Raw genomic sequence first — 56,299 nt, forward strand, 5'->3', positions numbered from 1 at the left:
ATCGCCTGGCTCGGCGAGATGGTCCGTCAGGTCGACTCCAGCCTCCTCGACGAGTGGGAGCAGCTGGCCAACCCCGAGGTCATGACGGCGGAGGAGGCCCAAGAGCGGGCCGACCAGGTCAAGCCGGTCACGGCCAACGCCCGCGCCTTCCGCGTCCTGGTGCGCAACGCGCTGTTCCGCAGGGTCGAGCTGGCCGCCCTCGACCACGTCGAGGAGCTCGGCGAACTGGACGGCGAAACCGGCTGGGACGCGGACGCCTGGGGCGAGGCCATGGACAAGTACTGGGACGAGTACGAAGATCTCGGGACCGGCCCCGACGCGCGTGGCCCCAAGCTGCTGCTCATCGAGGAGGATCCCGAGCACGGTCTGTGGCGCGTCCGGCAGACGTTCGCCGACCCGAACGGCGACCATGACTGGGGCATCAGCGCGGAGGTCGATCTCGCGGCCTCCGACGAGGAAGGCCGTGCCGTCGTCCGGGTCACGGACGTCGGCCAGCTCTGAACACCCCGAGGAACCGCGTGTCCCGGACAGGAGTCGAGGAACTGTCATGAACAATCCCGCCGACCGGCTGGTCGACCTGCTGGACCTGGAGCAGATCGAGGTCAACATCTTCCGGGGCCGCAGCCCGCAGGAGTCCCTGCAGCGGGTGTTCGGCGGGCAGGTCGCCGGGCAGGCCCTGGTGGCAGCGGGCCGCACCACCGAGGGTGACCGCCCGGTGCACTCGCTGCACGCGTACTTCCTGCGCCCGGGCCGACCGGGCGTGCCCATCGTGTACCAGGTGGAGCGGGTCAGGGACGGTCGCTCCTTCACGACACGCCGCGTCACCGCTGTCCAGCAGGGCCGCACGATCTTCAACCTCACCGCCTCCTTCCATCAGCCCGAACAGGGCGCCTTCGAACACCAGCTGCCGCCGCGCATCACGGCTCCCGACCCTGAGTCGCTCCCGACGGTCGCCGAGGAGATCACGGAGCACCTCGGCGCGCTCCCCGAGCAGCTGGAGCGCATGGCCAGGCGCCAGCCCTTCGACATCCGCTATGTGGACCGGCTGCGCTGGACCGCCGAGGAGATCAAGGACTCCGAGCCGCGCAGCGCGGTGTGGATGCGCGCCGTCGGCCCGCTGGGCGACGACCCGCTCGTGCACACCTGCGCGCTCACCTACGCGAGCGACATGACGCTCCTGGACGCCGTGCGCATCCCGGTGGAGCCGCTCTGGGGGCCGCGTGGCTTCGACATGGCGTCGCTCGACCACGCCATGTGGTTCCACCGTCCCTTCCGCGCGGACGAATGGTTCCTTTACGACCAGGAGTCCCCCATCGCGACGGGGGGTCGCGGCCTCGCCCGGGGCCGCATCTACGACATCGAGGGCAGGCTCCTGGTGTCGGTCGTTCAGGAAGGGCTGTTCCGCCCGTACGGGGAACGCCACATGGACAGCCCGACAGCAGGAGCGTGAGCGACATGGGACCCATATGGGAGGCATGGTGCGACGGATCGACGTGGCCGAGAGACGGGCGCGGCTGGCGCTGCGCCACCGGCTGACGGCCGACACCAGGTCGGACGATCCGGTCGAGGTGGCACGCTCTCTGCTGGCGCTGCACGGCACCGATCCGTCGTCGGTGTACGTGGGCGCCTGGGCCCGCATGCGGGACGGCCGTGTGGCGGACGTGGAGCAGGCACTGTACGAGGACCGGTCGCTGATCCGGTTCATGGGGATGCGCCGCACGGTGTTCGTGACGTCCCTCGATGTCGCTCCTGTGCTGCAGGCCGCGTGCTCGCGAGCCATCGCCGCCCGTGAGCGCCGCCTGCTCCTGACGATGCTGGCGGAGTCCGGTGCCGCTGCCGACGCGGCCGGAGTCGCGGCGTGGCTGGCGGCGACCGAGGAGGTGGCGCTGCGGGCACTCAAGGAGCGCGGCGAGGCGACCGCGGCCGAATTGGCGAGCGACGACCCGCGCCTCGGCACGGAGCTGGTGATGGCGCGCGGCAAGAGCTACGAGGGCCGGCAGAAGCTGGCCAGCAGGCTCCTTCTGCTCCTCGCCGCCGAGGGCCATGTCGTACGCGGACGCCCGCGCGGCACCTGGACCTCGCACCAGTACCGCTGGGCCCCGCTGACAGATTGGTTTCCCGGTGGGCTCACCCACTGGGCCACCCAGGAGGCCGAGACGGAGCTCGCCCGGCGCTGGCTGCGGACGTTCGGCCCGGCCACGGCGGACGACCTGCGCTGGTGGGCGGGATGGACCAAGACCCAGACGAAGCGGGCGTTGACCGAACTGCGCCCCGTCGAGGTGGACCTGGACGGGATGCCCGGCCTGCTGCTCCCCGACGACGTGGTGGAGACCTCCCGGCCGGAGCCGTGGGCCGCTCTGCTGCCGGCGCTGGACTCGACTCCGATGGGTTGGCAGAACCGCGGCTGGTTCCTCGGCGACCACGGCCCGCGCCTGTTCGACAAGAACGGCAACATCGGCCCGTCCCTGTGGTGGAACGGCCGGATCGTGGGCGGCTGGGCCCAGGACGGCCGAGGTGAGATCGTGTGCAGGTTCCTCGAGGACGTCGGAGCGGACGCGCGGAGCGCGGTGCGGGCTGAGGCCGAGCGTCTCGCCGCGCGCCTGGGCGGCGTGCGGCTCACCGCGCGCACTCGCGGCCGCACATGGCTCGAGGAGGAATTGGCCGCTTAACGACGCCTGGGCAGGGTTGGGGTGGGGCAGGTCAGACATCTGTGCCTCCGTTCAAGGTGAATTACAGAATGGGCAAGGAAGACAGCTCGATGAGCGAGGCAACGAGGGGGAACGAGCAGTTGAACGGGAATGTGATGGACGACAGGAATCGGTTGCTTGCCGAGGCCGTGGTTCTGCGCAAGGCAGGCCGAGGCGAGGAGGCCCGAGAGCGGCTCGTCGCCCTTTCCGCGCGGTTTCCTCAGGACACTGAAGTGGCCTACCAGACTGCTTGGATCCACGACTCTCTCGGCCTGGAGGCCGAGGCTGTCCCCTACTACAAGCGCGCGCTCGCTGGGACGGGCCTTTCCGACGACGACCGCCGCGGGGCCCTTCTGGGTCTGGGCAGTACCTACCGCGTCCTTGGCCGCTATGAGGAAGCCGTTGCCACACTCGGCGGCGCGGCGACCGAGTTCCCCGACGACGGTGCGCTCAAGACGTTCCTGGCCATGGCGCTGTACAACACCGGCCGGGCACACGACGCGATGGAAATGCTCCTGACACTGCTTGTCGCCACGAGTAAGGATCCGGGGATCGCAGGCTACCGACCTGCCATCGAGGAGTACGCCAAGGACCTCGACGCGACGATGTAATGCTGCGATGCGGGCAGAGGTGGCGCCGCCGGCCTACGCCCGCCTGCGGCGCAGCCACTTCAACAGACCCCGTGATTCTTGTGCAGAAGTGTCGATCGCGACGTCCCTCGGCGGCTCCGGTTCCTCGGCGTGGGTTGCCGGTTCAGGCACGGACCGTGGCGCGGGCCGAGGCGCCGGGTGCTGAGCGCGGGCCTGAGCGAGGCCGATCAGCAAGCTGGAGCGCAACCAGCGAATCTCGTCGGGATCGTCCGCGGTCGTGATCCTCTCGACGATTCGCGCCACGGGAGAATCCGGTGCTCCGTGCGTGCGCGGCACGGGCTTGAGCCGGTTGAGATAGGCACGTTCGTACGGATCTCTGATGATCTCCGCGATCTGTACCGGGTCCAGCAGGGAGGCCATGGCGGCGGCACGCTCCCACGGATCCTCGGACTGCCGCAGCAGGGAGTCCGCGTGCCGGCCCCGCCAGTTGCGCGCCCTCAGGTCTTGGCCCTCGTCAAGCCGTGCGAGCAGCGCTCCGGGCATGCGCCTGGTGAGAAGGCTCGCGTTCGACTCGGTCTGGGCGAACTGACGTAGTTCTTCGGCGAGATAGAGCCAGACGACGGCCCTGTACCGGTTCAGGTAAAATTTTACCGGCGTCAGCGCGCCGACGCGGGCGAGGCGGGTGAAGCGGGTCGAGCTGATGTCCATGAGCGCCGCGCCCTCGGTGGTGCCCACGGCTCTGATGCTCTCTCGCAGCGACTCGGGGAACCCTTCGCTTCCGCGCACGCGATCGATCTCCTCGCGGGTGACGCGGCGCTGGCCGCCCGCCCCGTCTCCGACCGTACGGATGCGTCCCAGCATCACCGCGAGATCGAAGTCGCCGCGCTTCAAGCCGAGTTCCCGCGCGGCGCCGCTCGGCGTGAGCGATGGCCGGACGACCTTCGCGGTCGCTGCGGTCGCCGTCTGCGCGACGGTGTCACTTGTCATGGTGGTTCTCCCCCGTGAGGCGTGATTGCTCTCGGGAAAAACCGTAGCCCGACCACCGCGATCCCCGCTGGACCTGTGGATAACTCTTGTCGTGGCAGCGTCAGCGCTGGTCAGGGGCCCACGACGGGCGTGCGTTCCGGCTGCCGGGCTCCCACGCCCAAGTGCTCTCCCACGCGGTTCACGAGCAGCGTCATCTCGTAGGCGACCTGACCTATGTCGGCCTCCGCGGAGCTGAGGACACAGAGGCAACTGCCGTGGCCCGCCGCGGTGACGAAGAGGACGGCGTCGTCGAACTCGATCATTGTCTGGCGCACATTGCCGGCGTGGAAGTGACGTCCCGAGCCCTTGGCCAGGCTGTGAAGTCCCGAGGAGACCGCGGCAAGATGCTCCGCGTCCTCGCGCTTCAGATCTGAACTCGCCCCCGTCACCAGTCCGTCGTTGGACAGCACCAGCGCATGCCGTACATGCTCCATCCGCTGCGTCAGGTCATCCAGCAGCCAACCCAGCCCCGTGCTCTGCCCCATGGTCCCGTCTCCCCGCGTCCGCTCCCCCTGGCTGGAGGATCTGACCTGCCAGCCTTCCCCACGACCGGCGCCCCGGCAAGCATGATGGGGCCATGGCACAGAAGATGACCGATGATCAATGGCGGGCTTTCGTCTCGCACGGCACACGAACCGGCAAGCTCTCGACCGTCCGGGCGGACGGCAGCCCGCACATCGCACCGATCTGGTTCCTGCTCGACGGTGACGACCTGGTGTTCAACACCGGCAAGGAGACGGTCAAGGGGCGAAACCTGGCACGCGATGGGCGCGTGGCCCTGTGCGTGGACGACGATCAGCCCCCGTTCGCCTTCGTCGTCCTGCAAGGCCGCGCCGAGTTGTTCGAGGACATCGAGCAGGTTCGGCACTGGGCCGCCCGGCTCGGCGCACGTTACATGGGTGAAGATCGGGCCGAGGAGTTCGGCGAGCGTAACGGCGTACCCGGTGAACTCTTGGTGCGCGTGAGGGTCGACAAGGTGCTCGCGTACTCCGCAGTCTCCGACTGAGGGTTCAGCCCACCGAGTCGAGCAGCCGGGCGGTATGCATCCGCCCTGCGTACTCGACCAGTCGTATCAGCACCTCCTTCCCTGAGTCGCGTCCCGCGCGTCACACAGCACCACCGGCGTGCCGTGGTCGAGGTCCAAGGCGCGTGAGACGTCTTGCGCGCCGTACGTACGCGCGTGGGCGAAGCAGTTGACGGCCACGACGAAAGGGATGCGGCGGTGCTCGAAGTAGTCCACGGCGGGGAAACAGTCCTCCAGGCGACGGGTGTCCGCGAGGACGACGGCACCGAGGGCGCCCTGCGACAGCTCGTCCCACAGGAACCAGAAGCGGTCCTGTCCAGGGGTGCCGAAGAGGTACAGCGACAGGCCGGACCGGATGGTGATGCGGCCGAAGTCCATGGCGACGGTCGTCGTGGTCTTCCGGTCGACGCCTTCGGCGTCGTCCACCGACTGGCCTGCTTCGCTGAGCAGTCCCTCGGTGCGCAGGGGGCGAATTTCGCTGACCGCTCCGACCAGGGTGGTCTTGCCCACCCCGAAGCCGCCCGCCACCAGGATCTTCAGCGCCATGGCGGCGTTGTCGTCGCCCGTGGCGTCAGAGTGCTCGGAGCCCATCGATCACCTCTCGGAGAATCTTTTCGTCGGGAAGCCGTGCGGGTGGCACCGGTCGGCTGACCTTGACGGAGCCCGTCTCAAGCAGGTCGCCGAGCAGCACCCTGACCACGCCTACGGGCAGATCGACGCCGGCGGCGAGCTCGGCGACGGACTGCGTCTCGGAGTGGCACAGTGGGATGAGCGCCCGGTGTTCGGGGCCGAGCGTGGTGTCGTCGAGGCCTGTGGCGCCGACGTCGAGCGCGGTGTCGTCGAGGCCCGCGGTGCCGGCGTCGAGCGTCACAAGTGCGATCAGGTCGAAGCGGACGCCGCTCGGTCCCGGCTCGGTCCGCCCGCCTGTCATCGCGTAGGGCCGGACGAGAGGCCCCGCTTCGTTGTCGTACCACTGGCTGCCCGGCTGATGCGGGATGCCGGTCGAGTCCTCGCTCATGGGTACCGGACGCTCTCCGTCATCCGGCTGCGGGAGGTTGCGCGGTGAAGCGCGCCGGCGTGTGGAGGTGCTCGCCCACTCGCTTGACCAGGCGGGCCATCTCGTACGCGACGAGGCTCCGATGTCGGCCGTCACGGAGCTGCGGACGGTGAGGCAGGAGCCGTCACCCGCCGCCGCCACGAATAGGAAGGCGTCGTCCATCTCGACCATGGTCTGGCGTACTCCCCCGGTCCTGAAATGGCGGCCCGCTCCCTTGGCGAGGCTGTGAAAGCCCGAGGCGACGGCGGCCAGGTGCTCGGCGTCCTCGCGGGTGAGGGCTGTCGACGCGCCGACCGGCAGGCCGTCGTTGGACAACACCACCGCGTGCCGCACTCCGCCGACGCGCAGCACCAGGTCGTCCGTCGTCCAGCAGCCAGTCGAGTTCGCCGGTCCGCTCGGCGGGAATGCCCTGGTCCTGGATCACGCGGGTTCTCCTTCGCTGCTGTCGCTGCCCGGTGCGGACCCTGAGGTATCGGGGACCGAACCGACGATGCCTGGGAGCGGGCCTCCACCGCGTGCCCAGCCGTCGCGGTAGGCGGTCATGCGGTCGCGCACCTGCTCTGGGCTGCGCTCGTCGTCTCCCCGCCGCTCGCGGGGTCCTCTGCGTCTGTGGAGTGGCCTTCGCTCAGTTGGGGGGCGAGGCTCGCCTGACGTACCCGACGGGGCAGTCCATCTGTCTCCTCCTGGGCATCCCGATCATCGCGATCCCTGCGCGGCCGCAAGGTGGTGACACCTGGCGGCGGGGGCGGCTGTGTCGCGGCCGACAGGGCGGGGCGGGGTGCTGCCGCCGGAACCGAGGTGCCGTTCATGCGCTGCGGCGGTGTGCCCTGCACGCGTGCGTGCTCCCTCTCCAGGGCCGCCTTGCGCTGCACGGTGTGAGGCTCCGCGCTCTGCACCGTGCCGCTGTGCGGCAGCGTGGTGGGCAGGAGCACGACCGCGGTGGTCCCTCCGTAAGGAGACCGTAGATGCACCTTGATGCCGTGCCGAGCGGCGAGCCTGCTGACCACGAAGAGGCCCAGCTGATCGCTGTCGAACAGGTCGAGCGCCTCGGAGTGCTCTATGCGCGGTTGGCCTCGGTGAGCATCTCCGCTCCCATGCCAAGGCCACGGTCCTCGATCTCCAAGGCGTAGCCGTTGCCGACCGGTTCTCCGCTGACCCGCACCTTGGTGTGGAGAGGTGAGAACTGTGCGGCATTCTCGATGAGTTCGGCGGGGAGGTGGGTGAGGTCGGCGACGGCTGTTCGCACAGCCGAGGCCGCGGGAAGCTGGCGCACCTCCACGCGCGCGTAGTCCTCGACTTCCGAGACTGCCGCGCGGACCACATCGGTCAGGGAGACCGGCATCCGCCAGGCTCGGCCCGGTGCGGCTCCGGAGAGGATGATCAAGCTCTCCGCGTGGCGCCTCATACGGGTCGTCAGGTGATCGACGCGGAAGAGATCGCTGAGCTCGTCAGGATCGTCGGCCCTGCACTCCATGGTGTCGAGGGGGCCGAGCTGGCGGTGCACGAGGATCTGGCTCCTACGCCAGATTGACGAACACTCCAGAGATCCCGTCGGCGAGTTCCGCGCCGAGAGGGCTCTGAACGATCGCGTCACGCTCGAACGAGTGCGCCCAACGCGCGTGCGGTTCTTTGCGGGATCATGGGTCGCATGAGCGACGACCACACACAGGTCCAGGACTTCTTCACGGCTCGCGCGGCCGACTGGGACGCCCGATTCCCCGATGACGGGCCCGCCTATCAGGCCGCCGTCGCCGAGCTAGGACTCCGCGCGGGCTCCCGCGTCCTCGACGCGGGCTGCGGCACGGGGCGCGCCCTCCCGGCTCTCAGAGAGGCCGTGGGGCCCTCGGGAGTGGTGCTCGGCGCCGATCTGACGCCCGCCATGCTGGAGGCCGCGAGGCGCGCGGGCAGGGACTTTTATGGGCAGCTCCTGCTCGCCGATGTGGCACGGTTGCCGCTGCCCGCCGAGTCACTGGATGCCGTCTTCGGTGCCGGTCTGATCGCGCATCTGCCGGACCCGGCGAAGAACTTGCGGGAGTTGAGGCGGGTGGTGCGTCCCGGCGGACTGTTGGCCCTCTTCCACCCCATCGGCCGGGCGGCGCTCGCGGCCCGGCAGGGGCGACAGACCACACCGGGTGATCTGCGGGCGGAGGGCAATCTCGGCCCTCTCCTCGCCGGTTCCGGCTGGCGCATGACGTCGTACCTCGACGAGGATGCCCGCTTCCTGGCCCTGGCCGTACGCGAGGGCTGAGCGGGGACGACCTCGGGGATGCCGGTCAGGGGCGGGCCGCGACCGCGGTGGCGAACGCGTCGGCGTTGTCGAACATGACGTTGTGCCCCGCGTCCGGCACGGTCACCACCCGAACTCCGGACGCCGTCAAGGCGTTCTGCCCCGGGAGTTCACCGCTCGACGCGCCCTGCAAGTAGACGCGGTCCACTGTCAGCCCCATCAGCATCCGGCGCATCGTGGGCCGTGTCCCGGCCATGAGTCCGACCGCGCTTCGATGCAGGGCCCGGGGGTCGGTGAGCCGCATGGTGGCCGCCCATGCGGGCCCTACTTTCTCCAGCACGCGCGCGTAACCGCCGCCACTGACGAAGTCCGCCTCCTCGTATGTGGCGATGCCGCTGCTGCCCGCCGTCATAGGTGGGTGCGGGTCGAGGTTGGCCTCTGTGAGGACCAGCCGCGACACCAGATCGGGGCGTCGGTGCGCGAGCACGATGGCGACGGATCCGCCCATGCTGTGCGCGATGATCTCCGCATCAGTGACCTGGGCCCCGGTGAGGACCGCGGCCAGCGCGTCCGCGTGGTTCTCGAGCGTGTAGCCGAAGTCGGCGGGCCGGTCGCTGATGCCGTGCCCGGGGAGATCCACGAACAACGAACGACGGCCGATCAGTTCCGGCCTGGCGGCGATGTGGGCGTGATACACGGTCGAGGCCGAGCCGAGGCCGTGCACGTACACCCTCGCCGGCTCGGCCCCGTCGACCTCTGTCCACCGCACGCGGCTCCCCCGCGTGTCGAACCGTGCCTCACGCATGGCCGTACCCCCGTCCCTGTCGTCGTGCCCAGCGCCCGCCCGTTGCGGTCCACCATCGACGACAATATATCGTGCCCGATGTATAGCGGCTCTGATGTACCACTGAGTGGGACAACGAATGCGGCAGAATGCGACCCATGCTCGAACTGGCCATCCTTGGTTTCCTCTACGACGCCGCCCTGCACGGCTATGAGCTGCGCAAGCGCATCACCGCACTGACCGGGCACGTGCGACCTGTCGCGGAGAGCACGCTGTACCCCGCCATCAAGCGGCTGGAGAAGGCGGGACTACTCGCCCGTGAGACGCAGCCCGGGGCCGTCGCGGCGCCGCGCCATGTCCTCACCCTCACACCGGACGGCAGGCAGGAGCTGCGCAAGCGGCTCGCGGAACCGGCACGGGGGGACATCACGGACGAGAACCGCTGGTTCACGCTTCTCGCGTTCCTGCGCCATCTGGACGACGAGGCGGCCCAGGCAGCGGTGCTGCGCAGGCGGCTGGCCTTTCTGGAGGAGCCCGCGAGCTTCTTCTACGACGGCGAACGGCCACTGCGCGCGGAGGAACTCGACGACCCCTTCCGGCGCGGCATCCTCACGATCGCCCGCGCGACGAGCCAGGCCGAACTCATCTGGCTGCGCGATACCTTGGCGTCACTCGGTGGGAGCGGTCGCTGACCTGTCCTTGTGCGGCACCGGGCAGCCTCGGACGCCGGGCACCGGGAAAGAGCCGAGTTCGGCGACCTCGTACCCGTCGGGGTATCCCTTGATCTCCCAGTTCTGCCGCGCGTAATGCGGCGTGCTCCGCGGCGGCATCAGGCGTACGGCGCGCCCCCGCAGACGCACCGCGCCCCGGACCAGGGAACGGGTGAGCGTACCCGGTTGTTCGTAGCGGAACGCGCGCAGCAAGGGCTCGTCCAGCAGGGCGAGGGTCGCGGAGCGCAGCATGGGCGCCAGGGGGCGCGGATACCAGGACGCCATCAGGGCGAGCGTCGCGTCGGACACCTCGCGCGCGCCCTGGTCCCAGCCGAAGTTGGCCTCTTCGTAGTCGTCGAGGCAGCTCTCGAACTCTTCGTGGGAGCTTGGGATGTCCTTGATGCCCATGTGCTGCCCGAGGGTGCGGTAGTACACGGCAGTGGCGACCGTCTCGTGGCGCGAGAGCCTGCGCCAGCCGTAGGCGTCGATCCACCGCTTGGGCATGACCACGAACGTGCACAGCACGTAGCGCATGTCGTCGTTGCTGATGTTGTAACTGTGGTGCATTTGGTTGATGCGACGGATGGCTGTACGGCCCTCGTCGCTGCCGAATCCGTGCTCCACGACGGTGTCGAGGAGCAGAGCCGTGTCGTCGTACCTCTTCTGCGTACGGCCCGTCAGTTCAGCGGTGTCGGCGAGCAGTCGACCGATGCTGGGCACGGCATAGGTGCGGTAAAGGGCCAGTTCGAGCGCGCGCGTATAGTCCCAGGGGAATTCGAACACCGCGGCGAGCCGGTAGATCTCGAGGAAGTCCCTCTCCGGGTCCAGGCGCCTGATCTGCTCAAGCCGCTCGAAACGCTTCACCGCGTAGTCCCCCTTCTATGACCGAAGCACTAACTCTACGTTGGTGAGCGGTAGATGAGTGATCAGCGGCGGAAGCCATACCGGGGGAGGGATGCCCATATGTTTGACAGGCTCCGCAAGTTCTGGCGCGCCGACAAGCGGGACGCGGACGAGCGCGCACAGGATGTCGGCAAGGACAAGCGCACGCACAACCTCTTCGAAGCGGCCGCCGTCTATGTGGCTGCCTGCGCCGAGGACGATCAGGACGCGATGGACGAAGCCAGGGGGTGGGTCTCTCCGGAGGCTCTCTCTTTCGGTATCAGTGAGCTGGCGTGCCGGGCTGTCATCTCCCTCGCGCGGGAACGCGACGAGTCGCCTCGCGACGTGGCTCGTACGCTCATGGGCCTGCCCGCCGCTTGAGCCGTCGGCGGCCCGTGGAAGCCGAGACTGGGCGGCCCCCTGGTGGTTTTCCTGGTCATCCGCCCCTCGACGATCTCTCAGGCGACTGGTTAGGGTGCGCCGACGGATGAAGCGATGGGAGGCTGACATGGCTGGGACGGACGACGCTGTCGCCCCCGATGACGACGCGCTCTACGTGCTGACGGCGGTTCTCCTGACGCCTGCGAAGTTCCCCAGCGTGCTGGGCGACGACTATCCGGAGGCGTGCGCGGCGCTCGGCCTCGCGCCGCTCGCCGCCGGGTACGGGCTGGTGCTCGGCCAGGACGGGGAAGGCGCGCGCTGGACGGTCGTCGTCGACGACGTGTCACTCGTGGCGGTGGCGATCGCCTCCTGGGACTGCGGCATGGAGTACGACCTCTCCCCCGACGAGCGCACGGTCGTCGCCGCGCTGCCCGGCTGGCCCGTCGCAGTCGCTGTCGCGGCCCCTGACGTGCCTGCTCCGCACGACCCGGAGGCGGGCCCCGAGGACAGCGACCGGCAGCCGCTCACCCCGCCGCAGTCGGACATCTGGGGGTCGGCTCAACGGCGGCTCGGCGCCGATGAGATAGCACTGCAGTGGGCGGCCTGGCGGGATCAGATCGACGACGCCGACTTCGCGGCGGACGGCTCCCAGGACAGCTCTCAGGACGCCTCCCCGGCACAGTCCGAGGAGGCACCGCTGACCGGCGTCCGGCGTGTCCTCGCCGAGGCCCGTGCGTATCTGGAGACTCCCCCGCCCCTGGGCCGCGTACGGTCGGCCTTCGCGTCGGGGGACGTCCGCACTCTGCGTGCCGACGGTCCCGGCTGGTCCATGGTCGCCAGGACCGACGACATCGCGTTCGTGCTCCTGGACGATGAGCCCGGCGAAGTGCTGCCGGTGGGCCGCGGGCCCGAGCTTCCCGCGCTCTTGGAGGCCCTCGACGAGATGGCGGTCCGTCCCTCCTGAGCCCAGTCGACGGCTCGCCGTGGGCTCCGTCCGTGGCCGGTCACCCGGCCGACTCAGCGGCAGGGCGGGCCCTCTCGACTCAGTGGCCGATCTCCTTGCGCGTGACGCGACGCAGCCTGCGCCGCTGGCCCGGATCGAGTGTCAGATAGGCCGCCGCGGGAACTCCCAGCACGATCAGGAGTGCGGCCCACCACGGCAGCCAGATCAGCATGATGATCCCGGCCGCCACACCTCCTGCGGCGATCTTCGCGTTTCTCGACATGTGTGTCGCCTCCTCTGCGGCTGGCGCCGCTCTCTGTCTGGGAGAACGGCGCCGAGCTTGCTGCGGTTCCTGGCCGTGACCCTGAGAGACCCCTGAGTCGGCCCCCTACTGGTCTCCGATCGCCGTTCCGCCGCCTACTCGACTCGCAGAGGCTCACCGACTTCGTACATGTGGCGCAGCACCTGGCGGTAGGAGTCGACGAACCCGGCTTCTGTGTAGGACATGCCCACCGCGGCGCAGTGGTCGCGCACGAGGGGCTGGGCGAGCCGCAGATGAGGGCGGGGCATGCTGGGGAACAGGTGGTGCTCGATCTGGTAGTTGAGCCCGCCGAGGAACCAGTCGGTGAGCGGACCGCCGCGAATGTTGCGTGAGGTGAGGACTTGGCGGCGCAGGTGCCCCCAGCGCTCCCCGTCCGGATCGGGCATCTCCATGCCCTTGTGGTTGGGTGCGAAGGCGAGTCCGAGGTGCAGGCCGAACAGCGCCTGGTGGATGGCAGCGAACGCGATCGCGTGGCTGAGGGGCATGGCGGCAAGCAGCAGCGTCACGTACCCCACGAGGTGGGCGACGAGGAGCGCTCCTTCTACGATCCGCTCACGCGGGGACTGCCGACGCAGGTCCTGGAAGCCGTAGATCTTCATGGCGATGCCCTGGAGGAGCGTCAGCGGGAAGAAGAGCCACGCCTGGTTGCGGGTGAGCCAGCGCCGGAAGCCGACACGGAGCTTTGCCTGCTTGCTGGTCCACACGAGGACGTCCGCGGCGACATCGGGGTCCTTGTCGATGTGGTTGGGGTTGGCGTGGTGCCTGTTGTGCTTGTCATTCCACCAGGCGGAGCTCATTCCGAGCAGGAGATTGCCGTGTATCAGGCCGATGGCGCGGCCAGCGGTTCGGTCGCCGGTTATCTGCGAATGTCCCGCGTCATGGCCGAAGAAGGCCGTTCGGGCGCACAGGACGGACAGGACAGGGGCGAGCAGCAGCACCCACCACGAGGATCCGATGGAGAACATCCCGGCGCCCACGGCTACCAGCGCCAGGGCGTTGATCGCGATGCTGCGGATGTACCAGCCGGTGCGGCGGCCCAGGAGGCCCCGCTCCTTGACGGCGCGCAGGAGTGGAGCGAAGTCGCTTCCGGCGGGCTTGCCGACGCTGGCTGGGGGGCGTTCCGCGACTGCTGCTGCGGCCTGGGGCATGGGCGGGTCTCCGGTCTCCGTGACAACGGGCTGACCTGATAAAACGTACGGATCAGTGACCTGGCGCGACCATGGCGCCACCACCCGTGTGCGACCGGGGGTCAGCACCGCCTGACAGGGGGGTTGACTACACCCCTCTGGCGAAGTGATCGGGATCACCGTCGAGACCCATCCGGGAAACCCTTGATGTGATGTACTCTCGGCCGCTCCGGTCTCAGTAGTCAAATTTGAGGAATGCGTCATCGCTGTGCACAGGCTCCCTGTGGTCTCCCCCTCCGAGGTCTCCGAACTGTCGTGCTGTTCCGTGCTCTTCGTGCCCGCCGATCCCGCGCGCGGGGGTCACATCGCCTTCTGGCGCCCCGACGGCACCGAGCCGCCGTCGATCGCCGGTGGCACCTTCGAGGAACTGGCCGTCGCCGTCCCGGGTGACGACGGCGTCGAGCTCCGTTCCGTGCCGACGGTCCTGCTTCCCGTACGCGCCGCGCTGCCGGTCCTCACGCGCGCGCGTGCCGCGTCCGGAGCCCATCCGACGGCTGCCTTCTGGGGCACGGCAGGGGTCCTCGCCCTGCAACTCGCGGCCCGCGGTCTTCTGTTGCCCGGGCTGACGGCCACTGATCACGACTCCTGGCGGGCCGGCCCGCTGGGGGCCGAGGATCTGCAGCGACTGCGCGACCTCGCCGCGGCGATGCCACCGGCCGCCCACGCCCTGCCGCTGGACGCCGACGTGCCGCTGAGACTGCCCGAGCCGGAACGGCTGCTCCGCCAGTTCCTCGACGCCGTGGCCGATACGCTGCCGCGCTCCCCCGCCGCGGCGCCGGCAGCGGGCGGTCCTGTCTTCGCGTCGACGGAGCCGCAGCACGTTCCCGAGCAGCGGGCCTGGGCCGGCGACGTGGCAGCGGGACACGACGCGGGGGTCCGGATCTCGCTGCGTGTGGAGATCCCTGGACTCGTCTCGGTCACCGAGGACGGCACGCGGCTGCCCTTCCGCGCCGTTCTGCAACTGCACAGCGTCAGCGATCCCTCGCTCGTCGCGGACGCGGCCGAGGTATGGGCCGGGGCCGGCACGACAGGGCAGGTCTTCGGGCCGCGGTCGCGCATGGATGCTCTCCTCGCACTGCGTCGCGCCACGCGCGCGTGGCCCTCGCTCGCCCCGCTGCTCTCGGCCACCGTGCCGGACGCGATCGAGCTCGCCGACGAAGAGGTCTCCGAACTCCTCGGTGAGGGTGCCCGGATGCTCGCCGTCGCGGGCGTCGACGTGCACTGGCCGAGGGAGTTGGCGCGCAACCTCACCGCGCGCGCTGTCATCGGTCCACCCGAGGACGGGCAGAACGGTGACGAGAAGGTCCCGGACAAGCTGTCGTCGGACACGCCCTCGTTCCTCTCCGCCGACGCCCTGCTCGCCTTCAACTGGCGCTTCGCGCTGGGCGACCAGCAGTTGACGCGCGACGAGCTCGACCACCTCGCCGAGGCGAACCGCCCCGTGGTGCGCCTGCGCGACCAGTGGGTGCTCATCGACCCCGAAGAGGCGCGCCGCGCCCGGGACCGGCAGGACCGCAAGGTCACACCGATCGACGCCCTCAGCGCCGCTCTCACCGGCACCACCGAGATCGGGGGCCGGCGCGTCGACGTGGAGCCGACGGGGTGGCTCGCCACGTTGCGTGAACGGCTCGCGGATCCGGAAGGAATGGACCCGGTCGGCCAGCCGGAGGCGCTCGCCGCGGAGCTGCGCGACTATCAGCTGCGCGGCCTGAACTGGCTGGCACGGATGACGTCGCTCGGTCTCGGCGGCTGCCTCGCCGACGACATGGGTCTCGGCAAGACGATCACACTGATCTCGCTGCATCTGCACCGTCAGACCCAGGCGGACACGGCGGGCCCCACCCTGGTGGTCTGTCCGACATCGCTGATGGGCAACTGGCAGCGTGAGATCGAGAAGTTCGCGCCCGGCACGCGCGTACGCAGGTTCCACGGGGCCCAGCGCAACGTCGAGGGCCTGGCGGACGGCGAGTTCGTGCTGACGACCTACGGCACGATGCGGCTCGACACGGAGAGGCTGAACCAGACGCCTTGGGGCATGGTCGTCGCCGATGAGGCCCAGCACGTCAAGAATCCGTATTCGGCGACAGCCAAGCAGCTGCGCGCCATCGGGGCACGCGCGCGTGTGGCGCTCACCGGCACTCCCGTGGAGAACAACCTCTCCGAGCTGTGGGCCATTCTCGACTGGACGACTCCGGGGCTGCTCGGCAAGCTCGGCACCTTCCGTACGCGTTACGCCCAGGCCGTGGAGGGCGGCGCGGACCCGGGTGCCGCCGAGCGGCTCGGGCAACTCGTGCGTCCCTTCCTGCTGCGTCGGCGCAAGTCGGATCCGGGAATCGCGCCCGAGCTGCCGCCGAAGACGGAGACCGATCGCGCCGTCTCGCTCAGCGCGGAGCAAGCCGGCCTCTACGAAGCCGTGGTACGGGAGACGCTCGCGGAGATCTCCGGAGCCGACGGTTTCACGCGCCCCGGGCTGATCGTCAAGCTCCTCACCGGCCTCAAGCAGATCTGCAACCATCCCGCGCAGTACCTCAAGGAGGACAAGCCCAGAATCCCCGGCCGCTCCGGAAAGCTGGAGCTGCTCGACGAATTGCTGGACACGATTCTCGCCGAGGGCGCGAGCGTGCTCGTCTTCACGCAGTACGTCCAGATGGCGCGGCTCATCGAGCGGCATCTGGCGGACCGCGGCGTCCCGTCGCAGTTCCTGCACGGCGGCACGCCCGTCGCGGGGCGCGAGGCGATGGTGCAGCGCTTCCAGGACGGCGAGGTTCCCGTCTTCCTGCTGTCCCTGAAGGCGGCGGGAACGGGGTTGAACCTGACTCGTGCCGAGCATGTCGTGCACTACGACCGCTGGTGGAACCCCGCCGTCGAGGCGCAGGCCACCGACCGTGCGTACCGCATCGGGCAGACGCAGCCGGTGCAGGTGCACCGGCTGATCGCGGAGGGCACGATCGAGGACCGCATCGCCGACATGCTGCTGCGCAAGCAGGAGTTGGCGGATGCCGTCCTTGGTTCGGGCGAGGCCGGTCTGACGGAGTTGACCGACGCCGAACTGTCGGACCTGGTGGAGCTGCGAGGGGGCACGCGATGAGCGACATACATGACGAGGCGTACGGACACGGCCGCCCTGAAGGAGCTACGGAAGAGCGCACATTCGAGGCCGTGCCGCCCGCGCATGGGCGGGGCTTCGCGGAGAGCTGGTGGGGCCAGGCGTGGCTGAAAGCGCTTGAGGACACGGCCCTGGACCTCGGCCAGCTCAAGGCGGGACGCCGACTCGCGCGCGCGGGTGCTGTGGGCGCGGTCTCGGTGCGGCCCGGCCGCATCACAGCGGTCGTCCAGGGCCGTGACGGCACGCCGCACCGCTCTGACGTGCTGCTGCAGCAGCTGAACCCTGAGGGGTGGGACCGCTTCCTCGGGATGGCCATCGAGCGGGCCGGGCACATCGCGGCGCTCCTTGACCGTGACATGCCGCCGCACCTGGTGGAGGACTCCGCGGCGGCGGGTGTCGAACTGCTTCCGGGCATCGGCGACCTGGAGCCGGAGTGCGACTGCGAGGCGTGGGACCACTGCGGGCACACGGCGGCGCTCTGCTACCAGGTGGCGCGGCTGCTGGACCAGGACCCCTTCGTGCTCCTGCTGATGCGTGGCCGCGGGGAGCGCGAACTCCTCGACGAGCTGCACATGCGCAGCATCGCGTGCGCCGATGCCCCGCAGGGCGGTGAAGAGACCCAGGACGGCGCTCCAGAGGGCGTGAGCGCCGCGGAGGCGTACGCGGACGGTGCCATCCTGCCTCCCCTGCCGGCCCTGCCCGCGCTGCCCTCCGAGCCGGGTCTGCCGCCGACGCTCGACACGGAGGCTGAGCCCGCGCAGGGCCTCGATGTGGCCGCGGTCGAGTTCCTGGCGGCGCAGGCGGCCGTCGAGGCGTACCGGCTGCTGGCCGACGCGCTCGTCCCCGGGCATGAAGGACATGCCGTCGAGGATGAGCTGACGGTGAGTGAGGACGCCGTACGCCTGGCCGCGGCGGCTCCGGGTCCGGCGGTCGAGGCCCGGCTGGCGACGGCGTCCGAGCGCGGCCGTGACGGTCTCGCGCTCGCCGTGCGGGCCTGGCGGTACGGGGGTCGAGCCGCGCTCCGCGTACTCGACGAGGAGTGGACGCCCAAGGAGGATGTGCTGGCACGCGCGCGTGCCGCGCTGGAAGCGGCCTGGGACGAGGGCGAGCGCCCGCAGCTGCGGGCGGCCCGCAATCGGTGGACCGTGATCGGTGCGGACGTTCAGCTGCGCCACGGGCGTGACGGTCGATGGTGGCCCTACCGCAAGGAGCGTGGCCGCTGGACCCCTGCAGGGCCGGCGGCGCACGATCCGGCGACGGCTCTGGTGATGGCGAGCGGCAGCGAGTGACGAGGGCGCGTGCGGTCCGGCTCAGGGAGGTCTGACCGCACGCGCTTCCCCGGGCTGACCAGCAGGGCACCGTATGCGTCCTGTTCACCTGACGGCCCCTGCGTGTTCGTGGCGGCGGCGAAGTCTGGCCGCTGTCACCGAACTCGTGCCCCAGGAGGCCCCGATGTCCCCGCACGCTGCCCGTAAGCGCCGTGTCCGCCGCTCCATAGCCATCGGCGTGCCGCTCGCCGTGATCGCCTCCCTCGCGGTGGGCGGCACCGCGACGGGCAACTCTGCGAAAGAGGGCCGCAAGAAGGCGCGTATCACCGGAGCGGCCACTCTCGGGGACGTCCCGTTGGCCATGTTCAGCAACACTCTGCTCCCGGGGACGGTGGGAGACGATCGCGGTGTGGATCTCGGTGGCATCGGCAGCGACCTGTATCCGACCGGCCGCAAGGGCGAATTCTGGACGGTGACCGACCGGGGGCCCAACGGCCAGATCAAGGTGGACGGCAAGAAGCGCCGCACCTTTGCGGTTCCCGGCTTCGACCCGGCCATCGTGAAGACCAAGGTTTCCCGGGGCAAGGTGAAGGTCGTCTCCGCGCTGCCGCTCACCACCTCCTCCGGGAAGCCCGTCACGGGACTGCCCAACCAGGAGGGGCGCGACGAGGTGCCGTACTCCTATGACGCGAAGAAGCCGCTGTCGTACGACGCGAACGGGCTGGACACCGAGGGCATCGTGCGAGCCGCCGACGGAAGCTTCTGGCTGGTCGACGAGTACGGGCCTTCGCTCATCCACGTCTCCGCGCGCGGGAAAGTGCTCAAGCGCTACGTTCCCCAGGGGCTGAAGCTGCGCGGCGCCGACTACCCGGTGGTCGAGGCGCTGCCCGGCATCCTGCTGCACCGCAAGGCGAACCGCGGCTTCGAAGGGCTCGCCCAACTTCCCGGCGGGGACCTGGTGATGGCCGTGCAGAGTCCGCTGTCCCTGCCGGACGAGGAGGCGGGCAAAGGCTCGCGCACGGCGCGGCTGCTGCGCTTCTCACCGAAGAAGCAGATGGTCACCGCCGAGTACGCCTACCGGTTCGACGCGGTGGATGTCGTCGACCCCTCAGAGGACGAAACCTCCGAGTTGAAGATTTCCTCCGTGGTGGCCGTCGGCCGTGACCGACTGCTCGTACAGGAGCGCACCGACAAGGCCGCACGCCTTCAGACCGTCACCCTGAACCGTCGGGCCGACATCCTCGGCGGCAAGTGGGACAAGGCCACCACTCGGCCCTCTTTGGAGCAGCTCAAAGATCCCGCCGCCTCTGGGGTGCCCGTCCTCGCCAAGCATCTGGTGGTCGACTTGGGCGCCGTCGAAGGAGTGCCCGACAAGGTCGAAGGCGTCGCCAGGGTGGACGGACGCACCCTGGCTCTCATCAACGACAACGACTTCGGGATGACGGACGGGGCAGAGGCGTTCGACAAGAACGGACGGTTGGTGGACAGCGGCGTGGAGACCTCGGTGACGTACGTGCGGCTGCCGCGGAAGTACTGACCAGGAGCGCCGCGCAAACCCTCAGCCGCGCGCGCCCAGCAGATGATCCATGGCCAGCTGGTTGAGGCACTCGAAGGCCATCCCGCGCGCGGCGGCCGCCTCCACGTCGAAGGCCTCGTAGGCATCTCGGTCAGCGAGCAGCCCGGAGAGCCCGTCATCGGCCGTGGGAAGCGCCAGTTCGTCCAGGCGTGAGGCGCTGAGGGCCTCACGCACCGCAGGTCACCCGCGCCCAACCGCAGGTCCTGGTCGTACTTGATGCGTGTCTGGCCGTTGAGGTCGATGTGGAATAGTTTGTCCGCCCATAGCGCTTGGGCGATGGAGTGCGGGAAGTTCAGTCCGGCCATCTGTTCATGACCCACTTCGGGGTTGACGCCGAACAGTTCGGGCCGCTCCAGGCGCTCGATGAAGGCCAGGGCGTGACCGACGGTGGGCAGCAGGACGTCACCGCGCGGCTCGTTCGGCTTCGGCTCGATCGCGAACCGCAAGTCGTAGCCCTGAGAGGTCACGTACTCGGCGAGCAGGTCGAAGGCCTCCTTCACGGCTGGCACAAGCCGTGAAGCGGCGAAGAGGTTCGTGGTGGCCATCGGCACGACCAGGCCCGTCGCGTCCAGTGCCTGCCGGAACCGCTTGATGTGGCCCTCACGTTCCGTGTCGGACGACCCGAACGGGATCAGGTCGTCATCGTGGAAGGTCACTCCGTAGGCGCCCAGATCGGCAAGATGGAGCACCGAATCGACCGGATCGAGTGCGCCTCGGGTGGCGTCGCCGAACGGGTCACGACCCCGCCATTCGACGGTCCACAGACCGAAGCTGAACTTGTCCTCGGCAGTGGGCCGATAGCTCATCCACGACTCCTCGACGGTTTCGTCATGATGCTTAACAAATTAGTATCCGACGGCTCCGCTGGGAAGATCGGCGGAGACTCCGGGACGCACCCGGGCGAGCCGCAGGAACGGAGACCGCTATGTCATCAGCACCGTCAGCCCAGGGGCCCCTCGTCGTCGGCGTGGACAGCTCCACGCAGTCCACCAAGGCCCTGGTCGTCGACGCGGCCACCGGCCAGGTCGTGGCGAGTGGTCAGGCACCGCACCGGGTCAGCTCCGGCGAGGGACACGAGAGCGACCCTCAGGAGTGGTGGGAAGCACTGTGCGCTGCCCTGCGGCAGTGCGGTCCCGCCGCGCGAGAGGCCTCGGCGGTGTCGGTCGGCGGCCAACAGCACGGGCTGGTCGTGCTCGACAGGGAGGGCAAAGCCGTGCGGCCCGCACTCCTGTGGAACGACGTGCGCTCCGCAGCGCAGGCCCGGGATCTTCTGGAGCGGCTCGGCGGCCCCCAGGAGTGGGCCGATCGGGTCGGCAGTGTGCCGGGGCCCTCCTTCACCGTGACGAAGTGGGCCTGGCTCACCGAGCACGAGCCGGCAGCCGCCCGCGCCACGGCCGCCGTGCGCCTGCCCCACGACTACCTCACGGAGCGCCTCACAGGGCTCGCCACGACCGACCGTGGCGACGCCTCCGGAACGGGGTGGTGGGCGTCGTCTTCGGAGGCGTACGACGAGGAAATCCTCGGCATGGTGGGTCTTGATCCGGCGTTGCTTCCCCGCGTGGCCCGTCCCGGCGAGGTCGTCGGCACCGTGCGCGGCGGCGGTGAACTGCCCTTCTCCAAGGGCACGCTGGTCGCTCCGGGCACCGGTGACAACGCCGCGGCCGCCATGGGGCTCGGCCTGCGCCCTGGCACCCCGGTGCTGAGCCTCGGCACCTCGGGCACGGTGTACGCGGTCTCGGAGCACCGCCCCGCGGACCCGACCGGCACGGTGGCGGGCTTCGCCGACGCGCGCGGTGCCTGGCTGCCTCTGGCCTGCACACTCAACTGCACGCTGGCCGTCGACCGAGTGGCCGCGCTGCTGAACCTGGACCGTGAGGCGGTGGCGCCGGGCGGTACGGTCACACTCCTGCCCTATCTGGACGGCGAGCGCACGCCGGACCTCCCCCTCGCGTCCGGGATGTTGCACGGCCTGCGGCACGACACGACACCCGGACAGTTGCTGCAGGCGGCATACGACGGGGCCGTGCACTCACTGCTCGGCGCTCTCGACCTCGTCCTGGACACGGACGCCGACAGGTCGTCCCCTCTGCTGCTCATCGGAGGCGGAGCGCGCGGTGCCGCTTGGCAGCAGACCGTACGTCGCCTCTCCGGCCGCCCCGTGCAAGTACCCGAGGCCCAAGAACTGGTCGCGCTCGGTTCCGCGGCGCAGGCAGCGGGCCTCCTCACAGGTGAGGACCCGAGCGCGATCGCTCGGCGTTGGGGCACCGCTCAGGGGCCGGTGCTCGACCCGGTGGAGCGGGATGAAGCGACGCTGTCGCGGATCTCGCGGGTGCTCACCGATGCGGCGCCGCTCCTGGTCAGGGGTTCCCATGAGGGGTGAGGGCTGACCAAGGCGTGGATCAGGAGGCGGTGGGCTCAGCGGCCTTCCTGTCCCCCGTTCGGGTGGCCGAGATATCCACAATCACGAGGCTGTGCACAGATGCGAGCCACGCCCTTCCGCCCCAACCGGCGAGCGCCGTAACGTGATTCACGCGAGGCGCCACCGATCTGGTGACGGTGGTGTCCCCGCGGATCGGGGGATTCACGTGTCGGGGGAGAACAACCCAGGGCTGCGCCGTGGGGCCATCGGGCTCCGCGAGGTCCTGTTCCAGAGCATCACGGCTATGGCGCCGGCCGCTGCGGTGGCCGCTTCTATTCCCGCGGGCACCGCCTTCGCGGGCGGCAGTCTGCCGCTGTCGGTCTTGGTCGCGCTGGTGGCCTGCCTCTTCACCGCGTCGTGCGTGGCTGCCGGTCATCGACTTCGTGTCCGAGTTCACCACGCCCGTGTCGTACGCGGGCCCGATCGTCGGTGTGTGGATGGTGGCAGGAGTCCTCATCCTTGCCATGCTGTTGCGGCGGCACCCGGAGCGCATAGCCGAAACCGGCCGCGTTCATCTATACGACGATCCCGAACCGAGCCCGGCCAAGTCGACCAGGCCGACCGGGGCGCACCGAGCACCCCGGGAGACCGGAGCAGCGTGCGCAACAAGAGAAACAAGAGCAACCGGAACGGCCCGCCCGGCCAGAGTGGAGCAGTGCAGCAATGAGCGACCCCCGGGTCCTGACCGTGCGGCCCGAGCCGGGCGAGTACGCCTGGACGTTCGGCGGTGCCCCGCCCGTGGCGCGCATCGCGCCGGGCACGGTTCTCGACCTGTTCACAGAGGACTGCTTCGCCGGGAACGTGCGCTCGGAGAAAGACCTCGTCTCCGAAGTCTGCGAGTTTCCGTTCCTGAATCCCCAGACAGGGCCCTTCTATGTGGAGGGCGCGGAGCCCGGCGACACAGTGGCCGTGCACTTCGTGTCTATCGAGCCGGCCCGCGACTGGGCGGCCTCCACGACAGTCCCCCTCTTCGGCGCCCTCACGTCCACTCACTCGACCGCCTCGCTCCAGGCCCCGCTGCCCGAGGCCGTGTGGATCTGGCAACTCGACCGGACTCGGCGCACCGCGCAGTTCAGCGCGCGGGACAGTGACTTCCAGATCGAGCTGCCCATGGATCCCATGCACGGCACGGTCGGTGTCGCCCCCGCCAACCTGGAGGTGCGCTCGGCGCTCGTGCCCGACGCCCACGGCGGCAACATGGACACACCCGAGATGCGGGCGGGAATCACCTGCTACCTGGGGGTGAACGTGGAGGGGGCTCTGTTGAGCCTGGGCGATGGGCATGCGCGGCAGGGCGAGGGCGAGACGTGCGGGGTCGCCGTCGAGTGCGCCATGAACACCGTGGTGATCGTCGAACTGCTCAAGGGAGTGGCCACCCCCTGGCCCCGCCTGGAGTCCGACACGCACATCATCTCCACCGGGTCGGCGCGCCCTCTGGAGGACGCGTTCCGCATATCCCAGCTCGACCTCGTGCAGTGGCTGGTGCGTGATTACGGCTTCAGCGAGTTGGACGCCTACCAGTTCGCGACGCAGACCGTCGAGTCGCCGCTCGCCAATGTCTGCGACACCAACTACACGTGCGTGGCCAAGCTCCGCAAGGAGTGGCTGCCCGCGCTCGAGACGTACCGCGGTCTGCACGCGCGGCTGCGTGAGACCGCGTCCGCGCTTCCCCACTGAACGGCTGATCGACTGAACGACCCGCCGTCCCGCCGTCCCGCCGTCCCGCCGTCCCGCCGTCCCGCCTAGAAGTCGAAGCAGTCCCAGTCCTCCCCAAGTGCAGTGCACCAGTTCAGCCGTTCCCCTCACCGAGAGGCAGGACAGTCATGGATCGAACGAGATGCTTTCCGAGCCGGCGCCGACTGCTGCAGGGCGCGGCCGCCGCCGTGCCCGCGGCGCTCCTGACCACCACCCGCGCGACCGCCGAGGCCCGCGCGGTCGACTACCCCCTGGCCGAGTGGGTGCCGGCCAGCACGTCCAACTACACGGCCGCCAACCGCCCCACCACCTATCCCATCGACTACGTGGTCATCCACGTCACACAGGAGACGTACGCGGACACACTCGCCATCTTCCAGAACCCGGCGAAGAAGGTCTCGGCCCACTACGTGGTGCGTTCCAAGGACGGTCACATCGCGCAGTGCGTCCGCGACCGCAACGTCGGCTGGCACGCGGGCAATTGGACCTACAACACGCGCAGTATCGGCATCGAGCACGAGGGGTGGGTCGACAAGCCGCAGTACTTCACCAACGCGATGTACGAGCAGTCCGCCGCGCTGACCGCCGCCATCTGCTCGAAGTACGGCATCCCCAAGGACCGTGAACACATCATCGGTCACCATCAAGTCCCCGGTTCGGACCATACGGACCCCGGCCCGTACTGGGACTGGACACGCTATGTACGCCTCGTCAACTTCGCCTGACGACGGACTCGGCACACCGTGCCTCAGGGCGAAGAGTCCCGTCCATTGCGGCACCTTGTCGGCCTCCGTTCCTGGGGCGACGATGGCACCACCGCATCGCCGTCCCGGGAGGCCGAGTTGACCGATCCATGGGTGGCCCTGGAGCCGGGCGCCGATCCCGCCGAGCGGGTGCGGGTGCTGCGCCGAGCGCATGAGAGGTTCACCGCGGCCGGGACGGTTGTGCGTCCGGTGCGCTCGGTGGTGGCCGACTCCTGGCGCCGGTCTGCCAGGGCGCGCGTCAGTCCGGAGGGTATCGGCGCGGCGGTGGAGTTGACCGACGGCGACCTGGGCGCGTATCGGGCGGAACATCCGCTGGCGAGGGTGATGCCGTTGTTCCGTGAGCTGATGGGCACCTTCGCGATGGACGGGGAGCATCTGCTCGCCGTGTGTGACGCGCAGGGCAGGTTGTTGTGGGTCGAGGGCCATGCGGTGACGCGGCGGCAGGCGGGGCGGATGAACTTCGTGCCGGGTGCGCGGTGGGCGGAGTCCGCCATGGGGACGAACGCCCCGGGGACGGCGGTCGCCGTGGACCGGCCGGTGCAGGTCTTCGCCGCCGAGCACTTCATGCGGCGCGTACAGCCGTGGACGTGCGCGGCGGCTCCGGTGCATGATCCGCGTACCGGGAGGCTGATCGGGGCGGTCGACATCACCGGCGGAGACGGTCTCGCGCACCCGCACAGCCTCGCCTTCGTGCAGGCGGTCGCGAAGGCCGCTGAGTCCCAACTGGCGCTGCTCGCCCCGCCGGCCGGGGCCGGGGATTCCGTCGAGCTCTCGGTGCTCGGCCGGGATGAGGCGCTGCTCCTGGCGGGTGGGCGAAAGGTGCGGCTCAGCCGCAGGCACAGCGAGATCGTGGTGCTGCTGGCCCGCCATCCGGAGGGCTTGAGCGGGGACGAACTGCTGTATGCGCTGTACGAGGACGAGTCGGTGCCGCAGGTGACGTTGCGGGCGGAGATGGCCCGGCTGCGGCGTGTGCTCGGGGCGGAGCTGTTGCGGTCGCGTCCGTACCGCCTGGCGGTGCCTGTCGAATGTGATGTCGACACGGTCGAGCGTCGACTGGGAGCGGGTGCGGTGGCGGCGGCCGCCGCAGCGTACGCCGGGCCGCTGCTACCGCAGTCGCAGGCGCCCGCGCTGGTCCGGCTGCGCCGCAGGCTCACCGATCAGTTGCGGGCGGCGCTGATCGACCGCAACGACCCGGATCTGTTGGCGGACTGGGTGCACGCTCCGTGGGGCGTGGAAGACCTGGCGGTGTGGCGGGCGCTGGCCGCGCTGCGTCCCACGCCGTCCGTCCTGGCCAACCTCCGCGAACTCGACGCTGAGCTGGCCTTGGTCGGACGGGGCCTGGAGCAGACGTAACTGTCGGGGCCGGAACAGGCGTACTTCGGGGGCCGGAGCAGACGTACTGAAGGAGAAAGGACGCAACGTGGATGCAACGTCCGGGGTTCTAGCCTCCGGGCGAGAGCTGCCCAACGGCGGGCAGCCTTCCCCGGGAGGCCAGCCAAGATGACCCGTTACGCAGCGCCCGGCACCGAGGGCGCGATCGTCTCCTACCAGTCGCGCTACGACCACTTCATCGGCGGCGAGTACGTGGCGCCCGCCCGTGGCGAGTACTTCGAAAACCCCAGTCCGGTCAACGGGAAGCCCTTCACCGAGATCGCCCGGGGCACCGCCGAGGATGTCGAGCGTGCGCTGGACGCGGCGCACGCGGCAGCGCCCGCTTGGGGTCGCGCCTCCGTCACCGAGCGCGCGGACGTGCTGCGGAGGATCGCCGACCGGATGGAGGCCAATCTCGAAGAGCTCGCGGTCGCCGAGAGCTGGGAGAACGGCAAGCCGATCCGCGAGACGCTGGCGGCCGACATCCCGCTCGCCATCGACCACTTCCGTTACTTCGCGGGAGTCATCCGCGCGCAGGAGGGGTCGCTGAGCGAAGTCGACGAGGACACCATCGCGTACCACTTCCATGAGCCGCTCGGCGTCGTCGCGCAGATCATTCCGTGGAACTTCCCGATCCTCATGGCGACATGGAAGCTGGCGCCGGCGCTCGCCGCCGGGAACGCGGTCGTCCTCAAGCCCGCCGAGCAGACGCCGGCCTCCATCCACTACTGGATGAGCCTGGTCGCCGATCTGCTGCCGCCGGGCGTCATCAACATCGTCAACGGCTTCGGGGTCGAGGCGGGTAAGCCGTTGGCCTCCAGCCCGCGCGTCTCGAAGGTCGCCTTCACCGGGGAGACCACCACGGGGCGGCTGATCATGCAGTACGCCTCCGAGAACATCAAGCCGGTGACGCTGGAGCTGGGCGGCAAGTCGCCGAACATCTTCTTCGACGACGTATGGGCCGCCAACGACGACTTCCGGGACAAGGCGCTGGAGGGCTTCACGATGTTCGCCCTCAACCAGGGCGAGGTCTGCACCTGTCCGTCGAGGGCGCTGGTGCAGCGCGGGCACTACAGCGAGTTCCTCGAAGCGGCGATCGCCCGCACCGAGCAGATCAAGGCCGGGCATCCGCTCGACACCGACACCATGATTGGCGCGCAGGCCTCCAACGATCAGCTGGAGAAGATCCTCTCCTACCTGGACATCGGCCAGCAGGAAGGCGCCAAGGTCCTGACGGGCGGGCAGCGGATCGAGTACGAAGGCGAGTTGGCGGGCGGCTACTACGTCCAGCCGACGATCTTCGAGGGCGACAACCGGATGCGGATCTTCCAGGAGGAGATCTTCGGCCCAGTCGTCTCGGTCGCGTCGTTCAACGACTTCGACGACGCCATCAAGATCGCGAACGACACGCTCTACGGGCTGGGCGCCGGGGTGTGGACGCGGGACATCAACACCGCGTACCGGGCGGGCCGGGCGATCCAGGCGGGCCGCGTCTGGACGAACTGCTACCACGCCTATCCGGCGCATGCGGCGTTCGGCGGCTATAAGCAGTCGGGTATCGGCCGCGAGACGCACAAGATGATGCTGGAGCACTACCAGCAGACGAAGAACCTTCTGGTGTCGTACTCGGCGAAGAAGCTCGGCTTCTTCTAGAGGCATGAACAAAGGCGCCTGACCTGGGCCTTTCGTCCGTCAGGCGCCTTTTCGCTCAGCCCGCTCGGAGCAGGGCCCGGTCTACGTCGTAACTCCCAGTTCCTCCCACTGCTATTCCGATCCTGACCAGCTCCTCCGGACCAGTCACGACCAAAACTCCGACTCACCCCTCGGGTACCGCGAACTTGGCGTAGTGCCGGAAGAGGACCTCGATGCTCTGGCCCGCGCGGCGAGCGCATTCGGCCGGGTCCACACCGGAGTACAACCAGAACGAGATCTCGGTGTGCCGGAGATCGTAGGGCCGCTTGGCCAGCCCGGAGGCGAGTTCCGCGCGGGTCAGGACGTACTTCCGTGCGCGCAGGATGCGCGCGAACTGTGGCGGGATAGGCACCGGCCGGGTTGCGGTAGCCGCACGGCGCTCGAGCGAGTGCGCCTCGTGCACCGCGCCGTCGTCCGTCCACTCCTTGCCCGCGGTGATGACGCCACCCGACAGGTTGAGCATCCCCCATCCGGTCTCGGGCAGATGGCACTGTTCGAGCCGAAGGTGAATGACCTCTCCCGGCCTCATGGCCGCGTAGTACATACGAGCCTTCCGCCAGTCCTCGGTCGGCTCTTGGGTCCATGCGTTCTTGTTGAACGCCCACGAGTACAAGGCGCGCCGCAGCACCCGCGGCTCCGGATATGTTGCACCAGGGTGCACCAGGGCAGGCGTGATGGTGGCGAATGCGTCGGTCAGGGTACGGCGGGTGTCCGTTCCAGGCACATGTCGACCATGAGGAACTCGCCGACGTCGCGCGGTATCTGCTGGCCCAGCTGCACCCCGCTACCACGCCGATGGCCGCGGCCATCGAGGCCAGCCACCGGCCGCACCACCCCTACGAGGGCGACCACGTGTGCCTGGCCTGGACCCACCGGTGGCTCGCCAACGCGGCTCCGAGGAGAACCGAACCGGTCCTGCGGGCGGGCCATCGGCTCCTGCGCCGGGCGGTCTTCCCCGACCGCTGAGTCCGCGCGGCGCGGCTCCCCGATGTAGCGGGCACGCCGTCGGCCCGGCCCATCCGCCGAAGGGGGCGGACCCCGCTGGTACCACACAGGGAGCCAACATCAACTACTGGCGGCTTTTTGGCTTTTGGGCTTACATCGGCGCTACCCCTGTGCGGGTGCGGTGGGGGCCGAGGGTCAGGCGTCAGGGTTCTCGCCTGCCGCGACCTTCTTGATCCGCTCGACCTGGATCGTGGCGAGCTTCTCAAGTTCAGCGGTGCCGTCGACATCGACGCCCCGCACCTGGACGAGGACGCCACCGACTCGCATCATCGTTTGAGGACCGTCATCATCGGCGAAGGAATCGGACTCGTCCGCTCCCGCGTTCACCTTCAGTTCCTTCACGTCACCTGTGGCCTCGTCACGCTCCGAACGTGCCAGCGCTGTGAACACCACCTTCGCGTTGTCCGGGGCGTCGAACGCGTACATGCTGAACTCCGCGCGGGCGTAGGCCGAGCCATCCCATTTGCGGCTGAATCTGTGCCTGCCCGCGGCCTGCACCCCGGTGCAGGCCGTCCCGGACACCTGCTGACACGTGCTGGCGACCTCAGTGCCTTCGATCAGCAGGGGCCGCTTCCCCATGCGCCACTCCCCAGGAAGGCTGATCGCGCTGGGCAGCGCCTGGCTCACCTGCTGCCCGCTGCTGAGGGCGGGGGCGGACTTCTGTCCGCCCGAGACTGCTCCCCCGATAACACCCTGACCGGAGCTACCGCCGTCGTCATCTCCGTCTCCGCAGGCAGTCAGCACCGCCATCAACGTCACGCCGACAGCGACCCCCCGCAACCATGTGGACACAGCCAGCTCCCTCACATCTGCCTACTCGGACGCGTACAGTCAACCTCACTGGCCCCACCGGGACTTCACCGGGTATCGCTGGCCGCCCCAGGGGAGACCTCGCCGAGCACCGGGGCGGCCCCGGACTCCTGTCCGTGTCCCAGCGTGCCAACTGCGCGGTGTGACACGGGGCTTCGTGCGGCCCCCGGGGGATGAGTGGCATCGTGCGGGGCATTGGCCGCGGCGCTTCCTGGACGAGCAGGATCCCCAGCCGGAGCACCTCCAGTACGCCGACCGCAGCGGCACCCATCCCAGCGTGAACTGGATCGGCATCGCCCATCGCCTGATGAACGAGTTCCCGCTGACGGACGCCCCGCCGGTCCAGGGCTCGCGCGGCGAGATGGCCGTCCTGTGCATTGCGAACCGCACTGACCGGGGCCGCGCCCCTCAGTCTCAAGACGTCGCTGGACGCGCTGGACGAGGCGGAGCTCCGCCTCGTCCAGCGGGCGATCACGGCGGCCGCCACCGGCGAGGGCTGCTGAGCTCCGGACGGCAACCGCGCTGGATACCGGGGCGGCAACGGGCGTAGCTGCGCTTTATCCAAGCGGTAGCCAGGCACCGCGGACGGCGTGCCGGGCGGCTCGGTGGCCGCCCACGGCCGGGTCCACAGCGGTGAACGGGCGCACGCCGAGGTGTCGGCCGGTGCCTGGGCGGAGCTCACCCGACGGGCCCGGGGGGGCTTTCCGGGCGGCTGGCCGGGTGCGCTGGGTACATGACGGGCATGGAAGCCGACGCGCCGACGAAATGCTGCTCCGGGCCGCCGCACACACCTCCAAGGCCCCGGTGTTGCGCACCGAGCAGATCCACGGCTGCCTGCGGGCCCTGGGGCCGCCGGAGCCCCACGGGTGTGCCCTTCGCGCAGCGGGCGATCCCCCCGGCCAACCTGGAGTTCGAGGCCGGCAAGTCGTCGTACCGCGTGTACGAGTGGGTGCGTCCGTGGTCGGACATTGCCAAGTACGGCGAGGCCGGTGACGTCCAGGCCGGGAAGATCGCCCCGTTCTTCGAGTAGCCCGGCGGGGGAACCCAGTACCTCTGCCCGAGCTGACCCCGGTCGGCGGCGGTAAGGACTACTTCATCAACGTTCAGTGGCTCCTGGACAACAAGTTCCTGAAGGTCGTGCCCCAGGCGTAACCCGCCACACCACGCAGAAGGCCCCCCGCTTCCAGTGCGGGGAGCCTTCTCCATGCCCAGGGGGGTTAGTCCAAGGCGACGGCATCAATATCTTCGAACCGGACATCGGCCAGCTCGGCCGCCACCCGAACCTCCGCCCGCAGGCGCTCCCCCCACACCGGGTCGAGCTGGTGCATGAGCTGCAGCTGCCTGGCCCGCCACACCACCCACTCGTCCGTGCCCGCAGGACGCGTATGGCGGTTCTCGGCCTCCCACCCGGTCGCGATCGACCGGGTCTCGTCCACCGCCACCAGGTACAGGAGCTCGCCGAGATCGTCATAGACGGTGTGCTGGAGCTCCATGCCGCGCTCGCGGACGATGAAATGGGCTCTGCCGTCGCGTACCTCGACGAACGGCTTGCCGTCCTGGGTCTGCCTAAAGCCGACCAGATCCACCGGTCGGCCATACAGCACGTCGGAGATACGGCGGGCCCCGGCAGCTATATCCGCCTCCCTAATCGTCATACTGACATTATAGGGGATCGGGCTGCCGACGGGGTCGTCGAACAGTTCGTCGTGTGAAGGCGATCATCGACGACCTGGCGGTCATCGCTCAGGTGCCGATCGAGTGCGGGCTGTTGCGTGAACGCCGCCAGGCGGCCCGCGAACTCTACTGGTGAGCCACCTGCGACATGCCTTACGGACCACGCGATCCCAACCGGAAGGACCCCATGAGCACGACCCGGAACAAGCGCCGCACGATTAGCCGTCGCCGCCGCAGGCACCGTAGTGGCGGCCGGCATCATCGCCGGTGTCTTCTACCAGAAGGGTGACGACACCGGCAGCGGGCAGGCGAAGAAGCCAGCCTGACAGCCATCCGGCAGCTCCGGTCCGACATGGCCGTCATGGCCGTCATGGCCGACAAGCAGGTCAAAACCGTCACCAAGGGCTGCGGCGCCGGCGCAAACAAGACCGCGAGGGCGGTGAGGTACGCCACAACTACACCTGCGACGACGGCCTCAAGCTGTACGTGCACATGAAGGACGGCAAAGTCACGGCTACGGCGCCACCCGCTAGCTCCGTACTTCACGGGTGACTGAATCGGCTGGTTCGGGGGCGGTAGGGGGCTGTTGGAGTCGTGGCCGCGGTGGTGGGGTGCGACGAAGTCTTCCGGTCCCCGCGGCCACGGGCGGTGCGTCCACGCATGGAATATGTGGTCAGCGCCGTGGTGGAGAAGCGTCTGGGCGCTCTGCCTGTCGCTGCCGAGTTTCTGCGCCGGCTGGATCTGGCTGGGACCGTCGACCGGTTGTGCCCTGGGCCGTGGCATCGGCCACCTGACGCACGGCCAGGTCGTTGAGGCGTTGGTGGGCAACTGACTGACCGCTCCCGCCCCGCTGTGGCGGGTGGATGACTGGCCGGCCCGTGAGTGGGCGGTGGAGGAGGTCTTCGGTATCGAGCCGGAGCCGCGCAACGATGACCGTCTGAGCCGGGCCCTGGACGCCATCGCGGTGATCTCTAGGTCGTCAGCCTTTGGCAGAGCCGCTGGAAGTGGCTGGGTGGTCGTGGCGGTGATGCCGGGGTGGTGCCGGGCGGGAAGCATCCGCTGAGTCGGACGATGTTGGTTCCAGCGGCTGTGAGCACGTGCTGGACGTGCCGGACGTGCTGGACGTACGTCTTTGCCAGGCCGCGGTAGCGGCAGTGACGCAGGCCATGAGCGTGGACCGTTTCTGAGACAGTGGCCCCGCAGCCTGCGCGGATGGCATAGCGCCGCTGCCAGTCGCCGTTCTTCTGGTCTTTCCTGACCTGTGACTGGATCTTCTGTTGCGGCTCTGGCAGCAGGAGGATGTGGCGCCCTTTGCCCTCGACATCGCCGGTGCACTTCAGGCGGTCCTCGCATTCCCGGCATGCCTTGCGGGGGAAGAGGACGGACAGCCGGGGATGTCCGTCGCCCAGGGTGGGCTTCCAGGGCGGGCTGGTGATGCCGTTCGGGCGGGTGAGGGTGCGGTTCTCCCAGTCGAGGTGGAAGTCCTCTTTCGTGAAGCTCAGCCGCTGGGCGGCTTGTGGATCGGCACGGACAGGGCCGAACAACGGGATGTTCCACTTCGTGGCGGCTTGATAGGTACTGTCCGGGGTGACATAGCCGCCGTCGACGACGTGCTCGCGAGGCTGAAAGCCCTGGCGCGTCAGCTGTTGGTGGATGTCGTCGAGGGCATCGATGTCCTGCTGCGGCGCCGGGCGTGTAACAACCTGGACGATGACGTTGGGGCTCGTCTCGTCACAGGACTCGGTCTGGTGATCGCGATAGCCGATCCAGTCGCGCTGGCCTGCCGCGGTGACCTTATGGCTGTAACGGACCTCGGGATCGTGCGGAGTGACAATCTCCATCGTCGACCACGGCACCCGGGCCGAAGCATGATCCGGCCGACCGTCTGCTGAGGCTTCTCCGGTGTTCCGCTGCCCGGTCGCCCTCCGGCTGGCCCGGTCACGGGTCGACTTCGCTCCCCGCCAGCGAAGATTGCCCGCTTCGTCGTGCCAGTACTGCTGGACCCAGACCTGCCGCAGGACCCGCACGGACCTCAACTCCCGCGGGCCGGGCGGCGCATCGTCGTGATAGACGGCACGCAGGATGTGCAGCCCGTCCTCACCCACCCGCAGCACCCAGGCGATCAGTGCGCCTCCGTCGCGGGGAAGCCGGTCATAGAGAACCGGTCGGCCAGAGCCAGCTGGCCCGGTGACAGCCCACGTCGTCCGTCAGCCGGATACCAGTGGGCGAGATCGCTATCCGTGAACAAACCGTCAGCCGGTCGCATACCCACATCGCGGCCGTGCCCCGTGGACTACTCGCCCGCGCCATCCGCACCGTCAACGGCGGAATCACCCGCCCCGAAACTGAACCCATTGCCACTGCGGCCCCCCCTCCCCCCCTCCGACCGCCGGAACCGCCCCGCTCCCGCCAGCGCAGCACCACGAGGACATGAACACGGCCAAGGCCAGCAGACTTGACCCCACCGAGTGAAGTTCACCAACAGCATCCGGAAAGTGAGTCAGAACCCAAACCCGGAGCCACACGCGAGGGCGGCATCGCCGGACGAGCCCGCATCGAGCACGTCCCGGACGGAAACGGGCACCATACGGGGCGGGGACCACCAGCCGACACGTCGGCCGCGACCGCCTTGACCACGCCCAACTCGTTGCCCTCGCCCACCCGCCCACCTCCCAGTTCAACGCGCGCAGTAGCGGACTGGCCTGCGATGATGACGGCGTGCCAGAGCCAGGGACCACTGCCGTCGTCATTGTCTTGCCCGATGCCGCCCCGCTCCTCGATGCGGCGTGGCGTATCTACCCGGCTCTGGTGCGTCGTGGGGTGCCGGCGCATGTCTCGCTCCTCTACCCGTTCGTGCCGGAATCGGCGCTGACAGGTCAGGACGAGAAGGGCGTGCGTTCCCTGGCTGCGAGATTTCCGGCAGCTGATCTGCTCTTGGAGGAGGTGGTGACGGAGTCCGGGTTCGTCGCCGTCACCGTTCCGGGACTCCAAACGATCGTCGATGCGTTCCGCACCCAGTGGCCCGGGTTGCGCCCGTACAAGGGCCGCTTCGGGGCGCAGCCCGCCGCCCATGTCACGGTCGCTATGGGTGCGGACAACCCGGCAGCTGCCGCCCATGTCCGCGCTGCGATCAGCAGCCTGCTGCCGCTGCACACCCGTGCGACGGCGGTCCAGCTGGTGGTGCTGACGGAGGAAGGCTGGCAGCCGCGGTTCACCGTGCCGCTCGGCGTCCCGGACGGGCCGTAGACACCGCCCGCCAGTCCCTCGCCCCTGGCCGCGAACACAGCCCGAGGCCCGGCACTCCATCCTCGGCCGCGCCCTGGGCCCCCGCGGCCTCCTGGAGTTCCTGCGGCGGGCAGGACTGGGCCCGGAAAACGTCCGCCTGGACGACCCGCTGCTCATCGAGTGGCGCGGCGGCGGGCAGCCGTCTGCAGCCCCGATCCCTCCGAGGAGTGAACACAGCAGTGCGAGCCGCCACCCGGCGAGGGCGATGCTCCTCACTGCTGCGCTACTGCTGTTACTGAGGCTGTGGGCGTGATGTCGTGAGGGTACGGCCGGTTGCGACACTCGCCCTCAGCTCAGCCGTCGAGATGCTTGAGCACGTGGGAGACGCCCTGATCCGGATCGGCCGCATCGACACGACCGACGGAACATGGACCCTCATGCTGTTCCTCGACGCCGCGGCGACCACGCTGCTGGCATGCGCAGGAGTCCGCCGCACCGGACGCGAGAAGTCCCAGGACTCCCCCTACTGAGGGCCCAGGCCACGACGACAACCGGTCTGCCTCGCCAGCACCTCAAGCGGCGCACATCCGTCGCATCGGGGTGGAACCAGGCAAGCTCGCGGGCTCATCACCCTCAAGCGGGGCCCGAGTCGGTGGGCTGGATAGGTCATCCCACTCCCACGCGGCTATGCCGAACAGCGGCTCGATACGCGCCAGCACCCGAAGCCGGTCGCCCTCGTCGCGAAGTACGAAAGGCAGGAGAAGAAGGAGCTCTGTTCGGGGGGCGCGGGCGCGACCCGTCACTCGCAGCACCCCTCTCTCCGCATCTGCTCCCCCACAGCCAGCCAGTTTGGGGCGCCCGTCGGCTCGTGCCTCAGCGGCTTCGTCTTCTCGTACGGCTCCGCCAGCTCGGCGCGCTCATGGAGTCGGCCGCCGACCAGTACCTGGGTGACCCGTACGAGCGTGGTGAAGTCGGCGAAGGGGTCGCCGTCGACGACCGTGAGGTCTCCCAGCTTTCCCCTTGCCACCGAGCCCAGGTCCCGCTCGGCGCCGAAGACCCGTGCGGGCGCCGCGGTCACGCTCAGCAGGGCCTCGGTCGGGCTGAAGCCGTGGGCCACCAGCGCCCGGAGTGACAGATGCAGATGGAGGCCGACCGGGGTCAGCGGGGTGTCCGTGCCGAGTGCCATCAGTGCGCCCTCCTCCACCACCGCTCGGTAGGACGCCAGCTCCCGCTGGAGGAACAGCCGTTCCGCGTCCGTGGGCGCCTTGGCCGCCTGCGCGCGGATGGTGGCCAGGTCCCAGGGCGGCATCATCTCGGTCACCCGGGGGTCGTCGACCAGGTCCGGGTGGTCGTGGATCGTCGGGAAGGCGCTGAACGGCGTCGCCACCAGTTTGAAGCGGCCGTGGGTGTAGTTCTCCCTGGTGTCCTGGTGGGTGCGGTTCCCCGAGGTGGAGCCGTGCCCGTGCTCGGTGCGTTCGGTAGCGGATAAATGGGTCGTCAGGTCCTGGCCGCTCTGTACTCCTTGGGAGACCAGGTGGGAGCCGGAGCGCACCCCGAGCCGGTCATGGCCGAAGCGGGCGGCGGCCGCCATAGAGGCGAACGGCGCCCGGACGTACGTCTTCACGAAGTCCCAGTCCAGCGCGGCCCCCCGGGCGAAGGAGCGGCGCAGCCCTTCGGGGGTGCGGTGCGCGCGGCCCATGGAGTACGCGACGCGCGGCCCGTCGAGCAGTTCGCCGGTGGTGAACAGTCGGGGCCCGACGAGCCTTCCGGCGATGACGTCCTCCCGCAACCGGGCCTGTTCGTAGGAGAAACCGGCGAGCGAGACGGTGGTGGTGACGCCGTACGCGAGTTCCAGCGCGGACTGGCGGGCACCGTAGGTGTACTGCCAAGGGTGGGTGTGCGCGTCCCAGAGTCCGGGCAGCACCGTGCGGTTCGACGCGTCGACGACGCGGGTGGCGCGGCGGCCGGAGCGGTGCCGTCCGACGGCGGTGATGCGGCCGTCACGGATGAGGATGTCGATGTCCTCGCGGGGCTTGGACCCGGTGCCGTCCCAGAGCTGCCCGGCGCGGACAAGGGTGTCGACGGGAGCGGAGCGCCGATAGGTGACGCGCACGGGAACAGTGCGTCCACCGCCCCCGTCGATCGGAGTCACCTTCACCTTGCCGTCGGCGAGATGGAGCAGGGACTTGGAGTCGGCGGCCCATGAGGGGTGGTCGGCGCCCTCGTCACCGAGGCGGCGGGGTTCGCCGTGCGGGGTGCCGTCGGGGCGTACGGGCAGCACCCAGAGCGCGGACTCGCTGACGCAGGCGAACCACTTGCCGTCCGGTGACCAGGCGGGCCCCGACGCGTACCGGTCGGAGAGTGAGGCGAAGGGGGCCAGCGGGTGGAGCCGGGACGTGCCGGTCGTGACGTCGACGACCCGGATGAGGTTGTACCCCTCGCGGAAGCGGAGGTTGAGACGGTTGCGGTCGCAGTACGCCACGTATTGTCCGTTCGGGGACCAGCTGGGCGGGCCCGGCAGCCCGCCGCCGCCCATGGGCGCGGCGAGCACCTTCTCCGTACCGCCGCCGAGGTCACGTACGAGCAGATTGCCGGCCATGTCGAGACAGGCGAGCCGCGTTCCGTCCGGCGACAGCGCGCCGTGGACGCGGCCGCCGGACGCGAGGACGGTGTCCTTGCCGGTGGCGAGGTCGTGGCGGCGTACGGCATTGAGGCCCTCGCGGTCATCCACGTACAGCAGCGAGCGCCCGTCCCGGCTCCAGGTGGGCCCCTGCACATAGGAACCGGCCGCCGCCCTCACGACCTTCCGTGGCTTTCCACTGCCCGAAGTGGGGTGGACCCAGAGGGTGTTCAGCGAGACGAAGGCGAAGGAGCGTCCGTCGGGGGCGAGAACCGGCTGCTGGATGCCGCGCACCTTCTGGGTGCCGCGCGGCTCGAAATCGTAGCTCTTGACGCGGTACGAGGGCCGCTCGACGGGAAGCGTCGCGTCGAACGGCAACACGTGCCCGGCGCCGCCCGTCCCGGTACGGACGATCCGGAACTGCCCGTCGACGGTGAGCAGTACCCGCTCCTCGTCCAGCCAGCGGGGCGGGGCGACGGCGATCTCCCCTACGACGGCGACCGGTTTCCCGTCCACGACCAGGATGACCTGCTCGAACTTTCCGACCAGCCGCACCGTGCGCAGCCAGGCGCCGCGGCCGGCGGGCGAGAAGACCGGGACCTGGAGGTTCCCCGGCTCGGTCTCGGTGTGCCGGACGGTGACGGGCCCGCCGTCCGCGGGCACGGCGGCCAGCGTCCTGGACCGGAGCACCGTCCCGTCGAATCCCCCTCGCACGAAGACGATCTGGCTGCCGTCGGCGGACCAAGTGGGGTCGAAGTCCTCGTACGGTACGTCTTGTCCGGGCCCGGCCTGCCCTTTGAGGCCGGTGAGCTGGGTCAGTTCTGCGCTGCTCAGGTCGACGGTCCAGACCCGGTACGGGCTGCCCTTGACGGGGTCGCCGCCGCGCTCGGAGGAGAATACGATCTTCGATCCGTCCGGGGACCAGGCGGGCCCCCGGTCGTCCCAGGGGCCTTCGGTCAGCTGCCGTAGTCCCGTCCCGTCCACGGCCATGACCCAGATGTGGAACTGTCCGCCCTTGAAGCAGGCCATCGCCACCTGGCGGCCGTCGGGCGAGACGGCGGGGCGGGTGGGTTCGAGGTCGGGCGGGGTGAGGGCGGTGGCGGGCCGGCCGTCGTCCGCGAACGACCAGAGGACGTTCTGCACCTCGGCGAGGAACCGCTTGCCGGCCGGGGCGGCGGCGCCGTTGGTGGAGGCGGTGAAGTGCAGCCGGACAGTCCGTCCCGCGGTGTTCTGGGGGGCGGCGGCCGCGACGGCCGCCGGGACGGCGGGCACGGCCACTCCCGCGATCGCTGTGCCCGCGGCGGTCTGGAGGAAATGTCTGCGTGGCATCGATGGCAACGTCACTCCCAGGGTCTCGTGTGGTGCGTCACTGCCCACGGGCACAGGATCGCGATCGTCTGCGACAACTTTTCCCCGCATCTGACTATCTACTTCTCCCCGCTTCTGACTATCTGGAGGGACCGGCGACGAGCCGATCGACAGCGGCGCGTGCGGATACCACCTGGACGGCTCAGGCCAGCCGTCCGGCGAGTGCGAGGCCCCCCAAGGGGAAAGCCGATCAGCGTCATCTCGGGGAACGCCACCGAGTTGGCTTCCTGCTCGGCCGCATGCCAGGTTCAGCGCGCAATCGGCTCGGCGTCCGGTACTCCACCGCACGCCAGTGTGCGGCGACCGATGGCGACACCGATCGGTTCGCGCGACGGCGTTGTCACACCCTGGTGAGCCAGTCGGCGGCTGCCGGGGGTTTTCCGCCGACCGCGTCCCGGTAGGCGTCGCGCAGCGTCCCGGTGACCGGGCCGCAGCCGTCCGTCGTGGTGCGGCGGTCGTCGACCGACTCGACCGGCACGACACCGATGGCGGTCCCGGTCAGGAAGATCTCGTCGGCGGTGTACGCCTCGGCGTGCGCCAAGGGTCGTTCGGCAGTGGGGATGCCTGCGCCGCGGGCCAGTTCGAGGACGGTGGAGCGGGTGATCCCGGGCAGTATGCCCTGCTCGACCGGAGGAGTGTGCAGTACGCCGGAGCTGACGAGGAACACGTTGGCGGCGGAGCTCTCGGAGATGTGCCCGGACGCCGTCAGCAGCAGGGCGTCGTCGTAACCCGCCCTGACAGCCGCGATCTTGGCGAGTGAGGAGTTGAGGTACGCGCCGGTGGCCTTCGCCAACGGAGGAATGGTGTCCTGGTGGTTGCGCCGCCAGCCGCTCGTCATGAGGCGCCAGCGACGGGACGGCTGCTGCTCCTCCCACGCCCAGGCGGCGATGGTCACGCGCACGGCGGACAGATCGAGGGCGACCCCCATGCTGCCGTGGCCCAGATAGACGAGGGGGCGGACATAGCGTGGACCGGGACCGCCCGCCCTGATCAGTTCGGTGGTGGCGGTGATCAGCTCGTCCTCGGTGTACGGGATGTCCATCAGGTAGACACGGGCCGAGCGCCGGAGCCGGGCAAGGTGGTCGCGGAGCCGGAAGACCGCCGTGCCGTCCACGGTCTCGTGTGCCCTGATGCCTTCGTAGACCGCCCATCCGTAGTGCAGGGACTGGGTCAGCACATGGACCTGTGCGTCGTCCCAGGGAACAAGCCGGCCGTCCATCCAGATGAATTCGGCCGGGGACAGTGCGGTCACGGTGTCCTCCTCCGGGCGCCCGGAGGCGCGGGGGCTTCGATGTGGTGGCGCTGTGCCAGCGCGTACAGCGTGCGTGCCGTGTCCGGGTCGAGGGGAATGCCGTCCCGCCAGGCGCCGGACTCCTGACGGCGCTCCGGATCTCCTGGGCACAGCACTGGCTCGGAGCCCGCGGCCGGTGCCTCTCGCGTGGTGTGTACGAGGGCTCGCAGCCGGTCGTCGAAGGCGCCTCGCCCGCCGAAGGCGGCCGGATCCAGGCACAGCAGGAAGTGCGCCACCCCGCGGCCCCTGCCGGGCGCCGCCTGCTCCATGTGGTCGAGCTCCCAGTCCAGGGGGCCGTCGGCGAGCACCGCGGTCATCAGGGTCACCACCATGCCGAGCCCCTGGCCCTTGTGCCCGGCGCCGAGCGGGGACAGAGCCGCCACCTCGGACGCCTCGCGGGTGCCGCGGCCGTCCGCGGCCGTCGCCCAGCCCGGATCGAGGGGCAGACCACGGCGCCCCCGTTCCCGTATCTCGCCCAGACACACCTCACTGGTGGCCATGTCGAGTGCGAACTCGCCGTCGCCCTCCCCCGCCGCGACGCTGACCGGGTTGGTGCCGAACAGCGGCCCCCGCCCGTTGTAGGGAGCCACCCGCGAGGAAGCCGACGTCATGGCCCAGCCGATCATCCCGGCCCTGGCCATGGCGCGGCTGTAGACGGAAGCGGCCCCGAAGTGGTTGGAGTTGCGCACCACGACTGCCGCGACACCGTGCTCACCGGCGCGCCGCACCGCCGCCCGTACCCCTGCCGCCCCGGCGACGGCCCCGAGGGCGGCATCGGCGTCGAGGAGTGCGCTCGGGCCGGTCTCCCTGATGATCCGGATCTCCGGCCTGGCGTTGGCGATGCCCTGTGCGAGGTCGTCGAGGTAGCGCGGCAGCAGCCGTAGCCCATGGGTGTCGATGCCACGCATCGAGGTCTCCACGAGTGCGTCGGCGACGACCGCGCGGGCCGCGTCGTCGACGCCGCGTTCGGCGAGGGCGCTTCGTACGATCCTGCGGGCCGTGCGGGCACCGATGCGGTACGTCCCCGCCGGTTCGTGGGGTGGCTCGTCGGCTGTCTCGTCGTCGGGTGTCTCGTCCGGTGTCACGGGAACTGGGCCCTCCTCACAGCACATAGGGCAGGTCGCCGGCCACCTTGACGCTCGACCAGTCGAAGTCGACCTCGTCGATGACATCGAGTTCGGTGAGGACCTGGTGGAGTCCGCTGTAGTCACGCAGCAGCGCGGTACGCCCGGCGGACCTGCAGTCCTGGAGCATCCGGGTGCCGTCCGGCACCCCGACGAGCCGCATGATCGATTCCCAGGCCCGGTAGTCGTTCGCGGAGTACGCCTCCAGCGCCCGGCAGAGGGCGCTGAGCAGGAATCGCTGCTGCTCCTTGCCCAGTTGGGGGTAGAGCACCTTGAGGAGTTCTCCACTGATGGATCCGTGGCAGACCTCGTCGTGCCGGTGCAGCCGGGAGAGCTCCACGATCATCGGCTGGACGCCCGACGCCTTGGCGATGAGTTCCAGATAGGCGCCGATGGACAGCTCGGTGGTGATGGCGAACGCGAGCGTGTACAGACTGCGCTGCCAGCGCTCCGGCACCTGACCGGTCAGCGCGCGGTGCGTCTCGGCGACGTACGGCAGCGGCAGTTCCTTCGCCCGGAAGTGGCTGCCGCGTCGGGCCCGGGTGACGTCGCTGGCCATCCGGTGCATGAGGATGTGGTACTGCTCGTCCACCATGGCCTGTATCAGTGAGACCTCAAGGGCCTCGCCCCACAGGCCGGGGAACTCACCGCGCAGGATCAGTCCGAAGGCCGGATTGACCACATGGGTCTCCGAGTACTCGGTGTTCCGGTTGAGGGCGATCATGGCCCAGGTCAGGACGGCGCCCCGTTGCTCCGGGGACAGGCCCAGGTAGACCGGGTGGTCGGCGAACGGGACGATGTCCTCGGGATAGTCAGGCAGGGTGAGGTCGAACAGGTCGAGCAGCTCGGGGTCGTCCCGCTTGACGGTGGCCCTGCGCCGCCAGTTGGCCGCCAGGCGGTGGATCACCGGGTTGTCGACGGCGCCGAACAGGGCGCTGCCGAACTCGTCTTCCTCGGGGTTGCTGATGAACCGCTCGTCCATCCTTCATGTTCCTCTCGTGCTCCGGGGGCATCGGGGGGTGTGCCCGGTCCTGGCAGTCGCGTACGCATGGACCGCTGGGCGAGCAGGACCCCGGCCAGGACCGTGGCGACTCCCGCGCACTGCACGGCTGTCAGGGTCTCGCCGAGGAGGAGGAACGCGGCCCCCGCCCCGGCCACGACCTCCAGCGTCGCGAACAGGCTCGCTGTGGACGGCTCCATGAACTGCTGGGCGGCGATACCGCTGAGGTAGGCGACGAGTGTCGCCACGACGCCCGCCCACAGGACCACCGTCCATACGGGGGCGGAGAGCGTTCCGTAGCTGACGGTGTCTCCCAGGGCCGCGTAGGGGAAGCCGGTCAGGGGGTAAAGGACGTTGAGTGCGACGGCGCCGACGGCGATGCCCAGTGCGGCCACGGCGACCGGGTCGCGGTGGAGCAGTGCACGGCCCGCGAGCAGGAAGCGTACGGACAGCGCCGCCGCCGTTCCGAGGGCGGCAAGGACTCCGATCAGGTCGAGCCGCAGCCGCGACCACACCTCGCCGACCAGCAGCAGACCGCTCAGTACGACGGCTGTGCCCGCCCAGGCCAGTCGCGGCTGCCGAATGCGCCGCACCCAGCGCAACCAGACGACGACGATCACCGGTGACAGGAACTGCAGCACCACGAAGACACCGACCGGGATCCGCGCGACCGCGACGCCGCACAGCGTCTGCAGCGCGGCGAAGGAGAAGATCCCGAGGACGGCGATGACGGCCCACTCCTGTCGGGTCGCCAGCAACTGCCGGGGCCGGGTGACGGCCGCGTACGCGAGGAGCAGCACCGCCGCGATGGTCAGCCGGGCCTGGGCGATCTCGGGCGCCGAGAGTCCCGCCGCCGCCAGCACCTTGGTGGCCGGTCCTACCGTGCCGAAGGTACAGGCGGACAGCGTGGCGAGACCGGCCCCCGTGGCCGCCCCGGCCGGGCGGACGGTGTTCAGCACGGTCGTTCCCGTACGGCGGCGGCCTGCGGGAAGAACGCCCGGTCGGGTCCGCTGAACGGGACCAGCTCCGACCACCACTGGGCGGCCGGGTCCCACCGTGCGTGGAACGGCCGGTCGACCAGGTCCGGTGTGCGGGCCTGCAGATAGCGCAGCGCGAAGGCCCGTCCGCCCGGCAGTTCGGTCACCCCGTCCACGGCCACCTTTCCCTCGGTCGTCGACATCACAGGGCCGCGGGCGGTGCGCCCGAGGCCGGAAAGACGCAGCACGGCCTCGCGGTGGATCTCGTACGCGCGCTGCAGCGGGAGGCCGAAGTAGCGTCGCGCGCCGGTGTCCCGCTCCACGAACAGGTAGTACGGGTGGATGCCGAGGCGGAGCTGCGCGCGCCACGCGTCCGCCCACACCGCCGGATCGTCATTGACGTGGCGTACGACGGGTGCCTGGGACCGCAGTTGGGCCCCCACCGCGTGCAGAGCGGCGACGGCGAGCCGGGCGAGGTCGGGCTCCAGTTCCCGGGGGTGCGACACATGCACCATCACCGCGAGCTGGCGCCCGGCCCGCACCACGCGTTCGAACAGGCGCAGCAGGCTGTCCGCGTCCGGTCCCGTGACCAGGCGGGCGGGGTGGAAGGACAGCGCCTTGGTGCCGATACGGATGGTGGTGATGTGCTCGAGACCGGGGCGCAGCAGCGCGTCGACGTACGGCTCCAGCAGTTCGGTGCGCATGACGAGCGGGTCGCCGCCGGTGAACAGCACATCGCTGATCTCGGGATGGTCCCGCAGGTACGCGGTGACGTGCTGCGGGCCTTCGTCCGCGATGCGCAGTTCCGGCCGGCCGACGAACTGGGCCCAGCGGAAGCAGTAGGAGCAGTACGCGTGGCAGGTCTGTCCGTGCCGGGGGAAGACCAGCGCGGTCTGTGGGTATTTGTGCTGCACTCCGCTGACCGGGATGTTGCGGGTCAGCTGCTCGCCGGGGTGCGGATTCAGACGGCGGTGGATGGCGTCGACGGTGTCCCGCAGCGCGGCCGGGTCACCCAGCGCGCGCTCGACGGCGTCAAAATCCTGGGGGTCGAGCATGTCGCGATGCGGGAAGACCAGCCGGTACAGCGGATCGTCGGGAACGCTTCTCCAGTCGATCAGGCAGTCGATGACATGACCGCTGACCTTGAACGGCAGTACCTGGCCGACCACTTCCACGTCGTGCGCCAGCCGGTCGTCCCCGCACCGGTCGCGGACGAGCGCGGCCAGCCTGCGTCCTGACACGGTGCGTGTCGCGGAGACGGCGTGTTCGGCGATGGTCATCTGAGGGGTGTGCCCTTCTGCTGAAGGCGGGGTCAGGCGGCGATCCAGTACCTGGTGAGGTGGCGGCGTGCGTCCTCGTACCGCGAACGGGCGTGCACCATCCGCTGGTTGTCCCAGATGAGCAGGGAGCCGTCGGGGATGAGCACCTGGGTGCGGTACTGGTCGAACAGCTCGCTCACCCGGTGGGCCAGGTCGGCCCCGGCCTGCCCGAGCGGCAGTTCTTCCGGCGGCAGGGCCGAGTCGAGGGGGGCGTCGTAGTCGGCCGCCGTCAGCAGGTTGTAGCTGAACCGCAGTACGGGACGGCCCCGGTCGTCGTACAGCATGGGAACGATCACGGGCTCGGTGTCGCTCCCCGGGCCGGGAAAGACGAGGCTCGGTCCGGTCAACAGCGCGTGCTCGGTCGGGCTGAGCAGCTTCTCCAGGACCCTGAGGTCGAGCAGATCGGTGTGGCCGCCCCCGCAGCGGGCCTGCTGGTGGCAGTACAGGGCCAGATAGCGGGGGCTCGGGTCCCAGCCCGGCGCTTCGGTGTGGGCCCGGATGGTGTTACGGCTCTGGGAGTAGGCGCGGCCGTCGTTTCCCGGACGGTGGACGACCTCGTGTTCCACCGTTCCGGTGTACTGAGGGATGAAGCGGCCGATGTCCTGGAGCAGCTCGATCGCGTCTCGCTGGCCGCCCGGCGGAGCCACGACGGCATAGCCGTCGGCGCTGAGTGCGGCTCGTACGCTCGACTCACATGGCAGGGGCATGCCGTGGATCCCTCCTGGGTCACCGCCTCGCGTGCGGATGCAGCCTCGCAACGTCGTCCGGGGGCGGTATTGAAGAAAACCGACCTCATCCTCAACTCGCCCTAAGTCGCCCTCAAGTTGGCTCAAACGGCAGTACGAGGCTGGTCGGCTGTCCCCCGACCCGGTCCACGTCCGGAGGCCCTGGGTGGCCGATGGTGCGGGCACGCAGGAAGCGCGACATGGTCCAGCCGGTCATGGACTTGAACTCCCGGCTCAGATGGGGCTGGTCGGAGTAGCCGGAGAGGGAGGCGGCGATGGCTCCCGGGTGCCCGCCGGCCGTCAGCCGAAGGGCCGCGCGCAGCCGCAGGACGCGGGAGGCCTCTTTGGGGAGCAACCCGATCTGCTGCTCGAAGCGCCGCTCCAAGTGCCGTTCGCTCCAGCCGCATTCGCGGGCGAGCAGATGGACGGGCACGTTGCCGGCCGCTCTGGAGAGCCGGTCCCATACCCACAGGACGCGTGCGGAGACGGTCGGCCCGTCTTCGAGCCAGCGCGTCAGCACGGTGTCAAGCAGCGCGAAGCGTCCGGGCCAGTCAGGGCAGTCGTTCAGTCGCTCGTCGAGTGCGTGGAGCCGGGGACCGAGCAGATCGGCGGGCTCGATCAGTGAGTTGGCGAGCTGGTCCATCGGGGTACCGAAGAACGCGTACGCGGCCCAGGGGGCCATGACGACCTCCACGCCGTACAGCCCGCCGTCGTGCTCGCCGAGGCGAGCGCGCGACTGCGGGCCCGAGAGCAGGGAGGTGAACGAGGGGGCATCGGCCGGATCCTCGCCTGTGGTGCCGGACACGCGCAGCTTCTGTGCCAGGAGGATGACGAGCGTCGTCATGCAGTCGGGGAGTTCGAGCCGCCGCCGGGGCGCGGACAGGCGGAACCTGAATCCGCGGTAGCGCACGACACGGGAGCGCAGCCGGGGGGCGGGCAGAGCGGTTGCCACTTCCCAGGTTCCGGCCGGGCCGAACTCGTGCCTCATCTCGCCATTGTGGGTGGCTGTGCTCCCGGTCCTGGCCGTCGGTTCACGCCAGAATCGGGCCGTGGTGCGGGCAGCGGCTTGGGCCGGCCGCCCTTGTCCTGTGCGGGATCCGCGGCAGGCGCCAGCAGCCGTACCCTGTCGTTCAACGCTCTGCCGCCGTCCAGTGACTGCCCGTCGGGCCAGTGGGAGTGGAGCGCCGCGCTCCAGGTCGTGCGCCTTGATCGTTTCTTGAGCGGCGCCTAGGCTCCCATGCCCATGGAGACGGGGGAGCCGGACCACGGTCGCAGGCCGTGGCGCGACCGGCTGGTCAGGCATCGTGCGATCGCGGCCCTGCTGGCCGGGGCAGCGGGGCTGGCCGTTCTGGGTGCGGTGCTCGTCGTCCTGCCGGGTGTGGTGGTCGACCACGATCTCGCCGGGGCGAGCGTCGCCGCACAGGACCGGTTGAAAGCGGTGAACGACGTCCGTACGACACTTCTGCAGGCCGTGGGCGGCATGGTCGTGCTGTTCGGCGCGTACGCCACCTGGCGGCAACTGCGCGTCAGTCAGGACGGCTTGCGCGCCACCCAGGAAGGCTATGTCACAGACCGGTTCAGCACGGCCGTCGATCAGCTCGGCAGTGACAAGCTGGAAACACGCATCGGCGGGCTCCACGCGCTGTGGCGGATCGCGGAGCACTCCGCCCGCGACCGCGAGGCCGTCATCTCCATCCAGGCTGCTTACCTGCGCACACACCTGCCCTGGCCGCCCGCCGGACCGGAAGCTCCAGCGGGGGACGTGCCGATCAACGACGTCGTGCCGCTGGAGGTCCGTGCCGCCGACGCCCAGGTGGCGCTGACCGGGCTGGGCGTGTTGTTGCTGCAACCCCGGGAGCAGTCCTGGGTCAACCTCGGCGTCACGGACCTGCGCCGGGCCGACTGCGACGGGCTGTGGCTGCACGAGGTCAACCTCGACCGGTCCTGTATGGAGGCGGCGGGCCTGTACCACGCCAACCTGACGCAGGCGTCTCTCGTCTCGGTCAACCTGCGGCACGCCGACCTCAAGACGGCGATCCTGCGCCGGGCCCGCTGCGTTCTGGCTGACCTGCGGGGCGCCCGGCTGGTCGAAACGGACCTGCGTGACGCGGACTTCACCGAGGCCGACCTGCGCGAGGCGAACCTGCGCAAGGCCGACGCGGGCGGCGCCGTCTTCCGCCGCGCCGACCTGCGCCTGGCCGACTTGCGTGGCTCCGACTTGAGTACGGCCGACCTTCTCCAGGCACGTCTGACCGGCGCGGTGGCCAGCGAGCGCACTCGCTGGCCGGCAGGTTTCGACCACGCGGCCACCGGCGTCGTTGTCACCGAAGATCCTGGCCCCGAACCTCCGCCGCTGCTCCAGCCCTCAGGGATAACGACGCAGCACCCGCCCCTGCGGTCCATGCGGTCCATGTAGTCGATGTGGTCCATGCAGTGACTCCGGCACCGAGGCCCTGCGAGCAGCCGCGCCGGAGTCGCTGGACTGGGCGGTGCTGAGCCCGGCGGGGGGGCTTCGACCACGAGGGCGAGGTCCCGACCCTGCACCGGACTCACGCGGGAGTGTCCGCCGTATGACCGATACGACCCACGGCAACCCGACCTCTACGACCCACGACAGCCCGAACCCCTACGCTCCCGCACGGCGCCGGCGTACGTCCGGAATGGGACGCGTACGTCCTGACGGCGTCCAACGCGGGCGCGGACCGCCACTCGGCCTGGTACCTGAACCTGTTGGCCGCCCCGGAGGTCACCCTCCAGGTCGGCGCGGTCCCCTTCCTGGCGACGGCCCGGTCGGCAAGATCGCAAGAAGGGCCAGCAGGGCAAAGCAGACGGTCACCGCCCGGACGCGCCAGCGCTCGCTCTGGACGGCCGAATCCCCGGACACCGTGATCCACGACCACGACAATGGCGACACGGTCCATTGTCGCCATGACGGCTGCGCACCCAGGACATCGCATGCGTGCGCGCGGAGAGGGAATGAAGTGAGTGGGAAGCAACTCGCGTCCGCTGTATCGGACAGGCTGAACACCGGGGTCGCGCACAACGCACGGGTGTGGAACTACTGGATCGGCGGAAAAGACCACTACGAGGTCGACCAGCAGGTCGGTGACCAGATCTCCACGATGTTCCCGGTGATCCGGGACGTGGCCCGCGCGGACCGCGACTTCCTCGGCCGCGCGGTCCGGTTCCTGACCGCCGACCGCGGGGTGCGGCAGTTCCTGGACATCGGCACCGGATTGCCGACCCTGGACAACACCCACGAGATCGCCCAGCGGATCGCGCCCGAGTCCCGGATCGTCTATGTCGACAACGATCCCATCGTGCTCGTCCACGCCCGCAGCCTGCTGGTCGGCACCCCGCAGGGAGCCACCGACTACATCGATGCCGACGTCCACCACCCGGACAGCATCATCGAGGGCGCCTCAGCGACTCTTGACCTCGACCGGCCCGTCGCGGTCATGATGCTGGGCATCCTCAACTTCATCCTCGACACGGAACAGGCGCTGGACATCGTGCGCCGGATCATGGCCTCGGTGCCCTCCGGCAGCTACCTCGCCATGACGCACCCGACCACCGACACCGACCTCGGTGGCGAGGGCAACGTCGAGGCCATGAAGTTCTGGAACGAGAACGCCACGCCCCCGATCACCGCCCGAAGCCGTGCGCAGATCAGCGCGTTCTTCGAAGGGCTGGACCACCTCGCTCCCGGCCTCGTGTCGTGCACGCAATGGCGCGCTCAGTCGGAATCTCCCGTGGTACTTCCCCAGTTCGGCGCAGTGGCCGTAAAGCCCTGACCGGACGGGCATCGAAGCGGCGGTGGTCGAGCGTCTTGCCGCAGTAGCCGAGTAGCCCGGCGCAGGCCGGTTCGGGGGTCAGTCGCGGTGGACGACGATCGTGAGGCGCCGCTCCGCGGCAGCCGGTGGCGTGGCACCGGGACTGGGGATGAGAGCGAGGCCGCGAGGACTGCGCCCTACTCGTTGAGGGCGCTCGGCGCTCGGCGCTCGGCGCTCGGGCTGAACGGCGCGCACCAGAGGTAGGGGGCGCCGAACGTCGGCTCAGCCCACGCCTGCCGGACCATCAGCCCTTCGAGCGCATCAGCGTCGGCGACGTGCTCGGGCGCGGCCTACGCCTGAATGCGTCCCATGGGGCGCGCCGGGCTGGGGCATGCTGGGGGTGCGCTCACGCGCTCTACTTCGGTGGCAGGGGGGCCGGTCGGGGCGTCGCAGCGGAGGTCTACTGCAGCCTGGAGCTGCTGAGGGAGAACCGGGAGCTGCCTCACTTCCGCTCGTGGCGGTCGGCGATCGGCGGTCGCGGGCCGGATGGGAGCGGACACGCGCCCCCTGACGTCCCTGGTTCCGGTGCGCGGTCGAGGGTCTCGGCTTCCACCCCGGACACCTGCCGTGGGCGAGACGGGTGTCCGAGGGCGACCGCGACGCGCGGAGGGAACTCGCCGAGGCCGTGCGCGCCTGCCATCGGCTGACCGTGCCGGCTCTCCGTCGGCCGCTGACCGGTACCGGACCGGCGGAAGCGGACGGCTCCGCCATGCGGAACCTGGTGTCTCTGCTCGGCCGCACGCGAGCTGCCGCCCTACATGTGACAGCGGAAGGCCGCACGACGAGCGAACTGGCCCGCCGCCTCAACGTCACGGCCGCGGCGGCCAGTCAGCACGCGACAGTGCTGCGGAACACGGACCTCATCACCAGCCGCCGAGGCGGGTCCGTGCTGCACCTCATCACACCCCTCGGGCCGGCCCTGTTGCGCACCGGTGTCCTCACAGAACCGTGAGGCCCGGGAGCACGCGGCGTCGGACCGGTGAGCGCGGTGCCGCGCTGCTCGGATGCCACCGGACACTCGCGCCGAGGTGCGCGAGGCGCCGCGCCTGCCGTCCGTTCCCTCGTGCTGACCGCGGGCACGTTGCTGGGCGCTCCCGCCGTCGGCGCGCAGACCGCGAACGCGAACGCGACCCGGTCCAAGTCGCCGGGCAGCTCAGGTCCGCAGTGTCGGACAGCACGGTCACGCGCCGGACCACGTGGCCTACGGCCTCCAAGCGGAGCTGGGGACGCGCGCCTGCTGGTGCCGGTGCGGCTGGCACCCGCGGTGGACAGCTTGTCCCTGGCCTTCAGCTCATATGGGCTCGGGAGCCGCATGGCACCGGAGGACGCCGCCGGGTTCGGGCTCGGGTGGAACGCTTTTGCTCAGGGGGGTCTCTCACTACCTGTACAGCTGTACCCCTGAGAGGAGTTGTTCTGGATGGTGCGTCGCGTTCGTGTACTGCTGCTGACCGCCCTGGCGCTGGTAATGGGCTCGGTGATGTCGTCCACTCCGGCCTCCGCCGTCATCGGCGGGTCGAAGAGCACCTACGGACCTTGGGCAGTACGCATGCTCGTTGACGGCAAACCGGCGTGCACCGGGACAGCCGTCGCCCGCCAGTGGATCCTCACCGCCTCCCACTGCTTCTACGAGCAGGCACAGCCGGTCGCCGACAAGCGGATCTCCTTCCGGGTGGGCAACCTCGACATGCGCAGGGGCACCAAGGTCCGCCCCATACCCGGCAAGCGCGTGGGCAGCGCGCACGCCGACATGATGCTCGTCAAGGTTCCGCCGATGAACGTCCGCACGGCACGCCTGGCCACGGTGGGCGTCCACCGCGGCCAGGCCGTGCGGCAGTACGGGTGGGGCGCCACCTGCACCACGGACGAGAGCGCCTGCCAGTCTCCCGTCCTCAAGCAGTCGGACCTGAAGGTCGTACGGCCGAACGACCCCCTGTGCGCGGGTCACACCGCACCGGGCGGCCCCGACTTCTGCATGAAGAAGGTGAAGGGGATTCCCGCCGGGGGCGACTCCGGGGGTCCGGTGATGACCGTCGGCCCGCGTGGCACCGAAACCCTCATCGGCGTCTTCAACGGCTCCGACCGGGAGAAGAGCGCCGAGGCCGGAGAGGTCTCCCAGCAGCTGCGCTGGATTCGCTCCGTCATTCGGCGATAGCAGCCGGCGCAGCCGATCTCACGAGGAAGCCGCACCGGAGCGTTCCGGTGCGGCTTCCCCGTCTCATGTCCCGCGCGGAGGTCCCGTCGGGGTGGTACCAAGGGGGTGGGGTCCGTCGCCCGCCCGGATAGCAGACGCCTTGGCGTCAGCGGTGACGAACGCGTCGATGACGAGTTCGGTCGCCGCGTGCGATGGCCTGTTCCCGTCCTCCATGCAGGCGGCGAGTCCTCCGGCAGTCGTCTCGCCCGGCGCATCGGCGATCACATTGAGTACGAGGTTGCGGGAGAGGTCCTTGCTCGACGCCGGTGAGCGTCGTCGCAGACGGGACCGCGCCGGTCCGATCCGGTCCAACGCCACATCGTCGGAAGGCTGCTCGGAGAAGGACGCGCCCGAGATCATCGGCCTCATCAAGGATGCGGGCATGTTCGTCATTTCCCGCATCGCTCTCAATGCCTCGATGATGGGGATCACCGGCGGCGAACTCGCCGACGGCCCCCGGGGCGCCGCACGTCTCGACAGCAAGTGGGACCAGACCCTGCGGTCCAGTTACAACCGCTACCCGCGGGGCAAGCTCGACGACGTGTACGACCCTCGTGGCAGCCGGCCTCACGCCCTCACGGGCCCTGCGCGCGGCCACGGCGACCACAGTCCGCGGCACCCCCAGCCCCGTCACCGGATGGCTCGTCACCCCCGCCGACGAGGTCGCCGACGACGCCAGGCGGCGGGGCTCCAAATACGGCGGCGGGAGCTTGAAGGCCCACTCCGTCACCGCCTGCCTCGACCACCGCGCGGGCCTCCCGCTGCAGGGCAGCTTCTTCGGCGAGACCCAGCAGGCCGCCGCCATGCCGCCCGGCGTTTACCCGCCCGTCGGTATGCGCCTCGGCATCGTCGGGACCCTCCACCTCCAAGCCCGCGTCCAGAGCTGGCCTGGGGCGCCGGGAGTCGGTTCGGTGTCGGCTTACGGTGGGACTGATGTCGTCAACCGGTCCCTGGGTGTCGGCAGCGGCGGCACGGCCATGGGCTTCAGCCTTCGGACCTGCCAGCATGAGCAACCTCGATTCGATCCCCGTACTTTGGAGGTTTGATGCGTGCAGGCGTCGTGGTCGCCGCGCAGCCCGGTGTGGAGGATCTCGCGGTGCTGGCCGAGGAGTTGGACCTGCACAGCTTCTGGGTCAACGACACCCCGATGGTCCACGGCGACCCCTTCATCGCCTTGGCCCTGTGTGCGAAGGCCACCCGCCGCATCCGGCTCGGTATCGGCGTGACCTCACCGGCGTTGCGCTCGGCCCCGGCCGCCGCGAGCGGGTTCGCCGGCCTGAACGCCCTGGCACCGGGCCGGATCATCTGCGGGGTCGGCACCGGAAACACCGCCCGGCGCACTCTGGGCATGCAGCCGACCACGGCGGCCTCGCTGGAGAACTTCACCGCGGCACTGCAGGATCTGTGTGCCGGGCGATCAACCGAGTACCGCGAAGGTGACCGGGTCCGCGACATCCGGTTCCTGCACACCGGGGCGCACGTGAATGCCACCGATCCGATCGAGTTCGTCGTGGCCGCGCTCGGACCCAAAGCCGCCGCCGTCGCCGGCCGCCGCGGCGCCGGCCTCATCTCCTTCGGCCTGCTCGAGCCCACCGCCTGGCACGCACTGCACGACGCCCGCCGGCAAGCCGCCCACGGCACACTCCGCGACCCCGACTCCCACGCGCACTCCTACGTGGTCACCGCGCTCCACCTGCTGCGCGACAACGAGGACTCCGACAGCGACGCGGCCAGGGACGCGACAGGTCACCTCGTCCTGTCGCTCCTGGACTTCGCCGCCGACAGACCCGCCTTCGCCGGGCAACTGGGCCCCGACCAACGCGAGGCGGTGCGAGAACTCCTCGACCGGCGTGGCACCACCGCCACCGCGCGGGACCGGTACATCAAGCTCTACCCCAACTACCTCGGACGCATCGCACCGCAGGACCGGGACCTGGTCCTGCCCTCGCTGATGAACAGCCTCGCCCTCGTCGGCACCCGCGACGACCTCCGCACCCGCATCACCGCCCTGGAACAGGCAGGCGTCGATGAGCTGCTCATCCAACCGGTGATCGACCCGCCCACCGAGATGGCCCGACTCGCCGAACTCCGGCAATGACCGTCCCGGATACGCGCGAGCTGTTCATCACCCCGCGACACGAACGGCAGGTGCGGACGGAGCCGTCCACACCTGCCGAAAGGCCGAGAGGGCTACTGCTCGGTGATCAACGCACGTCGACGTAGTCGCCAGCGGCCTTGACCGCGGAAGTCGTCGAGTTCCCGGCGAAGTTCCAGCGGAAGTAACCGTCGTTGGCGGCCTTGACCGTGGTCTTCAGGTTGCCCTTGGTGTCGGACTTCACCGTCTTCACGGCCGTGTAGGTCGTAGTGCCCTTCTTCTTGAACTCCAGCTTCACGGACTGGTTGGTGTAGCCCGCGTACTTGTGGGTCTCCCAGTTGGCGCGGGTCAGCGCGCCGGTGATGGTGAGCGTCTTGCCCTTCTTGACCGGCTCCGGCGAAGCGTCCGCCGTCAGCTTGGACAGGCGCTGCACCTTAAAGGAACCGGCCTTCTCCGCCAGGATGGTGTCGATGTCCTTGGCCGTGATCAGCGCGTCGACGTACCAGGTGCCGGCCGGGCTGTTGTCGTAGAAGTCGGTGTCGGGGTCCAGCGTGAACTTCGCGGTACACGTCGAGGTCGTCGCGCTCGACGCCACGCAGGTGGGCGCCGACGTCGGCAGGGCCACCGCGGAGCTGGGGCCGTACAGCGTGATGTCGGCCTCGTCGATGCCCGAGTCGTCGGACGCCGTCACGGAGACCGAGAAGGTCTGCGCGGCGGTGGTGCCGAGCACGATCGGCTTGCCGCCGTTGGCGGTGACCTTGTCGATGGTCACGTCGTCGGACGCGGCAGCGAAGGCACCGGGTGCCGCGAAGCCGGTCACGGCCAGGGCCGAGCTGAGCACGGCGATACGGATGCGGTGTCGCATGAATCCCCCCACGGGATGACGCCGGGACGAAATGGACTGCCCGGCAAGGTTGTTGTTGACGCGACGACTTTACGTTCTTCACCATGACTTCATCATTGTGTTGATCAACACGCGTGTCGCGCACAACCCTTGCGCCTCTGGGGTGCCGTACGTCCGCTCTTCCCCCTCCTCACGCCGGGAGGTGAGCAACAGAGTCCCCTGTTATGGTGCGCCGATGTCAACGATCAAGAAGTTCCAAGTCACCTTCGACTGTGCAGAACCCGCGCGCCTCGCCAGTTTCTGGTGCGAGGTGTTGGGGTATGTCGTACCGCCGGTCCCGGAGGGGTTTGCCACTTGGGAGGACTATCATCGCTCGCTGCAGCCTGAGGATCAGGACGCCTACTTCGCATGCAGTGATCCCTCGGGCGTGGGCCCTCGCCTGCTCTTCCAACGCGTTCCCGAAGGGAAGATCTGCAAGAATCGGGTGCATCTCGACGTGCGGGCCGGCACCGGACTCGTGGGTGATGAGCGCCTCACCGCACTGGAGGCCGAGTGCGCACGACTGGTCGCGCTCGGTGCGACACACGTACGAACGCTGCTTGCCGATGACGACAACGAGTCGTGCATCGTGATGCAGGACATCGAGGGCAACGAGTTCTGTCTGGACTGAGCGTCCCTCCGCGTACGGCGAGGTCGCCGGACCGCATCGCTTGAAGATACTTCGTGACTGTAGCTCGGGCAGCTACAGGTTCGGGGTACCGGACTCGATCGTCCGAATCGGGGAGTAATCTTGCGCAGTCTGACCTTCGTCATCGGTACGGGCCGCAGCGGCTCCACCGCGCTGTCCCGCATCCTCAACACCCATCCCGACGTGCTCAGCCTCAACGAGTACCTGGCCTCGGTCGGGGACGCGGCCTTCCCTGACGGCCCGTTGTCGGGCGCGGAGTTCTGGGAGACCCTCTTCCGGCCCACCCCGTACTTCGCGAGCATGATCCGCAGTGGGCTGCTGATGCCGGAATTCCTCTACACCCGCCGCCCGGGGCGGTACACGGCGCGGACCACAGGTATCCCCGCGCTCTCCCTCATGGTGCTGCCCCACCTCACCGACGACCCCGACGGTCTGCTCGACGAGATCCGTACGGCGGTCGTGGACTGGCCCGACCGCACCGCCGCCGCACATCACGAGGCGCTCTTCGAGCTGCTCGGCGCACGGTTCGGCCGCACCGCTGTCGTGGAGCGCTCCGGTTACTCGACGGGCTGGGCGCCGGGACTGCGCGCCGCCTTCCCGTACGCCAAGTTCGTGCACCTCTTCCGGGACGGGCCGGACTGCGCCCTGTCCATGAGCCGCCACCCCGGATACCGCATGATCACCCTGATGCGTGAGATCAGGGAACGGACGGGCGTCGACAGCCACGCGGAACTGTCGGGGGATCAGCTGGCCGCCCTCCCAGCGGACTTGGCGCCCTTGCTCGGTGACAGCTTCGATCCCGCGCTCGTGCGGGACCGGGAGTTCCCCCTGCGGCGGTTCGGCGACCTGTGGTCCGAACTCGTCATCCAGGGCGTGCGATTCCTGGACAGTCTGCCGTCCGATCAGCGCATGACGCTGGCCTACGAGGATCTCCTCGACGCTCCCCGGCAGGAACTGGGCCGTCTCGCCGCGTTCGTCGGGGTCGACCCTTCCCCGGCGTGGCTGGACGGCGCGTGCGCCCAGCTCGACGACAGCCGTCGCGGCTCCGCCCAGAGGCAGTTGACGGCCACCGACCTCGACGGGTTGAGGAAGAGCTGCGCTGCTGGTACTCGCGCGCTGGAGGAGTAGCCGGACTGGCGACGACCCGTGGCCGCCGCCACCGCCCCGAGCGAGGTGGCGGCGGCGGTGGCCACAGGGTTCCGCCGCGTGGTTACGGCAGGCGTACCGAGTTATGGCAGGCGTACCGAGTTACGGCAGGCGTACCGACTGGGCGTGCCGGAAGATGTCCTTCGGGTCCCAGGCCGCCTTCGCCTTCTGCAGGCGGGCGTAGTTGTCCTTGTAGTAGAGGCTGTTCCACGCGGCCGACGAGGTGTTCCAGGCGGCGTCGCCGAGGTCCTTGTCGGGATAGTTCACGTAGCAGCCGTCGTTGATGTCGTTCGGCACCGGAACACCGCCGGTCTCCGCGTACACGTCCCTGTAGAAGTCGCGGATCCAGGCCAGGTGCTTGCTCTCTTCAGCCGGGTCGGTCCAGTAGGTCTGGTACTGGAGCTTGAGCACGGAGTCGCGCTGCGGCACCGCGGTGTCGCCGGGCTTGACGCCGTTGATGCGGCCGCCGTACGAGTCGACCTGGAGCAGCGCGTCGCCGTTGCTGTAGTCGGAGCGCGTCAGATGCTTGTACATCGCCTTGATCTGGGTGGCGGAGAAGCCCTTGCGCGCGTACGCCGACTTGTACTTGCCGTACAGCGTGGGGTTGCCGCCGCTGAGGTAGTCGGTGGCGATGTACCAGGGCAGCGTGCGCG

Annotated in this window: 51 protein-coding genes and 6 pseudogenes (2 of these 57 running past the window's edge); 31 read left to right on the top strand and 26 right to left on the bottom strand. The window is 69.6% G+C overall.

The annotated features are described in order from the left end of the window. The 4 genes from ACWDZ7_RS22175 to ACWDZ7_RS22190 all read left to right on the top strand — a co-directional run. A protein-coding gene (locus ACWDZ7_RS22175) for a DEAD/DEAH box helicase (protein ID WP_451799111.1) crosses the window boundary here: on the top strand, positions 1–501 show its end. The gene continues 2,013 nt to the left of window position 1, outside the view; 501 of the gene's 2,514 nt are visible here — the last part of the coding sequence; its start codon lies beyond the left edge, outside the window; it ends in the stop codon at positions 499–501. Between the two features lie 46 nt (positions 502–547). Beyond that, positions 548–1,450: an acyl-CoA thioesterase gene (locus ACWDZ7_RS22180; protein ID WP_451799113.1), complete on the top strand. Its 903-nt coding sequence runs from the start codon at positions 548–550 to the stop codon at positions 1,448–1,450. A 25-nt stretch (positions 1,451–1,475) separates the two neighbouring features. Further along, positions 1,476–2,669 (top strand): winged helix DNA-binding domain-containing protein, encoded by a 1,194-nt coding sequence (locus tag ACWDZ7_RS22185; protein ID WP_451799115.1) that lies wholly within the window; start codon positions 1,476–1,478, stop codon positions 2,667–2,669. 134 nt (positions 2,670–2,803) lie between these two features. Further along, positions 2,804–3,298, top strand: a complete 495-nt coding sequence (locus tag ACWDZ7_RS22190; protein ID WP_451799234.1) for a tetratricopeptide repeat protein — start codon at positions 2,804–2,806, stop codon at positions 3,296–3,298. 33 nt (positions 3,299–3,331) lie between these two features. On the opposite strand, the gene ACWDZ7_RS22195 is transcribed toward ACWDZ7_RS22190, so the two are convergent. After that, positions 3,332–4,264, bottom strand: a complete 933-nt coding sequence (locus ACWDZ7_RS22195) for a DUF6397 family protein (protein ID WP_451799116.1) — start codon at positions 4,262–4,264, stop codon at positions 3,332–3,334. Positions 4,265–4,374: 110 nt separating this feature from the next. Then, a complete protein-coding gene (locus ACWDZ7_RS22200; protein WP_451799118.1) occupies positions 4,375–4,788 on the bottom strand; it encodes a roadblock/LC7 domain-containing protein in 414 nt (137 codons plus the stop codon). Between the two features lie 92 nt (positions 4,789–4,880). Here ACWDZ7_RS22200 and ACWDZ7_RS22205 point away from each other — a divergent pair, with 92 nt between their 5' ends. Further along, positions 4,881–5,309: a PPOX class F420-dependent oxidoreductase gene (locus ACWDZ7_RS22205; protein ID WP_451799119.1), complete on the top strand. Its 429-nt coding sequence runs from the start codon at positions 4,881–4,883 to the stop codon at positions 5,307–5,309. 4 nt (positions 5,310–5,313) lie between these two features. On the opposite strand, the pseudogene ACWDZ7_RS22210 reads toward ACWDZ7_RS22205, so the two are convergent. The 4 genes and pseudogenes from ACWDZ7_RS22210 to ACWDZ7_RS22225 all read right to left on the bottom strand — a co-directional run. Then, positions 5,314–5,918, bottom strand: a pseudogene (locus tag ACWDZ7_RS22210) (GTP-binding protein). After that, entirely contained in the window at positions 5,899–6,345 is a 447-nt protein-coding gene (locus tag ACWDZ7_RS22215) for a DUF742 domain-containing protein (protein ID WP_451799121.1), read from the bottom strand. The pseudogene ACWDZ7_RS22210 and the gene ACWDZ7_RS22215 overlap by 20 nt, the downstream one beginning before the upstream one ends. 19 nt (positions 6,346–6,364) lie before the next feature. Next, positions 6,365–6,808, bottom strand: a pseudogene (locus tag ACWDZ7_RS22220) (roadblock/LC7 domain-containing protein). Beyond that, positions 6,805–7,949, bottom strand: a pseudogene (locus ACWDZ7_RS22225) (sensor histidine kinase); the annotation flags it as partial. The pseudogenes ACWDZ7_RS22220 and ACWDZ7_RS22225, both read right to left, overlap by 4 nt. A gap of 83 nt (positions 7,950–8,032) precedes the next feature. Between ACWDZ7_RS22225 and ACWDZ7_RS22230 the strand changes: the two are divergent. Further along, the gene (locus tag ACWDZ7_RS22230) at positions 8,033–8,632 is read left to right on the top strand and encodes a class I SAM-dependent methyltransferase (RefSeq protein ID WP_451799122.1); all 600 of its coding nucleotides are present in this window, start codon (positions 8,033–8,035) and stop codon (positions 8,630–8,632) included. Positions 8,633–8,657: 25 nt separating this feature from the next. On the opposite strand, the gene ACWDZ7_RS22235 is transcribed toward ACWDZ7_RS22230, so the two are convergent. Then, positions 8,658–9,416 (bottom strand): alpha/beta fold hydrolase, encoded by a 759-nt coding sequence (locus tag ACWDZ7_RS22235; RefSeq protein ID WP_451799124.1) that lies wholly within the window; start codon positions 9,414–9,416, stop codon positions 8,658–8,660. Positions 9,417–9,553: 137 nt separating this feature from the next. Here ACWDZ7_RS22235 and ACWDZ7_RS22240 point away from each other — a divergent pair, with 137 nt between their 5' ends. Then, the gene (locus tag ACWDZ7_RS22240; RefSeq protein WP_451799126.1) at positions 9,554–10,087 is read left to right on the top strand and encodes a PadR family transcriptional regulator; all 534 of its coding nucleotides are present in this window, start codon (positions 9,554–9,556) and stop codon (positions 10,085–10,087) included. Here ACWDZ7_RS22240 and ACWDZ7_RS22245 read toward each other — a convergent pair. Further along, positions 10,064–10,969 carry an oxygenase MpaB family protein gene (locus ACWDZ7_RS22245; protein ID WP_451799127.1) on the bottom strand — a complete coding sequence of 302 codons (906 nt, stop codon included), beginning with the start codon at positions 10,967–10,969 and terminating at the stop codon, positions 10,064–10,066. The two genes, ACWDZ7_RS22240 and ACWDZ7_RS22245, sit on opposite strands and share 24 nt — an antisense overlap. A 99-nt stretch (positions 10,970–11,068) precedes the next feature. Here ACWDZ7_RS22245 and ACWDZ7_RS22250 point away from each other — a divergent pair, with 99 nt between their 5' ends. Further along, on the top strand, positions 11,069–11,368 hold the full coding sequence (locus ACWDZ7_RS22250; protein WP_451799129.1) for a hypothetical protein: 300 nt from the start codon (positions 11,069–11,071) through the stop codon (positions 11,366–11,368). Positions 11,369–11,495: 127 nt separating this feature from the next. Further along, positions 11,496–12,332 (top strand): hypothetical protein, encoded by an 837-nt coding sequence (locus ACWDZ7_RS22255; protein WP_451799130.1) that lies wholly within the window; start codon positions 11,496–11,498, stop codon positions 12,330–12,332. Positions 12,333–12,411: 79 nt separating this feature from the next. Here the strand turns inward: ACWDZ7_RS22255 and ACWDZ7_RS22260 are convergent, their stop codons facing one another. Continuing rightward, on the bottom strand, positions 12,412–12,594 hold the full coding sequence (locus ACWDZ7_RS22260) for a hypothetical protein (RefSeq protein WP_451799131.1): 183 nt from the start codon (positions 12,592–12,594) through the stop codon (positions 12,412–12,414). A gap of 134 nt (positions 12,595–12,728) precedes the next feature. Next, a complete protein-coding gene (locus ACWDZ7_RS22265; protein WP_451799132.1) occupies positions 12,729–13,781 on the bottom strand; it encodes a fatty acid desaturase family protein in 1,053 nt (350 codons plus the stop codon). A gap of 247 nt (positions 13,782–14,028) precedes the next feature. Here ACWDZ7_RS22265 and ACWDZ7_RS22270 point away from each other — a divergent pair, with 247 nt between their 5' ends. The 3 genes from ACWDZ7_RS22270 to ACWDZ7_RS22280 all read left to right on the top strand — a co-directional run bounded on the left by ACWDZ7_RS22270 (position 14,029) and on the right by ACWDZ7_RS22280 (position 19,731). Beyond that, positions 14,029–16,908 (top strand): DEAD/DEAH box helicase, encoded by a 2,880-nt coding sequence (locus ACWDZ7_RS22270; RefSeq protein ID WP_451799133.1) that lies wholly within the window; start codon positions 14,029–14,031, stop codon positions 16,906–16,908. After that, the gene (locus ACWDZ7_RS22275) at positions 16,905–18,215 is read left to right on the top strand and encodes an SWIM zinc finger family protein (RefSeq protein ID WP_451799135.1); all 1,311 of its coding nucleotides are present in this window, start codon (positions 16,905–16,907) and stop codon (positions 18,213–18,215) included. The genes ACWDZ7_RS22270 and ACWDZ7_RS22275 overlap by 4 nt, the downstream gene beginning before the upstream one ends. 163 nt (positions 18,216–18,378) lie before the next feature. Continuing rightward, positions 18,379–19,731 carry an esterase-like activity of phytase family protein gene (locus tag ACWDZ7_RS22280; protein ID WP_451799137.1) on the top strand — a complete coding sequence of 451 codons (1,353 nt, stop codon included), beginning with the start codon at positions 18,379–18,381 and terminating at the stop codon, positions 19,729–19,731. Positions 19,732–19,752: 21 nt separating this feature from the next. Here the strand turns inward: ACWDZ7_RS22280 and ACWDZ7_RS22285 are convergent. Continuing rightward, positions 19,753–20,576, bottom strand: a pseudogene (locus ACWDZ7_RS22285) (TIM barrel protein). Positions 20,577–20,695: 119 nt separating this feature from the next. On the opposite strand from ACWDZ7_RS22285, the gene xylB reads away from it, so the two are divergent. The 5 genes from xylB to exaC all read left to right on the top strand — a co-directional run bounded on the left by xylB (position 20,696) and on the right by exaC (position 27,672). Then, positions 20,696–22,150 carry a xylulokinase gene (gene xylB / locus ACWDZ7_RS22290; RefSeq protein ID WP_451799139.1) on the top strand — a complete coding sequence of 485 codons (1,455 nt, stop codon included), beginning with the start codon at positions 20,696–20,698 and terminating at the stop codon, positions 22,148–22,150. A gap of 702 nt (positions 22,151–22,852) precedes the next feature. Beyond that, on the top strand, positions 22,853–23,866 hold the full coding sequence (locus tag ACWDZ7_RS22295) for an acetamidase/formamidase family protein (RefSeq protein ID WP_451799140.1): 1,014 nt from the start codon (positions 22,853–22,855) through the stop codon (positions 23,864–23,866). Between the two features lie 146 nt (positions 23,867–24,012). Beyond that, positions 24,013–24,609 carry an N-acetylmuramoyl-L-alanine amidase gene (locus tag ACWDZ7_RS22300; RefSeq protein WP_451799141.1) on the top strand — a complete coding sequence of 199 codons (597 nt, stop codon included), beginning with the start codon at positions 24,013–24,015 and terminating at the stop codon, positions 24,607–24,609. Positions 24,610–24,726: 117 nt separating this feature from the next. After that, a complete protein-coding gene (locus ACWDZ7_RS22305; RefSeq protein ID WP_451799143.1) occupies positions 24,727–26,001 on the top strand; it encodes a GAF domain-containing protein in 1,275 nt (424 codons plus the stop codon). A gap of 147 nt (positions 26,002–26,148) precedes the next feature. Continuing rightward, entirely contained in the window at positions 26,149–27,672 is a 1,524-nt protein-coding gene (gene exaC, locus ACWDZ7_RS22310; RefSeq protein WP_451799144.1) for an acetaldehyde dehydrogenase ExaC, read from the top strand. A 163-nt stretch (positions 27,673–27,835) separates the two neighbouring features. Here exaC and ACWDZ7_RS22315 read toward each other — a convergent pair whose 3' ends face one another. Further along, complete coding sequence (locus ACWDZ7_RS22315; protein WP_451799146.1) at positions 27,836–28,372, bottom strand: hypothetical protein; 537 nt, start codon at positions 28,370–28,372, stop codon at positions 27,836–27,838. 23 nt (positions 28,373–28,395) lie between these two features. Between ACWDZ7_RS22315 and ACWDZ7_RS22320 the strand changes: the two genes are divergently transcribed. Further along, complete coding sequence (locus ACWDZ7_RS22320) at positions 28,396–28,677, top strand: hypothetical protein (protein ID WP_451799147.1); 282 nt, start codon at positions 28,396–28,398, stop codon at positions 28,675–28,677. Positions 28,678–28,851: 174 nt separating this feature from the next. On the opposite strand, the gene ACWDZ7_RS22325 is transcribed toward ACWDZ7_RS22320, so the two are convergent. Continuing rightward, positions 28,852–29,475, bottom strand: a complete 624-nt coding sequence (locus ACWDZ7_RS22325) for a hypothetical protein (RefSeq protein ID WP_451799148.1) — start codon at positions 29,473–29,475, stop codon at positions 28,852–28,854. 428 nt (positions 29,476–29,903) lie between these two features. Here ACWDZ7_RS22325 and ACWDZ7_RS22330 point away from each other — a divergent pair, with 428 nt between their 5' ends. After that, on the top strand, positions 29,904–30,029 hold the full coding sequence (locus ACWDZ7_RS22330) for a hypothetical protein (protein ID WP_451799150.1): 126 nt from the start codon (positions 29,904–29,906) through the stop codon (positions 30,027–30,029). Positions 30,030–30,394: 365 nt separating this feature from the next. Further along, entirely contained in the window at positions 30,395–30,556 is a 162-nt protein-coding gene (locus tag ACWDZ7_RS22335) for a hypothetical protein (RefSeq protein ID WP_451799151.1), read from the top strand. Positions 30,557–30,743: 187 nt separating this feature from the next. On the opposite strand, the gene ACWDZ7_RS22340 is transcribed toward ACWDZ7_RS22335, so the two are convergent. Continuing rightward, positions 30,744–31,181, bottom strand: a complete 438-nt coding sequence (locus tag ACWDZ7_RS22340; RefSeq protein ID WP_451799153.1) for an Imm63 family immunity protein — start codon at positions 31,179–31,181, stop codon at positions 30,744–30,746. 990 nt (positions 31,182–32,171) lie between these two features. Then, on the bottom strand, positions 32,172–33,305 hold the full coding sequence (locus tag ACWDZ7_RS22345) for a transposase (RefSeq protein ID WP_451799154.1): 1,134 nt from the start codon (positions 33,303–33,305) through the stop codon (positions 32,172–32,174). A gap of 649 nt (positions 33,306–33,954) precedes the next feature. Here ACWDZ7_RS22345 and ACWDZ7_RS22350 point away from each other — a divergent pair. Continuing rightward, positions 33,955–34,446, top strand: a complete 492-nt coding sequence (locus ACWDZ7_RS22350) for a 2'-5' RNA ligase family protein (RefSeq protein WP_451799155.1) — start codon at positions 33,955–33,957, stop codon at positions 34,444–34,446. Positions 34,447–34,802: 356 nt separating this feature from the next. Then, positions 34,803–34,955: a hypothetical protein gene (locus ACWDZ7_RS22355; protein ID WP_451799157.1), complete on the top strand. Its 153-nt coding sequence runs from the start codon at positions 34,803–34,805 to the stop codon at positions 34,953–34,955. A gap of 269 nt (positions 34,956–35,224) precedes the next feature. Here ACWDZ7_RS22355 and ACWDZ7_RS22360 read toward each other — a convergent pair whose 3' ends face one another. The 8 genes from ACWDZ7_RS22360 to ACWDZ7_RS22395 form a co-directional block, all read right to left on the bottom strand. Beyond that, complete coding sequence (locus ACWDZ7_RS22360; RefSeq protein ID WP_451799159.1) at positions 35,225–38,374, bottom strand: amidohydrolase family protein; 3,150 nt, start codon at positions 38,372–38,374, stop codon at positions 35,225–35,227. Between the two features lie 379 nt (positions 38,375–38,753). Next, positions 38,754–39,665 carry a branched-chain amino acid transaminase gene (locus tag ACWDZ7_RS22365; RefSeq protein WP_451799160.1) on the bottom strand — a complete coding sequence of 304 codons (912 nt, stop codon included), beginning with the start codon at positions 39,663–39,665 and terminating at the stop codon, positions 38,754–38,756. Next, positions 39,662–40,789 (bottom strand): Ldh family oxidoreductase, encoded by a 1,128-nt coding sequence (locus ACWDZ7_RS22370; RefSeq protein WP_451799161.1) that lies wholly within the window; start codon positions 40,787–40,789, stop codon positions 39,662–39,664. The genes ACWDZ7_RS22365 and ACWDZ7_RS22370 overlap by 4 nt, the downstream gene beginning before the upstream one ends. Positions 40,790–40,805: 16 nt before the next feature. After that, positions 40,806–41,810, bottom strand: coding sequence for a diiron oxygenase (locus ACWDZ7_RS22375; protein WP_451799163.1), 1,005 nt, complete (start codon positions 41,808–41,810; stop codon positions 40,806–40,808). After that, complete coding sequence (locus ACWDZ7_RS22380) at positions 41,732–42,787, bottom strand: DMT family transporter (protein WP_451799165.1); 1,056 nt, start codon at positions 42,785–42,787, stop codon at positions 41,732–41,734. The genes ACWDZ7_RS22375 and ACWDZ7_RS22380 overlap by 79 nt, the downstream gene beginning before the upstream one ends. Next, positions 42,781–44,085 (bottom strand): KamA family radical SAM protein, encoded by a 1,305-nt coding sequence (locus tag ACWDZ7_RS22385; protein WP_451799166.1) that lies wholly within the window; start codon positions 44,083–44,085, stop codon positions 42,781–42,783. The genes ACWDZ7_RS22380 and ACWDZ7_RS22385 overlap by 7 nt, the downstream gene beginning before the upstream one ends. A gap of 32 nt (positions 44,086–44,117) precedes the next feature. Then, positions 44,118–44,831 (bottom strand): TauD/TfdA family dioxygenase, encoded by a 714-nt coding sequence (locus ACWDZ7_RS22390; RefSeq protein ID WP_451799168.1) that lies wholly within the window; start codon positions 44,829–44,831, stop codon positions 44,118–44,120. Between the two features lie 112 nt (positions 44,832–44,943). After that, the gene (locus tag ACWDZ7_RS22395; protein ID WP_451799169.1) at positions 44,944–45,837 is read right to left on the bottom strand and encodes a helix-turn-helix domain-containing protein; all 894 of its coding nucleotides are present in this window, start codon (positions 45,835–45,837) and stop codon (positions 44,944–44,946) included. 255 nt (positions 45,838–46,092) lie between these two features. On the opposite strand from ACWDZ7_RS22395, the gene ACWDZ7_RS22400 reads away from it, so the two are divergent. The 5 genes from ACWDZ7_RS22400 (at position 46,093) to ACWDZ7_RS22420 (ending at position 50,834) form a co-directional block, all read left to right on the top strand. Continuing rightward, positions 46,093–47,265 carry a pentapeptide repeat-containing protein gene (locus ACWDZ7_RS22400; protein ID WP_451799236.1) on the top strand — a complete coding sequence of 391 codons (1,173 nt, stop codon included), beginning with the start codon at positions 46,093–46,095 and terminating at the stop codon, positions 47,263–47,265. A 161-nt stretch (positions 47,266–47,426) separates the two neighbouring features. Then, positions 47,427–47,738, top strand: a complete 312-nt coding sequence (locus ACWDZ7_RS22405) for a nitroreductase/quinone reductase family protein (RefSeq protein ID WP_451799238.1) — start codon at positions 47,427–47,429, stop codon at positions 47,736–47,738. A 92-nt stretch (positions 47,739–47,830) separates the two neighbouring features. Then, positions 47,831–48,643 carry an SAM-dependent methyltransferase gene (locus ACWDZ7_RS22410; RefSeq protein WP_451799170.1) on the top strand — a complete coding sequence of 271 codons (813 nt, stop codon included), beginning with the start codon at positions 47,831–47,833 and terminating at the stop codon, positions 48,641–48,643. A 619-nt stretch (positions 48,644–49,262) separates the two neighbouring features. Next, positions 49,263–49,634 carry a hypothetical protein gene (locus ACWDZ7_RS22415; protein WP_451799171.1) on the top strand — a complete coding sequence of 124 codons (372 nt, stop codon included), beginning with the start codon at positions 49,263–49,265 and terminating at the stop codon, positions 49,632–49,634. 465 nt (positions 49,635–50,099) lie between these two features. Further along, entirely contained in the window at positions 50,100–50,834 is a 735-nt protein-coding gene (locus ACWDZ7_RS22420; protein ID WP_451799173.1) for a S1 family peptidase, read from the top strand. A 210-nt stretch (positions 50,835–51,044) separates the two neighbouring features. Here the strand turns inward: ACWDZ7_RS22420 and ACWDZ7_RS22425 are convergent. Next, positions 51,045–51,230: pseudogene (locus ACWDZ7_RS22425) on the bottom strand (MarR family transcriptional regulator); the annotation flags it as partial. Here ACWDZ7_RS22425 and ACWDZ7_RS22430 point away from each other — a divergent pair. Together ACWDZ7_RS22430 and ACWDZ7_RS22435 are read left to right on the top strand one after the other, a co-directional pair. Further along, positions 51,226–51,487 (top strand): annotated as a pseudogene (locus tag ACWDZ7_RS22430) (amidohydrolase family protein); the annotation flags it as partial. The pseudogenes ACWDZ7_RS22425 and ACWDZ7_RS22430 sit on opposite strands and share 5 nt — an antisense overlap. 431 nt (positions 51,488–51,918) lie before the next feature. Next, a complete protein-coding gene (locus ACWDZ7_RS22435; protein ID WP_451799175.1) occupies positions 51,919–52,971 on the top strand; it encodes an LLM class flavin-dependent oxidoreductase in 1,053 nt (350 codons plus the stop codon). Between the two features lie 106 nt (positions 52,972–53,077). Here ACWDZ7_RS22435 and ACWDZ7_RS22440 read toward each other — a convergent pair whose 3' ends face one another. After that, positions 53,078–53,833 (bottom strand): DUF5707 domain-containing protein, encoded by a 756-nt coding sequence (locus ACWDZ7_RS22440; protein WP_451799177.1) that lies wholly within the window; start codon positions 53,831–53,833, stop codon positions 53,078–53,080. A 214-nt stretch (positions 53,834–54,047) separates the two neighbouring features. Between ACWDZ7_RS22440 and ACWDZ7_RS22445 the strand changes: the two genes are divergently transcribed. Together ACWDZ7_RS22445 and ACWDZ7_RS22450 are read left to right on the top strand one after the other, a co-directional pair. Next, positions 54,048–54,482: a VOC family protein gene (locus ACWDZ7_RS22445; protein ID WP_451799178.1), complete on the top strand. Its 435-nt coding sequence runs from the start codon at positions 54,048–54,050 to the stop codon at positions 54,480–54,482. 120 nt (positions 54,483–54,602) lie between these two features. Beyond that, positions 54,603–55,628, top strand: coding sequence for a sulfotransferase (locus tag ACWDZ7_RS22450; RefSeq protein WP_451799180.1), 1,026 nt, complete (start codon positions 54,603–54,605; stop codon positions 55,626–55,628). 120 nt (positions 55,629–55,748) lie between these two features. Here ACWDZ7_RS22450 and ACWDZ7_RS22455 read toward each other — a convergent pair whose 3' ends face one another. Beyond that, positions 55,749–56,299 carry the 3' end of an FAD-binding oxidoreductase gene (locus tag ACWDZ7_RS22455; protein ID WP_451799182.1) on the bottom strand. Its footprint extends 1,195 nt past the window's final position, so 551 of the gene's 1,746 nt are visible here — the last part of the coding sequence; the start codon falls outside the window, past its right edge; the stop codon is at positions 55,749–55,751.

The sequence above is a fragment of the Streptomyces sp. NPDC003032 genome (assembly GCF_053591415.1).

Coding starts and splice junctions, on each gene's coding strand:
- ACWDZ7_RS22260 (WP_451799131.1), bottom strand. CDS start 12,594: ATGTCGAGAAACGCGAAGATCGCCGCAGGAGGTGTGGCGGCCGGGATC.
- ACWDZ7_RS22400 (WP_451799236.1), top strand. CDS start 46,093: ATGGAGACGGGGGAGCCGGACCACGGTCGCAGGCCGTGGCGCGACCGG.
- ACWDZ7_RS22375 (WP_451799163.1), bottom strand. CDS start 41,810: ATGGACGAGCGGTTCATCAGCAACCCCGAGGAAGACGAGTTCGGCAGC.
- ACWDZ7_RS22180 (WP_451799113.1), top strand. CDS start 548: ATGAACAATCCCGCCGACCGGCTGGTCGACCTGCTGGACCTGGAGCAG.
- ACWDZ7_RS22440 (WP_451799177.1), bottom strand. CDS start 53,833: ATGCGACACCGCATCCGTATCGCCGTGCTCAGCTCGGCCCTGGCCGTG.
- ACWDZ7_RS22390 (WP_451799168.1), bottom strand. CDS start 44,831: ATGCCCCTGCCATGTGAGTCGAGCGTACGAGCCGCACTCAGCGCCGAC.
- ACWDZ7_RS22340 (WP_451799153.1), bottom strand. CDS start 31,181: ATGACGATTAGGGAGGCGGATATAGCTGCCGGGGCCCGCCGTATCTCC.
- ACWDZ7_RS22275 (WP_451799135.1), top strand. CDS start 16,905: ATGAGCGACATACATGACGAGGCGTACGGACACGGCCGCCCTGAAGGA.
- ACWDZ7_RS22250 (WP_451799129.1), top strand. CDS start 11,069: ATGTTTGACAGGCTCCGCAAGTTCTGGCGCGCCGACAAGCGGGACGCG.
- ACWDZ7_RS22185 (WP_451799115.1), top strand. CDS start 1,476: ATGGTGCGACGGATCGACGTGGCCGAGAGACGGGCGCGGCTGGCGCTG.
- ACWDZ7_RS22215 (WP_451799121.1), bottom strand. CDS start 6,345: ATGAGCGAGGACTCGACCGGCATCCCGCATCAGCCGGGCAGCCAGTGG.
- ACWDZ7_RS22265 (WP_451799132.1), bottom strand. CDS start 13,781: ATGCCCCAGGCCGCAGCAGCAGTCGCGGAACGCCCCCCAGCCAGCGTC.
- ACWDZ7_RS22190 (WP_451799234.1), top strand. CDS start 2,804: ATGGACGACAGGAATCGGTTGCTTGCCGAGGCCGTGGTTCTGCGCAAG.
- ACWDZ7_RS22435 (WP_451799175.1), top strand. CDS start 51,919: ATGCGTGCAGGCGTCGTGGTCGCCGCGCAGCCCGGTGTGGAGGATCTC.
- ACWDZ7_RS22320 (WP_451799147.1), top strand. CDS start 28,396: ATGCGTCGGTCAGGGTACGGCGGGTGTCCGTTCCAGGCACATGTCGAC.
- ACWDZ7_RS22235 (WP_451799124.1), bottom strand. CDS start 9,416: ATGCGTGAGGCACGGTTCGACACGCGGGGGAGCCGCGTGCGGTGGACA.
- ACWDZ7_RS22420 (WP_451799173.1), top strand. CDS start 50,100: ATGGTGCGTCGCGTTCGTGTACTGCTGCTGACCGCCCTGGCGCTGGTA.
- xylB (WP_451799139.1), top strand. CDS start 20,696: ATGTCATCAGCACCGTCAGCCCAGGGGCCCCTCGTCGTCGGCGTGGAC.
- ACWDZ7_RS22360 (WP_451799159.1), bottom strand. CDS start 38,374: ATGCCACGCAGACATTTCCTCCAGACCGCCGCGGGCACAGCGATCGCG.
- ACWDZ7_RS22195 (WP_451799116.1), bottom strand. CDS start 4,264: ATGACAAGTGACACCGTCGCGCAGACGGCGACCGCAGCGACCGCGAAG.
- exaC (WP_451799144.1), top strand. CDS start 26,149: ATGACCCGTTACGCAGCGCCCGGCACCGAGGGCGCGATCGTCTCCTAC.
- ACWDZ7_RS22295 (WP_451799140.1), top strand. CDS start 22,853: ATGAGCGACCCCCGGGTCCTGACCGTGCGGCCCGAGCCGGGCGAGTAC.
- ACWDZ7_RS22385 (WP_451799166.1), bottom strand. CDS start 44,085: ATGACCATCGCCGAACACGCCGTCTCCGCGACACGCACCGTGTCAGGA.
- ACWDZ7_RS22200 (WP_451799118.1), bottom strand. CDS start 4,788: ATGGGGCAGAGCACGGGGCTGGGTTGGCTGCTGGATGACCTGACGCAG.
- ACWDZ7_RS22300 (WP_451799141.1), top strand. CDS start 24,013: ATGGATCGAACGAGATGCTTTCCGAGCCGGCGCCGACTGCTGCAGGGC.
- ACWDZ7_RS22280 (WP_451799137.1), top strand. CDS start 18,379: ATGTCCCCGCACGCTGCCCGTAAGCGCCGTGTCCGCCGCTCCATAGCC.
- ACWDZ7_RS22240 (WP_451799126.1), top strand. CDS start 9,554: ATGCTCGAACTGGCCATCCTTGGTTTCCTCTACGACGCCGCCCTGCAC.
- ACWDZ7_RS22205 (WP_451799119.1), top strand. CDS start 4,881: ATGGCACAGAAGATGACCGATGATCAATGGCGGGCTTTCGTCTCGCAC.
- ACWDZ7_RS22230 (WP_451799122.1), top strand. CDS start 8,033: ATGAGCGACGACCACACACAGGTCCAGGACTTCTTCACGGCTCGCGCG.
- ACWDZ7_RS22445 (WP_451799178.1), top strand. CDS start 54,048: ATGTCAACGATCAAGAAGTTCCAAGTCACCTTCGACTGTGCAGAACCC.
- ACWDZ7_RS22395 (WP_451799169.1), bottom strand. CDS start 45,837: ATGAGGCACGAGTTCGGCCCGGCCGGAACCTGGGAAGTGGCAACCGCT.
- ACWDZ7_RS22255 (WP_451799130.1), top strand. CDS start 11,496: ATGGCTGGGACGGACGACGCTGTCGCCCCCGATGACGACGCGCTCTAC.